The 56,394-nt window shown below is 72.3% G+C and carries 53 protein-coding genes and 1 pseudogene (2 of these 54 only partly in view); 36 read left to right on the top strand and 18 right to left on the bottom strand.

Annotation, left to right across the window (positions count from 1 at the left end; translation table 11 throughout):
* The 3 genes in view from ACTWPP_RS22175 to ACTWPP_RS22165 are tightly spaced (at most 40 nt apart) and all read left to right on the top strand, a layout consistent with a single transcriptional unit that may run on beyond the window.
* Positions 1–542: the 3' portion of a CDP-glycerol glycerophosphotransferase family protein gene (locus tag ACTWPP_RS22175; RefSeq protein ID WP_443106241.1), read on the top strand. It extends 1,264 nt beyond the left edge of the window; only the last 542 of its 1,806 coding nucleotides appear in the window; its start codon lies off the left edge, out of view; its stop codon occupies positions 540–542.
* 40 nt (positions 543–582) lie between these two features.
* Positions 583–2,625: a glycosyltransferase family 2 protein gene (locus tag ACTWPP_RS22170; protein ID WP_443106240.1), complete on the top strand. Its 2,043-nt coding sequence runs from the start codon at positions 583–585 to the stop codon at positions 2,623–2,625.
* The gene (locus ACTWPP_RS22165) at positions 2,622–3,251 is read left to right on the top strand and encodes an acyltransferase (RefSeq protein WP_443106239.1); all 630 of its coding nucleotides are present in this window, start codon (positions 2,622–2,624) and stop codon (positions 3,249–3,251) included. Before ACTWPP_RS22170 ends, ACTWPP_RS22165 begins: the two co-directional genes overlap by 4 nt.
* On the opposite strand, the gene ACTWPP_RS22160 is transcribed toward ACTWPP_RS22165, so the two are convergent.
* The 7 genes from ACTWPP_RS22160 to ACTWPP_RS22130 all read right to left on the bottom strand — a co-directional run bounded on the left by ACTWPP_RS22160 (position 3,176) and on the right by ACTWPP_RS22130 (position 11,694).
* Positions 3,176–4,798: a glycosyltransferase family 4 protein gene (locus ACTWPP_RS22160; RefSeq protein ID WP_443106238.1), complete on the bottom strand. Its 1,623-nt coding sequence runs from the start codon at positions 4,796–4,798 to the stop codon at positions 3,176–3,178. The two genes, ACTWPP_RS22165 and ACTWPP_RS22160, sit on opposite strands and share 76 nt — an antisense overlap.
* 94 nt (positions 4,799–4,892) lie before the next feature.
* Complete coding sequence (locus ACTWPP_RS22155; RefSeq protein WP_443106237.1) at positions 4,893–5,411, bottom strand: hypothetical protein; 519 nt, start codon at positions 5,409–5,411, stop codon at positions 4,893–4,895.
* A complete protein-coding gene (locus ACTWPP_RS22150; RefSeq protein ID WP_443106236.1) occupies positions 5,408–6,637 on the bottom strand; it encodes a glycosyltransferase in 1,230 nt (409 codons plus the stop codon). Before ACTWPP_RS22150 ends, ACTWPP_RS22155 begins: the two co-directional genes overlap by 4 nt.
* Positions 6,634–7,947: a nucleotide sugar dehydrogenase gene (locus ACTWPP_RS22145; protein WP_443106235.1), complete on the bottom strand. Its 1,314-nt coding sequence runs from the start codon at positions 7,945–7,947 to the stop codon at positions 6,634–6,636. The genes ACTWPP_RS22150 and ACTWPP_RS22145 overlap by 4 nt, the downstream gene beginning before the upstream one ends.
* A gap of 3 nt (positions 7,948–7,950) precedes the next feature.
* Positions 7,951–9,561: a glycosyltransferase family 2 protein gene (locus ACTWPP_RS22140; RefSeq protein ID WP_443106234.1), complete on the bottom strand. Its 1,611-nt coding sequence runs from the start codon at positions 9,559–9,561 to the stop codon at positions 7,951–7,953.
* Positions 9,551–10,567 carry a Gfo/Idh/MocA family protein gene (locus ACTWPP_RS22135; protein WP_443106233.1) on the bottom strand — a complete coding sequence of 339 codons (1,017 nt, stop codon included), beginning with the start codon at positions 10,565–10,567 and terminating at the stop codon, positions 9,551–9,553. Before ACTWPP_RS22135 ends, ACTWPP_RS22140 begins: the two co-directional genes overlap by 11 nt.
* Positions 10,564–11,694: a DegT/DnrJ/EryC1/StrS family aminotransferase gene (locus ACTWPP_RS22130; protein WP_443106232.1), complete on the bottom strand. Its 1,131-nt coding sequence runs from the start codon at positions 11,692–11,694 to the stop codon at positions 10,564–10,566. Before ACTWPP_RS22130 ends, ACTWPP_RS22135 begins: the two co-directional genes overlap by 4 nt.
* Positions 11,695–11,987: 293 nt before the next feature.
* On the opposite strand from ACTWPP_RS22130, the gene ACTWPP_RS22125 reads away from it, so the two are divergent.
* From ACTWPP_RS22125 to ACTWPP_RS22100, 6 genes are all read left to right on the top strand, one after another.
* The gene (locus ACTWPP_RS22125) at positions 11,988–13,181 is read left to right on the top strand and encodes a sensor histidine kinase (protein WP_443106231.1); all 1,194 of its coding nucleotides are present in this window, start codon (positions 11,988–11,990) and stop codon (positions 13,179–13,181) included.
* Between the two features lie 60 nt (positions 13,182–13,241).
* On the top strand, positions 13,242–13,994 hold the full coding sequence (locus tag ACTWPP_RS22120) for a LytR/AlgR family response regulator transcription factor (protein ID WP_443106230.1): 753 nt from the start codon (positions 13,242–13,244) through the stop codon (positions 13,992–13,994).
* A gap of 128 nt (positions 13,995–14,122) precedes the next feature.
* The gene (locus ACTWPP_RS22115) at positions 14,123–14,554 is read left to right on the top strand and encodes a hypothetical protein (RefSeq protein ID WP_443106229.1); all 432 of its coding nucleotides are present in this window, start codon (positions 14,123–14,125) and stop codon (positions 14,552–14,554) included.
* Positions 14,551–16,278: a sodium/solute symporter gene (locus ACTWPP_RS22110; RefSeq protein WP_443106228.1), complete on the top strand. Its 1,728-nt coding sequence runs from the start codon at positions 14,551–14,553 to the stop codon at positions 16,276–16,278. Before ACTWPP_RS22115 ends, ACTWPP_RS22110 begins: the two co-directional genes overlap by 4 nt.
* 157 nt (positions 16,279–16,435) lie before the next feature.
* Positions 16,436–16,798 (top strand): DUF485 domain-containing protein, encoded by a 363-nt coding sequence (locus ACTWPP_RS22105; RefSeq protein WP_443106227.1) that lies wholly within the window; start codon positions 16,436–16,438, stop codon positions 16,796–16,798.
* Positions 16,795–18,405, top strand: a complete 1,611-nt coding sequence (locus tag ACTWPP_RS22100) for a solute symporter family protein (protein ID WP_443106226.1) — start codon at positions 16,795–16,797, stop codon at positions 18,403–18,405. Before ACTWPP_RS22105 ends, ACTWPP_RS22100 begins: the two co-directional genes overlap by 4 nt.
* On the opposite strand, the gene ACTWPP_RS22095 is transcribed toward ACTWPP_RS22100, so the two are convergent.
* Together ACTWPP_RS22095 and ACTWPP_RS22090 are read right to left on the bottom strand one after the other, a co-directional pair.
* Positions 18,368–18,661 carry a hypothetical protein gene (locus ACTWPP_RS22095; RefSeq protein WP_443106225.1) on the bottom strand — a complete coding sequence of 98 codons (294 nt, stop codon included), beginning with the start codon at positions 18,659–18,661 and terminating at the stop codon, positions 18,368–18,370. The two genes, ACTWPP_RS22100 and ACTWPP_RS22095, sit on opposite strands and share 38 nt — an antisense overlap.
* Positions 18,662–18,680: 19 nt before the next feature.
* Complete coding sequence (locus ACTWPP_RS22090) at positions 18,681–18,995, bottom strand: helix-turn-helix transcriptional regulator (protein WP_443106224.1); 315 nt, start codon at positions 18,993–18,995, stop codon at positions 18,681–18,683.
* A gap of 53 nt (positions 18,996–19,048) precedes the next feature.
* On the opposite strand from ACTWPP_RS22090, the pseudogene ACTWPP_RS22085 reads away from it, so the two are divergent.
* The 6 genes and pseudogenes from ACTWPP_RS22085 to ACTWPP_RS22060 form a co-directional block, all read left to right on the top strand.
* Positions 19,049–19,225 (top strand): annotated as a pseudogene (locus tag ACTWPP_RS22085) (glycoside hydrolase family 78 protein); the annotation flags it as partial.
* 30 nt (positions 19,226–19,255) lie between these two features.
* Positions 19,256–20,659, top strand: coding sequence for a family 78 glycoside hydrolase catalytic domain (locus tag ACTWPP_RS22080; RefSeq protein WP_443106223.1), 1,404 nt, complete (start codon positions 19,256–19,258; stop codon positions 20,657–20,659).
* A gap of 65 nt (positions 20,660–20,724) precedes the next feature.
* Positions 20,725–21,129, top strand: a complete 405-nt coding sequence (locus ACTWPP_RS22075) for a PGPGW domain-containing protein (protein ID WP_443106222.1) — start codon at positions 20,725–20,727, stop codon at positions 21,127–21,129.
* A gap of 157 nt (positions 21,130–21,286) precedes the next feature.
* Positions 21,287–21,643: a hypothetical protein gene (locus ACTWPP_RS22070; RefSeq protein ID WP_443106221.1), complete on the top strand. Its 357-nt coding sequence runs from the start codon at positions 21,287–21,289 to the stop codon at positions 21,641–21,643.
* 177 nt (positions 21,644–21,820) lie between these two features.
* Positions 21,821–22,483, top strand: a complete 663-nt coding sequence (locus ACTWPP_RS22065) for a dienelactone hydrolase family protein (RefSeq protein ID WP_443106220.1) — start codon at positions 21,821–21,823, stop codon at positions 22,481–22,483.
* A complete protein-coding gene (locus ACTWPP_RS22060) occupies positions 22,480–23,916 on the top strand; it encodes an RtcB family protein (protein WP_443106219.1) in 1,437 nt (478 codons plus the stop codon). Before ACTWPP_RS22065 ends, ACTWPP_RS22060 begins: the two co-directional genes overlap by 4 nt.
* A gap of 10 nt (positions 23,917–23,926) precedes the next feature.
* Here ACTWPP_RS22060 and ACTWPP_RS22055 read toward each other — a convergent pair whose 3' ends face one another.
* The 4 genes from ACTWPP_RS22055 to ACTWPP_RS22040 all read right to left on the bottom strand — a co-directional run bounded on the left by ACTWPP_RS22055 (position 23,927) and on the right by ACTWPP_RS22040 (position 27,602).
* Positions 23,927–24,379, bottom strand: a complete 453-nt coding sequence (locus ACTWPP_RS22055) for an archease (protein ID WP_443106218.1) — start codon at positions 24,377–24,379, stop codon at positions 23,927–23,929.
* Positions 24,380–24,393: 14 nt separating this feature from the next.
* Positions 24,394–24,642, bottom strand: coding sequence for a hypothetical protein (locus ACTWPP_RS22050; RefSeq protein WP_443106217.1), 249 nt, complete (start codon positions 24,640–24,642; stop codon positions 24,394–24,396).
* 73 nt (positions 24,643–24,715) lie between these two features.
* Positions 24,716–26,257, bottom strand: coding sequence for a long-chain-fatty-acid--CoA ligase (locus tag ACTWPP_RS22045; RefSeq protein WP_443106216.1), 1,542 nt, complete (start codon positions 26,255–26,257; stop codon positions 24,716–24,718).
* Positions 26,244–27,602: a PucR family transcriptional regulator gene (locus ACTWPP_RS22040; protein ID WP_443106215.1), complete on the bottom strand. Its 1,359-nt coding sequence runs from the start codon at positions 27,600–27,602 to the stop codon at positions 26,244–26,246. Before ACTWPP_RS22040 ends, ACTWPP_RS22045 begins: the two co-directional genes overlap by 14 nt.
* A 219-nt stretch (positions 27,603–27,821) precedes the next feature.
* On the opposite strand from ACTWPP_RS22040, the gene ACTWPP_RS22035 reads away from it, so the two are divergent.
* The 15 genes from ACTWPP_RS22035 (at position 27,822) to ACTWPP_RS21965 (ending at position 43,729) form a co-directional block, all read left to right on the top strand.
* Positions 27,822–28,580, top strand: a complete 759-nt coding sequence (locus ACTWPP_RS22035; protein WP_443106214.1) for an ABC transporter ATP-binding protein — start codon at positions 27,822–27,824, stop codon at positions 28,578–28,580.
* Positions 28,577–29,431 carry an ABC transporter ATP-binding protein gene (locus tag ACTWPP_RS22030; protein WP_443106213.1) on the top strand — a complete coding sequence of 285 codons (855 nt, stop codon included), beginning with the start codon at positions 28,577–28,579 and terminating at the stop codon, positions 29,429–29,431. Before ACTWPP_RS22035 ends, ACTWPP_RS22030 begins: the two co-directional genes overlap by 4 nt.
* 2 nt (positions 29,432–29,433) lie before the next feature.
* Positions 29,434–30,315 (top strand): branched-chain amino acid ABC transporter permease, encoded by an 882-nt coding sequence (locus ACTWPP_RS22025; RefSeq protein ID WP_443106212.1) that lies wholly within the window; start codon positions 29,434–29,436, stop codon positions 30,313–30,315.
* Entirely contained in the window at positions 30,312–31,394 is a 1,083-nt protein-coding gene (locus tag ACTWPP_RS22020) for a branched-chain amino acid ABC transporter permease (protein ID WP_443106211.1), read from the top strand. The genes ACTWPP_RS22025 and ACTWPP_RS22020 overlap by 4 nt, the downstream gene beginning before the upstream one ends.
* Before the next feature lie 31 nt (positions 31,395–31,425).
* Positions 31,426–32,700 (top strand): ABC transporter substrate-binding protein, encoded by a 1,275-nt coding sequence (locus ACTWPP_RS22015; protein ID WP_443106210.1) that lies wholly within the window; start codon positions 31,426–31,428, stop codon positions 32,698–32,700.
* A gap of 164 nt (positions 32,701–32,864) precedes the next feature.
* Positions 32,865–32,993 carry a hypothetical protein gene (locus ACTWPP_RS22010; protein ID WP_443106209.1) on the top strand — a complete coding sequence of 43 codons (129 nt, stop codon included), beginning with the start codon at positions 32,865–32,867 and terminating at the stop codon, positions 32,991–32,993.
* 17 nt (positions 32,994–33,010) lie between these two features.
* Entirely contained in the window at positions 33,011–34,609 is a 1,599-nt protein-coding gene (locus ACTWPP_RS22005) for a benzoate-CoA ligase family protein (protein WP_443106208.1), read from the top strand.
* On the top strand, positions 34,609–35,469 hold the full coding sequence (locus ACTWPP_RS22000) for an amidohydrolase family protein (RefSeq protein ID WP_443106207.1): 861 nt from the start codon (positions 34,609–34,611) through the stop codon (positions 35,467–35,469). Before ACTWPP_RS22005 ends, ACTWPP_RS22000 begins: the two co-directional genes overlap by 1 nt.
* 405 nt (positions 35,470–35,874) lie before the next feature.
* Positions 35,875–37,074 (top strand): ABC transporter substrate-binding protein, encoded by a 1,200-nt coding sequence (locus ACTWPP_RS21995; RefSeq protein WP_443106206.1) that lies wholly within the window; start codon positions 35,875–35,877, stop codon positions 37,072–37,074.
* 11 nt (positions 37,075–37,085) lie between these two features.
* Complete coding sequence (locus ACTWPP_RS21990) at positions 37,086–37,958, top strand: branched-chain amino acid ABC transporter permease (RefSeq protein ID WP_443106205.1); 873 nt, start codon at positions 37,086–37,088, stop codon at positions 37,956–37,958.
* Entirely contained in the window at positions 37,955–38,989 is a 1,035-nt protein-coding gene (locus ACTWPP_RS21985) for a branched-chain amino acid ABC transporter permease (protein WP_443106204.1), read from the top strand. The genes ACTWPP_RS21990 and ACTWPP_RS21985 overlap by 4 nt, the downstream gene beginning before the upstream one ends.
* The gene (locus tag ACTWPP_RS21980) at positions 38,986–39,768 is read left to right on the top strand and encodes an ABC transporter ATP-binding protein (protein WP_443106203.1); all 783 of its coding nucleotides are present in this window, start codon (positions 38,986–38,988) and stop codon (positions 39,766–39,768) included. Before ACTWPP_RS21985 ends, ACTWPP_RS21980 begins: the two co-directional genes overlap by 4 nt.
* Positions 39,765–40,472, top strand: a complete 708-nt coding sequence (locus ACTWPP_RS21975; protein WP_443106202.1) for an ABC transporter ATP-binding protein — start codon at positions 39,765–39,767, stop codon at positions 40,470–40,472. The genes ACTWPP_RS21980 and ACTWPP_RS21975 overlap by 4 nt, the downstream gene beginning before the upstream one ends.
* Before the next feature lie 139 nt (positions 40,473–40,611).
* Complete coding sequence (locus ACTWPP_RS21970; RefSeq protein ID WP_443106201.1) at positions 40,612–41,469, top strand: PaaX family transcriptional regulator; 858 nt, start codon at positions 40,612–40,614, stop codon at positions 41,467–41,469.
* Positions 41,470–41,608: 139 nt separating this feature from the next.
* The gene (locus tag ACTWPP_RS21965; RefSeq protein ID WP_443106200.1) at positions 41,609–43,729 is read left to right on the top strand and encodes an ATP-binding protein; all 2,121 of its coding nucleotides are present in this window, start codon (positions 41,609–41,611) and stop codon (positions 43,727–43,729) included.
* Here the strand turns inward: ACTWPP_RS21965 and ACTWPP_RS21960 are convergent, their stop codons facing one another.
* Genes ACTWPP_RS21960 through ACTWPP_RS21950 form a run of 3 tightly spaced genes read right to left on the bottom strand, consistent with a single transcriptional unit; the run spans position 43,730 to position 46,517 of the window.
* Entirely contained in the window at positions 43,730–44,659 is a 930-nt protein-coding gene (locus ACTWPP_RS21960) for a carbohydrate kinase family protein (RefSeq protein WP_443106199.1), read from the bottom strand.
* Positions 44,656–45,294, bottom strand: coding sequence for a hypothetical protein (locus ACTWPP_RS21955; RefSeq protein WP_443106198.1), 639 nt, complete (start codon positions 45,292–45,294; stop codon positions 44,656–44,658). Before ACTWPP_RS21955 ends, ACTWPP_RS21960 begins: the two co-directional genes overlap by 4 nt.
* Positions 45,295–45,305: 11 nt before the next feature.
* On the bottom strand, positions 45,306–46,517 hold the full coding sequence (locus ACTWPP_RS21950) for a hypothetical protein (RefSeq protein WP_443106197.1): 1,212 nt from the start codon (positions 46,515–46,517) through the stop codon (positions 45,306–45,308).
* A 226-nt stretch (positions 46,518–46,743) separates the two neighbouring features.
* On the opposite strand from ACTWPP_RS21950, the gene ACTWPP_RS21945 reads away from it, so the two are divergent.
* Positions 46,744–49,854, top strand: coding sequence for a tetratricopeptide repeat protein (locus tag ACTWPP_RS21945; RefSeq protein ID WP_443106196.1), 3,111 nt, complete (start codon positions 46,744–46,746; stop codon positions 49,852–49,854).
* A 7-nt stretch (positions 49,855–49,861) separates the two neighbouring features.
* Here ACTWPP_RS21945 and ACTWPP_RS21940 read toward each other — a convergent pair whose 3' ends face one another.
* Together ACTWPP_RS21940 and ACTWPP_RS21935 are read right to left on the bottom strand one after the other, a co-directional pair.
* On the bottom strand, positions 49,862–51,469 hold the full coding sequence (locus ACTWPP_RS21940; protein ID WP_443106195.1) for a right-handed parallel beta-helix repeat-containing protein: 1,608 nt from the start codon (positions 51,467–51,469) through the stop codon (positions 49,862–49,864).
* Positions 51,470–51,547: 78 nt separating this feature from the next.
* A complete protein-coding gene (locus ACTWPP_RS21935) occupies positions 51,548–52,303 on the bottom strand; it encodes an IclR family transcriptional regulator (protein ID WP_443106194.1) in 756 nt (251 codons plus the stop codon).
* A 76-nt stretch (positions 52,304–52,379) separates the two neighbouring features.
* Between ACTWPP_RS21935 and ACTWPP_RS21930 the strand changes: the two genes are divergently transcribed.
* From ACTWPP_RS21930 to ACTWPP_RS21910, 5 genes are all read left to right on the top strand, one after another.
* Positions 52,380–53,522 (top strand): cupin domain-containing protein, encoded by a 1,143-nt coding sequence (locus ACTWPP_RS21930; RefSeq protein WP_443106193.1) that lies wholly within the window; start codon positions 52,380–52,382, stop codon positions 53,520–53,522.
* Positions 53,519–54,349, top strand: coding sequence for a fumarylacetoacetate hydrolase family protein (locus ACTWPP_RS21925; RefSeq protein ID WP_443106192.1), 831 nt, complete (start codon positions 53,519–53,521; stop codon positions 54,347–54,349). Before ACTWPP_RS21930 ends, ACTWPP_RS21925 begins: the two co-directional genes overlap by 4 nt.
* A complete protein-coding gene (locus ACTWPP_RS21920) occupies positions 54,346–54,933 on the top strand; it encodes a maleylpyruvate isomerase family mycothiol-dependent enzyme (protein ID WP_443106191.1) in 588 nt (195 codons plus the stop codon). The genes ACTWPP_RS21925 and ACTWPP_RS21920 overlap by 4 nt, the downstream gene beginning before the upstream one ends.
* Before the next feature lie 24 nt (positions 54,934–54,957).
* Entirely contained in the window at positions 54,958–56,136 is a 1,179-nt protein-coding gene (locus tag ACTWPP_RS21915; RefSeq protein ID WP_443106190.1) for an FAD-dependent oxidoreductase, read from the top strand.
* Positions 56,137–56,259: 123 nt separating this feature from the next.
* On the top strand, positions 56,260–56,394 hold the 5' portion of the coding sequence (locus ACTWPP_RS21910) for a maleylacetate reductase (protein ID WP_443106189.1). Its footprint extends 939 nt past the window's final position; only the first 135 of its 1,074 coding nucleotides appear in the window; its start codon is at positions 56,260–56,262; the stop codon falls past the right edge of the window.

Below are 56,394 nucleotides of genomic sequence, written 5' to 3'. Positions count from 1 at the left end.
GGTTCGAGGTCATCTACCGGCCGCACCCGTACACGGGGACGCGGCTGGCGTCCGCGGGCGCGGCGCACCAGCGGATCATCGGGATGATCGAGCAGGCCAACCAGAGCGGCGGCTCGCACCGCGTCGTCACCGGCGCGGAGGCGTCCCTGCACGAGTGCTTCAACCAGTCGGACGTGCTCATCACCGACATCTCCAGCGTGATCTCCGACTACACGCCCAGTCTCAAGCCGTACGTGGTCACGAACCCCGGGGGGATGGACGAGGCCGTCTTCCGCTCCGAGTTCCCGTCGGCGTCGGCCGCGTACCTGCTGGGCCCGGCCTGCACCGAGCTGCCGGACATCCTCGCCGTCGCGGCGACGCCCGGCCGGGACCCGCTGGCCGAGGAGCGGCACAAGCTCAGGGACTACCTGCTGGGCCCCGAGGAGCCGGACGCGATGACGCGGTTCGCCGCCGCCGTCGACGCGCTCGCCGAGGCCGGCCCCCGCGCCACCCTGTACGGTCTCGCCGGGTCCGCGGTCACGGCGACCGCGGAGCCCGCTTAGAGTGTTCCTCGAATCCCCGGATCACGACATTTGAGGGAGCATGACGGAACACCCCGGCACGGACTGCCTGGTCAGCGTTATCGTGCCGGTCTACAACTGCCGCGAGACGCTGGGGCGGGCGCTGGAGTCGGCGCTCGCCCAGACGCTGCCCGCCGAGCGGGTCGAGATCATCGCCGTCGACGACGGCTCGACCGACGGCGGCGCGGAGCTGCTGGACGAGCTGGCCCGCGCCCACGACCGGCTGGTCGTCGTCCACCAGCCCAACTCCGGAGGCGCGGGCGCGCCGCGCAACCGGGGCCTGGATCGGGCGTCCGGGCGGTTCGTGTTCTTCCTGGACGCCGATGACCGGCTGGGCCCCGAGGCGCTGGAGCGGATGACGGCGATGGCCGAGCGCAACGGCACCGACATCGTGCTCGGCAAGCAGGTGGGGACGGGCGGGCGCCGGGTGCCCAAGGTCTTCGACCGCACCATCGAACGCACCCATGTCCTCGACCCGGACTGCGACCTGTTCCCCCGGATGTCGATGGCGGCGCTCCAGCTGTTCCGCCGGTCGCTGATCGACCGCGCCGGGCTGCGCTTCACCGAGGGCATGCTCTCCCACGAGGACCAGCTCTTCACCGCCGGCGCCTACCTGCACGCCGGCGGCGTGTCGGTCCTCGCCGACTACGACTGCTACTACTGGGACGCCAGGGCGGACGGGACGAGCACCACCCAGGTCGGCGGCGCACCGACCGCGGACGTGCACGCGATCGCCGCCCAGGCGATGGCGCTGGTCGCCGAGCACACCGAACCCGGCGAGATCCGCGAGCGGCTCCACCATCGGTATCTGCAGCTGGAGGTGTTCGGGCGGCTCGAACAGCTCTACCTGGACTCCTCCGAAGACGAACGCAAAATCACCTTCGTCGGGTGCCGGGAACTGCTGGACACCTGGCTCACCCCCGGCCTGCTGGCCCGCTACAGCCCGCTGCGCCGGGTACTCGCACATTGCCTGCGGCACGGTCTCGATGCGGAGCTGGAGGAGCTCCTGCGGTTCCATCGGGGCGGGGAACGCCCCGGCGTCCTCCTGGAGGATGGGCGCGCCTTCGCCCGGTATCCGTTCTTCCGGGACGAGGCCACGGGCATCCCCGACACGTGCTTCGAGACATCTCCGGTTCTCCGGCCCGCCCTGACCGGGGCCGCGTGGGAACGGTCCGGACTGGTGGTCAGCGGAACGGTCATGATCCGCGGCGTGCACCAGGGGCGGCCCGGCGTCCATCTGGTGCTGGAGAACGACGAGGGTGTCCGCCGACGGTTCGAATGCGCGACGGGCCCCGGTGGCCCTGACGACGAGGGGCGGGTGACGTCCTTCACCGCGGCGTTCCCGCCGGCGCCCGCCTCCTGGGCGGGCGGCCGATGGGCGATGAGCGTGGAGGCGGTCCTCGAAGGGCACGTCCTCACCGCGCCGCTGACCAAGCCGCGGGGCATGGCCGTCCCGCGCGCCGTGCTCGTCGGAGACGGGGGCCGTCGGCGTCTCGTCCGGCCGCTGCCGCTGCGGGGACGCGGGCGACTCAGCCTTGAGGTGGGCGGCGGCCTCAGCCCCGCCGACCTGCGAAACGTCGAGGTCGGCTGGGGACCCGGCCGGCGGCTTCGGGTGACGGGCGAACCGCCGCCCGTCCTGGCGTCCGGTCCGCCGCCGAGCATGAGCGTGCTGCTCCAGCCTCCCGGGGACGGCGGCACCGTGCTCCGAGCGCCGCTCGTGAACGACCCCGACCTGCGGACGCGCCACCACGCCGACGTCTCGCTCGCCGGTGCCCGGCCCGGTCGCTGGCGGGCGTCGTTCGAGATCGAGGGGGTGGGCGAGCCGGCCCGGATCCGCATCCCGGAGGGCGCCGGTGTCCTCGGACCGGAAACCGCGTCTGTTCTGCCGCCGCGCCGCATGTACGTCCGGCTCGACCGTAACCCGCTGACCGTGCATGTCACGGTTCCGCTGGCGGCGCGGCTGCGGTGGGCGCGGCGGAGCCTGGCGGCCCGCTTCGGCGCGGCGCCCGAAACCGATCAGCAGCCGCCCGAAACCGCTCAACATAGGAAGAAAGGCAGCGAATGAGTCACCGGATCACGCCGAGCGCCCAGGTCGACCCGAGCGCCGAACTCGGCGAGGGCACCACGGTCTGGGATCTCGCCCAAGTCCGTGAGGACGCCCGGCTCGGCGCGGGCTGCATCGTGGGCCGCGGCGCCTACGTCGGCGCGGGCGTGCGGATCGGCGACAACGTCAAGCTGCAGAACCACGCCCTCGTCTACGAGCCCGCCGTGCTGGAGGACGGCGTGTTCGTCGGCCCCGCCGTCGTCCTCACCAACGACCGGGAGCCCCGCTCGGTGGACCCGGACGGGAAGCTGAAACGCGGCGGCGACTGGGAGGCCGTCGGCGTGCACGTCGCCGAGGGCGCGTCCCTCGGCGCCCGCAGCGTGTGCGTCGCTCCGGTGCGGGTCGGCCGCTGGGCGATGGTCGCCGCGGGCGCGGTCGTGACCCGCGACGTCCCCGACTTCGCGCTGGTCGCCGGTGTCCCCGCCCGCCGGATCGGCTGGGTCGGCCGGGCGGGGGCACGCCTCACCCCGCGTCCGGACGGCGTCTGGGAGTGCCCGCGGACGGGGGAGGCCTACACCGAGGTCCCCGCCGCGGACGGGACGGACGCGACGGTCCTCGCGGAGTCTGCGGGCATCAGCCGGCCGTAGACCCCGTCGAGGACCTCCGCCTGCGCTTCCCAGGTCCATTCGCGAAGCAGTTCCGGACGGCTGTCGTACACGCCGCGGTACCGGTCCGGGTCGGTGAGCACCGCCTCGACGGCCCGGACGTAGTCGGCGGCGTCGTCGGCGCGGAACACCTCGCCCTGCCCTGTGGCCTCGACCATCTCGCCCATCGCCTTCACGTCGCTGACGATGATCGGCAGCCTGGCGTGGGAGTACTCGAAGAACTTGGTGATCAGCGCGATTTCGTGGTTGGGCCAGTGGTGGATCGGGATGACCCCGAAGTCGGCCGCAGACAGGAACTCCACGACCTGGTCGAACGGCACGTATCCCAGCGCGGTCACGCGGTCGGCGACGCCGAGTTCGGCGGCGCGGGCGAGCAGGTTCTGGACGTACTCCGACTTCGGCTTGGACACCACGAGCGCGACGTGCAGGTCGGGCAGCTTCGGCAGTGTCTCGACCATCACGTCCAGCCCGCGCTGCGCCGCGGCGGCGCCGCTGTAGACGGCGAGCGGAGTCTCCGGGCCGATGCCGCACAGTTCGCGCAGGCTGGGCACGGGCTCGGCTCCGCCCGGCGCGGATTCGGCTCCGCCTGCCGCGGATTCGGCTCCGCCCGCGACCGGCTCGGTGACCGGGGTGTTGAGGACGACCGTGGGCCGCTTCCGCAGGCCGTGCCGTTCGACCAGCAGGTCGCCGAGCGCCTCCGACACCGTCAGCACTTCGTCGGCCACCCCGGAATACTCCCGCTCGTGCGCGCACATCGCGGGCAGCCAGCGCGGTCCCGCGCGCCACGGGCTGATGCCGGGCAGGAACTCGTGGGCGTCCCACACCAGCTTGACGTCTCTGCCCTGGGCGCGAGCCCGTCGCGCGGCGCGGGCGCCGACACCGAGCATGCGGAAGTCGTTGGCGTGGATGATGTCGGGCCGCACCTTGTCGATCACCTTCCCGTAGGCGATCTCCCAGTCCCACAGGGTTCGGTCGAGTACCCGCCAGCATCGGTCGCCGAGGAGCTTCTGCCAGAAGCGGATGGCGAGCTTTTCGAGCGGCGAGTTCAGGTTCTGCCGAGCCTTGGTCAGGGACTCGGTCTGACGTTCACGCAGCGCGACCCAGCGATCCTGGAGCTTCGCGGTCGCCCGCCGGACCATCAGCCAGATGGCGCGCGGCGACGACGCGCCGGCCGTGAGGGTGAGGCGCCCGGCGGCGAGATCGGCACGCCGGGCCTGGACGAGCCCGCGGCGGTATTCGGCGATGTGCTCGTCCGAGTATGCGAGCGGGCGCCGAAGCTGGGCGCGGAGCACGCGCCGGGGGGCGCTCAGCGTCATCGGGACGGGTATGAGGCGCACGTGTGCATTGCCGAGCATCCAGGAACGCGATTTCCTCCCGGGTGCGCGGCCGATGAGGTGCACCTCCCAGCCCGCCGCCGCGGCCGAGTGCGCCGCCTTCTGCACCCGGGAGTCCGCCGTGACCCCGTTGTCGACGATCATGACGATCCGGCCCCGCGACCCTGTTGGGCCGGATCCGTCTTCGATCTGCATTCGTTTCTCCTCCACCGCTCCTCCCGGAGCATCCAGTTTCGCGAAGTTCAGTGGGTCGGACGGCGCTCGTACGGCCGGGCGCCCCCCGCAGTACCTAGTCGGGGCCTGCGGGGACGTAGAACGCCACATTGAGGCGGCGCCCCGGGCCCTTGACCGCCAGCTCCGCGGCCGGCGCGAGGGACAGCGGGTCCGCGACCACGACCAGGTCCGGGGACCCACCGGCCAGGACGGCCCGGCGCACGACCCGGGAGCGGACCGCATCGGGGTCGCGACGGTAGATCCGCGCCAGCCTCCGGTCGACGGGACGCGCGACGTGCCGCCGGAACGCCCTGTCGAGCCGTTCACCCCGTCCGCGCAGCGGCCCCGGCGCACACACGCGGCAAAGCAGACCGGGGACGCGGAAAAGCAGGAGCGTGACCGCAGCCGGACGGTAGCGCCGCTCCAGCATCTGCAGTTCGAGGACGTCGACACCGTCCGGGAGCGGGTCCTTCACCCAGCTCGCCGGCCGGTCGAGCAGGACGGTCGCGGTGCCGCCCCCGGCGACCACACGCCCCGACTCGGCGACCACCGCTGCGCGGCGGGTGGCCCCGAGCGCCAGGAACACGACGTTCACGCCCGCCTCCCGTCGGCCGGTCCGGCGGCCCTTGGGAACCAGTACCGGTGGTGCGCCTCGGCGACCGTCCGGTATCCGTAGCGTTCGTCGAGGACGCGGCGGGCCTTCGCGAGGTCGAGACCGTCCGGGAAGCGCGTGCACAGCCGCCGGTATCCGGCGACGATCGTCTCCGGGGCATCGTCCACGTCGATCATCTGCCCGGCGGCGTCCTCCACACCGGCCAGGGTGGTCTCCGGGCCGCCGCAGCGGGTGACCAGCACCGGTAGCCCAGCGGCCACGGCTTCGACGATCGAAACGCCGAACGTCTCCCCCCGGGACGGATGGACGAGCAGGTCGTGGTCCCGCATCCGGCGCAGAGTCTCGTCCGGTGGGAGGGCCCCGGCGGTGGTCATGGCGCCGTCGATTCCGAGGGCGGCGGCGCGGCGGTTCAGCCGGTCGGCGAGGTTGCCTTCGCCGACCAGTGTCAGCGTCAATGCCGGGTCGTCGGCCAGGCACTTGGCGAACGCCTCCAGCAGGAGGTCGACACCCTTGTGCTCGGTGAGATTGCCCACGTACAGCCATCGGCGCAGCTCCGTGACGGGACGCGGCCGGGGCAGATCGAAGGACACCGGGTTCGGGATCAGCTCGATCTTGCCCGCGTGCTGGGGGAAGGTCTCGGCCAGCGTGTCCCGTACCGTCTCGCCGACCGCGAAGAAACCGGCGCAACGGGCGAGAACCTGCTCGTACATCTCCCGTGAATCGGGTTGCTCCAGCAGCATGGCGAGGTACGAGGCGTGCTCGGTGACGAACACGCGCGCGCCGGACCGGGCGTTCTCGAGCGCCGTCCAGCCGCCGCGCAGACCGACGTGCGCGTGCACGACCGGCGCCGGTATCGGCTTCCCTCCGAGCGCCTCGCGGAGCCAGTCCGCATGGTGGCGGGCCCGCTCGGCGAAGCTGCCCCCGGTGAGGACGGGATCGGGTACCGGGACACGCCACAGTTCGGCCCCGCCGACGGTGGGTTCCGGCCGGAAGGCGCGTGGCAGGAGCAGACGGTGCGCGTCGGCCGCCGCCGCGAGGCCGGTCGCGTCCGGCACCCGCCAGGCGTCGGTGTGATAGACGGTGACCGTGTCGCACGCCGGGGCCGTGGCCTCGACCATGGCCTGGACGAAGATTCCCGCGAAGGCTCGGCCCGCGGTCGGATACCACGGGGTGACGACGGCGACACGGCGGCCGGCGGGTTCGCTCACCGAGCCGTCCCGCGGGCCTGCTCGGCGGCGCCGCCGATGACGACGTGTTCCACGCCGGTCCAGCGGGCCGGGTCGGTGACGCGGCGGCCGTCGACGACGGCCTTGACGCCCGGCAGGTCGTCCGGCCCCAGGTCGCGGTACGCGGCGTGGTCGGCCTGCACGATCGCGGCGGTCACCGGTTCGCTCCGGTGCGGCGGCAGGCCGAGGGCCTCCAGTTCCTCCTCCGTGTACATCGGGTCGGACACGTACGGGACGGCTCCGCGTCTCCGCAGCGCCTCGACCGTGGGGAAGACGCCGGAGAACGCCGTCTCCTTGACGCCGCCCCGGTACGACGCGCCGAGGACCAGGACCTCCGCGCCGGTCAGGTCGCCGTAGGCGCCGGCGAGGAGGCCGACGGCGTACTCGGGCATCGCGGTGTTGGCGTCCCGGGCGGCGCTGACGACGGTCGCGTGCGGGTCGTTCCACAGGTACATCCGCGGATACACGGGGATGCAGTGGCCGCCGACGGCGATGCCCGGCCGGTGGATGTGGCTGTACGGCTGGGTGTTGCAGGCCTCGATCACCTTGGTGACGTCCACCCCGACGGTGTCGGCGTAGCGGGCGAACTGGTTGGCGAGGCCGATGTTGACGTCGCGGTAGGTGGTCTCGGCGAGCTTGGCGAGTTCGGCGGCCTCCGCGGACCCGAGGTCCCACACCCCGTTGGGACGGGTCAGGTCCGGCCGGTCGTCGAAGTCGAGGACCTGCTCGTAGAACTCCACGCCGCGCACGCCGGACGCGTCGTCGATGCCGCCGACGAGCTTGGGGTAGCGCCGCAGGTCGGCGAACACCCGGCCGGTCAGCACGCGTTCCGGGCTGAACACCAGGTGGAAGCCGGTGCCGGCGGTCAGGCCGGACCCCTCCTCCAGCATCGGGGCCCAGCGGCCCCGGGTGGTGCCGACCGGGAGCGTCGTCTCGTAGCCGACCAGCGTCCCCGGGCGCAGCCCCGCCGCGATCGACCGGGTCGCCGCGTCCATCCAGCCGAAGTCGGGGGTGCCCGCCTCGTCCACGAACAGCGGGACGACCACGACGACGGCCTCCGACTCGGCGACGGCCGCCGTCGTGTCCGTCGTCGCCGTCAGCAGCCCGGCCCGCACCGCCTCGCCGAGGTGGGCGCCGAGGTCGGCCTCGCCGGGGAACGGCTCGCGGCCGGCGTTCACGTCGGCGACGACGCGTTCGTCCACGTCGGCGCCGATCACCCGGTGGCCCTTGCGGGCGAACTGGACCGCCAGCGGGAGACCGATCTTCCCGAGCGCGACCACGCAGATCCGCATGTGCTAACTACCTCCAAGGGACGTCGCGCGCCGGACCTTGCGTGCCACGGCCCGGGCCGGACGCACCGGGCGCGTCTCGATCACCGTGCCGGGTTTGTCGGCACGGCCGACCGACAGCCGGTGGGGCCTGGCGCGGTGCCAGACCAGTTCGCCGCGCGGCCCGGACAGGTCGGCCGGCACGGGGATGTCGTGCGTCCGCCCGGACGCCTCGACGGCCATCCGCAGGGTGTGCCTGGTCTTGGCCGGGCCGACGAGCAGCGCCAGGGGGACCCGGACGGTGAAGGTCAGCCCCTCCTCGCCGGCGGCCCGGTCGACGGCGTTCAGTTCCACGCGCTGCTCGGCGCCGCGCCTGGCGAGGGTGAAGCGGACGGTCGCCGGGTCCTCGGCGCCGGGGCCGGTGAGGGGCGTCCGGACGGTGACCTCCAGATCGCCCCCGGCGTACCGCGCGCCGACCGCCCGGACCTCGTCCAGCAGCCGCCCCCGCAGCCCCTTCGTGATCTCGTACAGGTCGTCCGGCAGGTCCGCGCCGGGATCCTCGAAGCCCTGGTAGGCGTAGTAGGCGCGCCCCTTCTTGAGCGCGATGGGGTACTTCCTCCCGTCCGCGTCCGCCCGGATGGCGTCGCACAGCCGGTCGATCTCACCGTGCTGCGCCAGGCGCAGCCGGACACGGCGCCGGATCGGCAGCAGCGCCAGGACCTCGTCGGACACGTGCCGCTCAACGAGGGCGCCGACGCGTGCGCACACGTCGCGCCGCGCGTCGTCGTCGAGCTGGAGCAGCCCCTCGCGGAGCGGCTTCGTCAGTTCCCACTTGGCGTGCCGATGGGTGATCCTGTCCCGGCGCGGTCCCGGCTCCAGCAGTCCGGCGACGAAATCGAGGAGCCGCTCGGCGCACTCCAGCCGGGCGTGGATGTCCACGGTGCCCTGGGTGATGTTGCCGTCGTCGTCGCGGAGCATCGCGTAGTAGCAGGTGTAGTCGGCCAGCACCGAGATCCGCCGGGCGCGGACGCACGCCTCGATGGTGAAGGGCTGGTCGCTGCCGATCCGCATGTCCTCCGGGAAACGCAGCTTGTGCCGTTCCACCAGGTCGCGGCGGAACAACTTGCAGTTGGACAGCAGCCAGGGGAGCGGGGAGTCGTACAGGTCGACGTCGGGGCGGTTCTCGGTGAACAGTTCCTGCCGTATCTCCCGCCCGTTGAGGCCCTCCATCCTGCCGACGAGGACGTCCGAACCCCACTCGTCGGCCGCCGCCACCATCCGCTCCAGCGCCTCGGGGCCGAGGTGGTCGTCGGCGCCGACGAAGTAGACGTAGCGGCCGGACGCCACGTCCAGGGCCCGGTTGCTGGGGCCGGCGGGACCGCCCGAGTTCGGCTGCCGCAGCACCGTGACGACGTCCGGGTGCTCCTCGGCGAACCGGTCCAGTTCGGCTCCGCTGCCGTCGGTGGAGCCGTCGTCGACCGCGACGACCTCCATGCGGTCGCGGCCGATGCTCTGCCCCACCAGCGAGTCCAGGCAGGTGGTGAGGTACGGCATCGTGTTGTAGACGGCGACGACGACGCTGACGTCCGGTTCGCGCGTGTCGGACGGCCCGGGCGTCCCAGATGTCCTAGAGGGCACCGAGCGCCTCCGGAGCCTTGAGCGTGACCGTCTCGCCGAGCTTCGCCGACTCCAGGACGGCGGCGGAGACCTCGACCGTCCGCAGGCCCTGCCGCAGCGTCACGATGTCGCCGCCGCCCGCGAGGAACGCGTCGCGGAACCGCTCGTGCTCGACCAGCAGCGGTTCCCGCTTCGGAATCGCGTACCGGATCATGTCGCCCTCGGAGACGCCGCGGAACGTCCGCAGCACCTCCCATTCGGTGCTCACCTCACCGTTGGCGTAGAACGTGAGGTCGGCCGTGAGCGTGTCGGCGACGAAGCAGCCGCGCAGCCCGGTGACGACGGTGGTGCGCTCCTTGAGCGGGCTCAGCCAGTTCACCAGGTGATTGACCATGGAGCCGTCGGACAGGCGCCCGACGGCCGCGACCATGTCCTCGTGGGGACGTCCGCTGCGCGCCACCGTGTGCGCGCAGACCGACACGTAGTCCTGGCCGGTCACCCACGCGGTCAGGTCGATGTCGTGCGTGGCGAGGTCCTTGACGACGCCGACGTCGGAGATCCGGTGCGGGAACGGCCCCTGACGGCGGGTGACGACCTGGAACACCTCGCCCAGCTCACCGGCCTCCAGCCGGGTCCGCATGCTCTGCAGCGCCGGGTTGTAGCGTTCGATGTGGCCGACGCCGGCGACCAGCCCGCGCGACTCGAACGCCGCCACCAGCCGCTCGGCCGCCTCCACCGAGTCCGCGAGCGGCTTTTCGATCAGCGCGCCGACTCCGGCCTCGGCCAGTGCCAGCCCGACCTCCTCGTGCAGCGCCGTCGGGCAGGCCACCACGGCGTAGTCGACGCCGAGCGCCAGCAGGTCCGGCAGCGTCTCCAGCAGCAGGGCGCCGTGGGGCGCGCTGTCCGGCTGCCCCGCCGGGTCGACGACCCCGACGAGGTCGACGCCGTCGAGCCCGGACAGGACCCGTGCGTGGTTGCGTCCCATGACGCCGAGCCCGATCAGGCCCACGCGCAGCGGGGCGCTCACTTCGCGTCTCCGGCCGCGGCGGTCTCGCCGGCGGCGTCGTTGACGGCCTCGGCGACGCGTGCCAGATCGTCCTCGGTGAGCGAGGGGTGCACCGGCAGGGACAGCACCTCCGCCGCCGCCCGCTCCGTCTCGGGCAGGTCCCACCGTGGATCCGGCCGCCCGTCCTTCAGATAGGGCTTGAGCCGGTGGACGGGCGTCGGGTAGTAGACGGCGCTGCCGACCCGCCGCTCGTCCAGGTTCCGCTGGACGGCGTCGCGGTCGCCGGGCAGGCGGACGGTGTACTGGTGGTAGACGTGCCGGGCGCCGGACGCGACCGGCGGGGTGACCGCGGCGGTGATCTTCGCGTCCAGGAACCCGGCGTTCGCGCGGCGCCGATCGGTCCAGCCGGGCAGCCGCTTGAGCTGCTCGCGCCCGATGGCCGCGGCGACGTCGGTGAGCCGCAGGTTGGCGCCGACGACCTCGTTGGCGTAACGCTGCTCCATGCCCTGGTTGCGCAGCAGCCGCATCGTCCGGGCCGTCTCCGCGTCGGCGGTGGTGATCATGCCGCCTTCGAGGGCGTGCATGTTCTTGGTCGGATAGAAGCTGAAGCAGCCCGCCGTTCCCAGGGCGCCCGCCGGGATGTCGTTCAGGGCCGCGCCGTGCGCCTGGCAGGCGTCCTCGACGACGGCGAGCCCGTGCCGTTCCGCGAGGGGCCCGATGCGGTCCATCGCGGCGGGGTGGCCGTAGAGGTGCACCGGCATGACGGCCGCCGTTCGCGGTCCGATCGCCGCGGCGACGGCGTCCGGGTCGACGCAGAACGAGCCGGGGTCGATGTCGGCGAAGACGGGTTCGGCGCCGGTGAGGCGGACGGCGTTGGCCGTGGCCGCGAAGGTGAACGAGGGGACGACGACCTCGTCGCCGGGCCCGATCCCCAGCGCCCACAGGCTCAGGTGCAGCGCCGACGTCCCGGAGTTGACCGCGACGCAATGGCGTCCCGCCACGAGCGCGGAGAACTCCTCCTCGAACGCGGCGACCTCCGGTCCCTGGACGACGCGACCGCTGCGCAGCACGCGCACCGCGGCCTCGATCTCCTCTTCCCCGATCACCGGACTCGCCGCGGGGATGGGGCCTTCCGGTTCCACGGGCATGCACAGGCTCCTTACGGCAGGGGACGGTGTCGGCCTCGTGGCTTCCTTGCGGGGCGGGAAACGACACACGACTACACGCGTACGAACAGGGGAAGACTCGCCCGACGGACGGATTCTAGCCAAATTGGACGGTGATGAGGACGTTCGCCGTCCATTCCCTCCCATGGGGTGAGACGCCGGGTCGGAAGCGTCCCCGGACGAGGTGGCGCCCGGCGGGCGGGTCCGCGGATGCGCCGCCCGCCGGCTAAGTGATCAACGTCACATACGAGGGCGCGTCGGCGTAGGTTTGCGGGATGAACGTGGTCATCGCCGTTGTCGCGACGCTTCTGGTGACGTGGATTCCGGCGCTGGTGTGGTGGCGGCGGCAGGGGCGCGGGGGTGACCTGGGCGGGCCCGCGCGGCGGGCGACGTTCGAGACGCTGCACACCGCGTCCCGGGCCGCGCCCGCGTTCCGGGCCGGGCTGACCGAACAGGGCGCGCAGAAGGCCGCGCGGCAGCTGCGGGCGCTGCTGGACTGCGCCGCGCTGGCGATCACCGACGGGGAGCGGCTGCTGGCCTGGGACGGGGAACACGAGCACCACGCGGAGGAGGGCCCCAAGCACGCCGAGATCACGCTGGGCAACGGGCGCACCGAGGTGCACGACGTGACCTGCGACCGGCTGGACTGCCCGATCCGGCGGGTCGTGGTGGTGCCGCTCGCCACCGACGACCGCGTGGTCGGGACGCTCGCCGCGTACGGCGAGGACATCCCCGCCGGGCTGATCCGCGCCGCCGAGGAGGTGGCCCAGTGGGTGGACGCACAGCTCGAACTGGCCGAACTCGACCACTCGCGGACGCTGCTGATGGAGGCGGAGATGCGGGCGCTGCGGGCGCAGATCTCGCCGCACTTCATCTACAACTCGCTGACGACCATCGCCTCGTTCGTCCGGTCCGACCCCGAGCGGGCCCGGGAACTGCTGCTGGAGTTCGCCGGGTTCACCCGCTACTCGTTCCGGCGGCACGGCGACTTCACCACGCTCGCCGAGGAGCTGCGCTCCATCGACCGGTACCTGCTGCTGCAGCGCGCCCGGTTCGGGGAGCAGCTGCGGGTGACGCTGCGGATCGCGCCCGAGGTGCTGCCGGTCGCCGTGCCGTTCCTGTGCCTGCAGCCGCTCGTGGAGAACGCCGTCCGGCACGGGCTGCAGGACAGGTCCGAGCCGGGCCTCATCACGATCGTCGCCGAGGACGCCGGGTCCGACTGCGTGATCAGCGTGGAGGACGACGGGATCGGCATGGACCCCGACGACGTCCGGCGGCTGCTGGCGGGCGAGGTGCGCCCGCCGACCGACGACGGCGACGCGGCCGGGATCGGGCTCGCCAACGTCGACGACCGGCTGAGGCAGGTGTACGGCGACGAGTACGGGCTCGCCGTGGAGACCGGGCCGGGCGCCGGGACGAAGGTGACCGTGCGCGTCCCCAAGTACAGGCCCGGTGTGACCGCGTCCTGAGCTCTTGACTCTCGGGCGTGCATTGACTGGAATGTCCGTGCTACGTGGAAGGACGGTGTTGTGGGCCTACGTGTCCTGGCCGTGGACGACGAGGCGCCCGCGCTGGACGACCTCGTCCACCTGCTGAGCGCCCACCCGCGGATCGGCGAGATCCACACCGCCCGGGACGGCGCCGCGGCGCTCCGCAAGCTCGACCGGGCCCTCGCGGACGGGCGGCCGATCGCCGCGGTCTTCCTCGACATCCGGATGCCCGGCCTGGACGGCACCGTGCTCGGCCGGGTGCTGGCCCAGTTCGCCCGCGCGCCGCAGATCGTCTTCGTCACCGCCTACGAGGGCCACGCCGTCGACGCGTTCGAGATCAAGGCGACGGACTACATCCTCAAGCCCGTCCGGCCCGAGCGGCTGAACGAGGCCATCAGGCGCGTGACCGAGGCCGTCGACGACCCCGACGACGACGAGGCGGACCCGGCCGAGCCGGAGCCGATGCCCGTCGAGCTGGGCGGCGTGACCCGGTTCGTCACCCCCGCCGAGGTGCTGTACGTCGAGGCGCAGGGCGACTACGCGCGGCTGCACACGTCCGCCGGAAGCCACCTGGTGCGCATCCCGCTGGCGGCGCTGAGCGAACGCTGGACCGGCGCCGGGTTCGTCCGCGTGCACCGCAGCCACCTCGTCGCGCTGTCGGCGATCAAGGAGCTGAGGCTGGACTCGGGGCGCTGCACCGTCCTCGTCGGCGGCACGGAGCTGCCGGTGAGCCGCAGGCACGTGCGCGAGCTGCGCGACCTGCTCGTGCGCAGGGCGAGGCGGTCCCCCTGAGGCCCGGCGAGCCCGCCCCCGGCGAGCCGCCCCCCACCGGTCCGAGCCCCGGCGGGTCGGGTCCGGGCGGGCCGAGCTCCGGCGGGTCGGGTGAGCGGTCGTCCGGGATCGCGCCCGGCCGGGTCCGGGTGACCGGGCCGCGGACCCGCACCGTCCGCCGGCCCCGCTACCCCGTCACCCGGGAGATCGACGAGCAGACCGGACTCGGCGAGGCGTACATGCGCTCGCTGCTGCGCACCCAGCTCCGGCTCGCGCTCGGGCTGTGCCTGGTGCTGGCCGCCGTGGTGATCGGGCTGCCGCTGCTGTTCGCCCTGGCCCCCGAAGTGCGCGAGCAGCGACTGCTCGGCCTGCCGCTGCCGTGGGTGCTGCTCGGCGGGCTGATCTACCCGTGGTTCGTCGGCTGCGGCTGGTGGTACGTCCGGCAGGCCGAACGCAACGAGGACGACTTCGCCGAGCTGGTCGACCGGACCCCGGCCCTCAGCGACGTTCTCGCGTCCGGTGACGTGCCGGCCTCCGGCGACGTGCCCGCGTCCCGTGACGCGTCCGCCGACCGGCCATGAACGCCGCCTACGGACTCGCCGGGGTCCTGCTGGTCGTCGTCGCCACCATCCTCATCGGCGTCCTCGGACGCATCTCCCGCACCACCTCCGACTTCTACGTGGCGTCCCGCACGGTCACGCCGCTGCGCAACGCGTCCGCGATCGGCGGTGAATACCTGTCGGCCGCGTCGTTCCTCGGCATCGCCGGGCTGATCCTCGCCCACGGCGCCGACATGCTGTGGCTCCCCGTCGGCTGGACGGGCGGCTACCTCGTCCTGCTCGTCCTGGTGTCGGCGCCGCTGCGCCGCTCCGGCGCGTACACGCTGCCCGACTTCGCCGAGGCGCGGCTGGAGTCCATGTCGGTGCGCCGCGTCGCCAGCATCCTCGTCGTGCTGATCAGCTGGCTGTACCTGCTGCCCCAGTTCCAGAGCGCCGGGCTGGTGCTGCGGACGGTGACGGGCGCGCCGGTGTGGACGGGCGGCGCCCTCATCGCCGTCGTCGTCGCCGTCAACGTGCTCGTCGGCGGCATGCGCAGCGTCACCCTCGTCCAGGCGTTCCAGTACTGGATGAAGCTCACCGCGCTCGCCGTCCCGCTGATCTTCCTGCTGCTGGCCTGGCGGTACGACGGCGCCCCCGGCCTGTCGTCGGACGCGCCGCCGCGGTTCGCCGACCGCACCACCGTCTCCGTCGGCCTGGCCGTCACCGTGGACGTCACCGCCCCCGTGCGGGTCATCGTGGACGGGCGCGTGGACGGGCGGCCCCACGACGCGGCCCCGCTCACCCTGAACCCTGGCACGCATCACATCGCGCAGAACACGTCCGTCACCTTCCCCGCCGGCGCCGACGTGCCCCACGTGACCGGCAGGCCCGCCACCACCGACCACGAGTGGGCGATGCCGCTGGACGGCCGATCCCATTCCCTCTACGCCACGTACTCGCTGATCCTCGCCACGTTCCTCGGGACTATGGGGCTCCCGCACGTCCTCGTGCGCTTCTATACCAACCCCGACGGGCGGGCCGCGCGCCGCACGACCGTGATGGTGCTGTCCCTGCTCGGCGCCTTCTACCTGCTCCCCACCGTGTACGGCGCGCTCGGACGCCTGTACACCCCCGAACTGCTGATGACGGGACGCGCCGACGCCGTCGTCCTCACCCTCCCCGGGCGGCTCATCGGCGGGGTCGGCGGCGACCTCCTCGGCGCGCTGGTGACCGGCGGCGCCGTCGCGGCGTTCCTGTCCACCTCGTCCGGGATCACCGTGTCCGTCGCCGGGGTCATCGCGCAGGACATCCTGCGGGGCGGGGTGCGGTCGTTCCGCGTCGGCACGCTGCTCGCCCTCGTCGTCCCCCTCACACTGGCGATCACGGCCCGCTCGCTCCCCGTCGCCGACGTCGTCGGGCTGGCGTTCGCCGTCGCCGCGTCCACGTTCTGCCCGCTGCTGGTCCTCGGCGTCTGGTGGCGGCGGCTGACCGTGCCGGGCGCGCTCGCCGGCCTCATCGTCGGCGGCGCGCTCGCCGGCACCGCGGTGATCGTGACGATCGCGGCGGGGCCGCCGGGCGGGTTCATCGGCGCGCTGCTCGCCGAACCCGCCGCCTGGACGGTCCCCATCGCGTTCGCCACCATGATCGTCGTGTCGTGGTGCACGCCGGGACGGGTACCGCCCGGCGTCGCGCGGATGATGGTGCGCCTGCACACTCCGGAGTCGCTCGCCGTCGACCGTGGAACGTGGCGACCCAAACGGGTGTGACCGTTCATCGCGTCAAACGAACCGCTCATCGACGGACCTCGCAGACCGGCGACGATGAACGGCAGCTGACCGCAGCCCCGCGCCCGCCCCCTCGATCGTCCCCGGCCCCGTCCATACCGTGGCGCGTGACCGGCGTCACTAAAGAGGAGGGGCGGTCGTGTCCGTCGATAAGAACGCCTCCGGCACCGTGTATGAACGGTTCCAGAGCACCGCGGAGTTCCAAGATCTCCGTCGCAGATTCCGCAGATTCGCGTTTCCCATGACCGTGGCATTCCTCAGCTGGTATCTGCTCTACGTCGTGCTGTCGGGATGGGCGCGCGGCTTCATGGGCACCGAACTGTTCGGCTCCATCAACGTCGCGCTCGTGTTCGGCCTGCTGCAGTTCGTATCGACGTTCGGCATCGCGTGGCTGTACTCGCGGCACGCCGGACGCAACCTCGATCCCGCCGCCAGCAAGATCCGCGGCGACATCGAGGCGGAGGAAGCGCGCAACGCTGGAACCGCGGAGGACGGCCGATGAGCAACGAAACCCTGTCGATCCTCCTGTTCATCACCTTCGTGGCCGCCACGCTGGCGATCACCGTGTGGGCGAGCCGCAACACCAAGAACGCCACGGACTTCTACGCCGGCGGCCGCTCCTTCTCCGGCCCGCAGAACGGCCTCGCCATCGGCGGCGACTACATGTCCGCCGCGTCCTTCCTGGGCATCGCCGGGCTGATCGCCCTCTACGGCTATGACGGCTTCCTGTACTCCATCGGGTTCCTGGTCGCCTGGCTCGTCGCGCTGCTGCTCGTCGCCGAACTGCTGCGCAACTCGGGCCGGTTCACGATGGCGGACGTGCTGGCGTTCCGGATGAGCCCGCGTCCCGTCCGCACCGCCGCCGGCGTCTCCACCATCACCGTGTCGATCTTCTACCTGCTGGCGCAGATGGTCGGCGCGGGCGCCCTGGTCGCCCTGCTGTTCGGCTTCACCAGCGAATTCGCCAAGGGCGCCACGATCGCGATGGTCGGCATCCTGATGATCGTGTACGTGGTGTTCGGCGGAATGAAGGGCACCACCTGGGTGCAGATCGTCAAGGCCGTGCTGCTGATGACCGGCGCCGCCCTGGTCACGCTGCTGGTGCTGACCGAGTTCGGCTTCAACCTGTCGAGCCTGCTGAACGACGCCGCCGAGCAGAGCGGCAAGGGCGGCGCGTTCCTGGAGCCCGGGCTGCGCTACGGCACCGAAGAGGAAGGACTGTCCGGCAAGCTCGACCTGATCAGCCTCGGCCTGGCCCTCGTCCTCGGCACCGCCGGGCTGCCGCACATCCTGATCCGCTTCTACACCGTCCCGACATCCCGCGACGCCCGCAAGTCCGTGATGTGGGGCATCGGCCTCATCGGCACCTTCTATCTGTTCACCCTCGTCCTCGGCTTCGGCGCCGCCGCCCTCGTCGGCAGCGAGGAGATCGCCGCGGTCAACCCGGCCGGCAACACCGCCGCACCCCAGCTCGCCGAACGCATCGGTGAGATCATCTTCGGGGACGCGGGGGGCACGGTCCTCCTCGCGGTCATCGCGGCCGTCGCGTTCGCCACCATCCTGGCGGTCGTGGCCGGCTTGACCCTGGCGTCGTCCTCGTCGTTCGCCCACGACCTGTACGCCCACGTGTTCCGCAAGGGCAAGGCCACCGAGCGGGAAGAGGTCCGCGTCGCTCGCATCTCCGCCTTCGTGATCGGCGCCGTCGCGATCGTGCTCGGCATCTTCGCCCAGCGCCTCAACGTGGCGTTCCTCGTCGCGCTGGCCTTCGCGGTCGCCGCGTCCGGCAACCTGCCCGCGCTCCTCTACAGCCTGTTCTGGAAGCGGTTCAACACCCAGGGCGCCGTCTCCGCCATCTACGGCGGCCTCGGCTCGGCGATCTTCCTGGTCGCCTTCTCCCCGGTCGTCTCCGGTTCCGAGAAGGCCCTGTTCACCGACTCCGACTGGAGCTGGTTCCCGCTGAGCAACCCGGGGATCATCTCCATCCCGTTCGGCTTCCTGTGCGGTCTGATCGGCACCGTCCTCAGTAAGGAGTTCAACGCGGCCAAGTACGCCGAGATCGAGGTCCGTTCCCTCACCGGTGCGGGCGCCGAAGTGGCGACGAAGCACTGAGACCCGCCGCGCGGGCGACCGTCGCCCGGTCCCGCGCGGCCCGCGGCCCCGCCCCCCGCCCCGGGGCGGGGCCGCCCCCATTCCGCGTGCGTACGAGCCCGCGGCCGGCGCCCGTGGTCACGCCGTGCAGGACGTGGGCCGGTATTTTCCGCGCCCCGGACCACTCGGGGTCGGGACGGTTGAAGTAGGACGGGCCGGCGTCCAGCACCCAGACCTCGTCGTTCTGGACGGCGGGCAGGAGCGACACGATGCGCATGCCCTCCGATCCTCCCGGGTCAAATGCGGACGGTGTTGTGGGTGAAACGGTGGCGGTAGGTGGAGGCGGGAAGGCCGTAATGGGCCTTGAATCGGCGGGCGAAATAGTTCTGGTCCGCCCATCCGACCGCCTGGCCGATATGCGTGATCGACTGGTCGGTGTGGAGGAGGAGCGCGGCCGCTTTTTCCACGCGGAGCCGTGCTAGGTAGGTCATTGGCGGCAGGCCGGTCGCCGTTTTGAAAAGGCGGACCAGGTAGCCGGGCGTCAGATGGAGTTGGTCGGCCAGTTCCGTCAGCGTCCACCGGTGGGCCGGGCGGGCCTCCAGGAGGCGCATCGCCTGGACGACGGCGGGATGCGTCGGGCTGGTGGCGCGTTGCGCTCAGCGATGCCGACCTGGAGACGGGCCGCTGCGTCTGGGACACCGGCCGGCGAACCTCGGCCGACACCCTGCTGGTCCCGTACGACGGCCCCCCGCTGCAGTCGTCCACGCGCTACCACTGGGGCGTCACCGTCTGGGACGGCGAAGGCAAGGAGACACACCGAGCCGACTCCTGGTTCGAGACGGGGCTGCTCCACGCCGACGACTGGCGGGCCGTGTGGATCGCCCGGGACCCCACCTCGGCGCCGGTGATGGAGCCGCCCCGCGACGATGACCGCACTGAGCGCACCCGCCATCTGCTTCCGTGCTCCCACCTGCGGAAACCGTTCGTCCTGGACGGCCGGCGGCCCGTGCGCGCCAGGGCGTACGTGAGTGCGCGCGGCCTGTACGAGCTTCGGCTGAACGGCCACCGCGTCGGCGACGTGGAACTCGCGCCCGGCTGGACGGAGTACGACAGGCGCGTCCAGTACCAGACCTACGACGTCGGCCATCTTCTGAACGCGGACGAGAACGTCGTGGGCGCCGTCCTCGCCGACGGGTGGTGGAGCGGCTTCGTCGGGTTCGACGCACGCCACCAGGCGACGCACTACGGCGACGCGCCCCAGCTGATCGTCCAGCTGCTGCTGGACTTCCCCGACGGGTCGCGCCGCTGGGTGCTGTCGGACGGCGGCTGGCATGAGCACGCCGGGCCCATCAGGTACTCGGACATGCTCATGGGCGAGTACGTCGATGCCCGCGAAGAACTGCCCGGCTGGGACCGCCCCGGCTACGACGACGCCGGGTGGACGCCCGTCGCCGTCGCCGACACCTCCACCGGCGTCCTCGAAGCGGCCGCCGACCAGCCGGTCCGCGTCCTGGAGGAACTGCCGGCGCGGTCGGTGCGGCGGCGTGGCGACGACCGGTTCATCGTCGACCTCGGGCAGAACATGGTCGGCCGCGTGCGGCTGACCGTCCGGGGAGCCGAGCGCGGCCGGCGGATCCGGCTGCGGCACGCCGAGATGCTCACCGGCGACGAGCTCTACCTGGACAACCTGCGCACCGCCGAGGCCACGGACGTCTACATCGCGTCGGGCGAGCCCGTGGAGACCTTCGAGCCCCGGTTCACGTTCCACGGGTTCCGCTACGTCGAGGTGACCGGCTACCCCGGAGACCTGCGGCCGGAGGACGTCACCGGCCGCGTCCTGCACAGCGACATCCCGTGGACCGGCGAGTTCGAATGCTCGGACGCCACGGTGACGCAGTTGCAGTCGAACATCCGGTGGGGGCAGCGCGGAAACTTCGTCTCCATCCCCACCGACTGCCCGCAGCGGGACGAGCGGCTCGGCTGGCTCGCGGACGCCCAGGTGTTCCTCCCGACGGCGTGCCGCAACGCCGACGTGGGCGCGTTCTTCGCCCGCTGGATGCGTGACGTCGTCGACGCGCAGCACCCCGACGGCGCGTTCCCCGACGTCGTCCCCGAGCTGTGCCTCGACCGCGAGGGCGCCCCCGCCTGGGGCGACGGCGGAGTGATCATCCCCTGGCAGCTGTACCGGGTGTACGGGGACCGCCGCGTCCTCGAACGGTCCTACCCGGCGATGAAGGCGTGGGTCGATCACGTCCACCGGAACAATCTACCGTGACATCTGCGCGGCACTACTAGCGTGGATGCGGTGCGGGCGGCAGCCCCGCCGGACGGAGGGGGAGCATGGGGTACGGGAGGTCCGCCAAACGCGGTGTGATGCTCATCATCGGCGGCGCCGTCCTGCTGGCCGGGATCTCGCTGCTCATCCTGCCCGGCCCGGGAATGCTGATGGTGCTGGCCGGGCTGCTCATCCTCGGCCGCGAGTTCCCGTCCGTGAACCGCTTCGTCGAACCCGTCCGGGTGCGGGCGATCCAGGCGGCGGAGGAGAGCATCACCTCGTGGTGGCGCCTCACCGGCTCGGTGCTGACGGGGCTGACCCTGCTCGGCGCGGGCGTGCTGTGGGGTCTTGAGCCGAGGCTGCCGCTCAGCGGGTGGAGCACCGGGTCGGGCCTCATCCTGTCCGGAATCATCCTGTTCGCCCTGCTGTTTTGGAGCTACCGGCGCGTCAAGGCACGGCGGGCCGGGTGAAACAGACCGGCTGAAACACGCGGACGATTTTTTGTCCGGCGGATTTGATCCGGCGAGCGGGTATGACCGTGCCATGGGTATGGGCATTGTTCTTCGACTACTCGTCGCCGCGGGACTCGCGGCAGACGCCATCATCCACTGGCGTTTCGCGCCTGACATGGCGCCGGGACCCAACACCCCCAGCGGCACCATTGCAGGGGACACACTGTTCTACGCGCAGGCGATCGCGGCCGCGGTCGCGGGCGTGCTGGTCCTGGTGTGGGCGCGCAGGTGGACGTACGCGATAGCGTTCCTGGTCGCCGCGAGCGCCGCCGGCGCCGTCCTCATCTATTACTTCGTCGATTTCGGTCAGCTCGGGCCGATACCGCGCATGTACGACCCGTCGTGGTACGCCGACAAGACGATCAGTCTGGCGGGTGAGCTCATCGCCGCGATCGCCGCGCTGATCGGATTCTTCACCGTCGGGCGGACCCGGGACCGGGAAAGCGAATCCAGCGCCGTCCCGACCCCCTGACGCGGGATCCGCCTCGCGGGGGCGGGCGGAAGCACGGAAGGCCAGATCGCGCCGCACGGGCGGCATGCGCCGCATGAGCCGTACGCGCCGCATGCCGCCGATGCGCCGGCGCCGCCCAGCAGGGCGCCGCGGGTGAGATGGCTGCATGGGGGCTGGTCGGAGGGGTAGCCCGGCGGTATGAACATCGCAAATGTGACGATTGATCTTGAAGATGCATCGTTGCCGGGCGATCTGGTCCTGCCGGACGAACCGGCCGGCGTGGTGCTCTTCGCGCACGGCAGCGGAAGCTCCCGGCACAGCCCGCGCAACAGGGCCGTCGCGACCGGCCTCAACGAGGCGGGGATCGGCACCCTGCTGATCGACCTTCTCACCGCGCGGGAGGACGAGGTCGACGCCGCCACCGGCGAGCTGCGCTTCGACATCGGGTTGCTGACCGGGCGGCTGATCGGGGCGATCGACTGGCTCGCCGACGCGCCGCCGACCACCGGGTACCCGGTCGGGCTGTTCGGCGCGAGCACCGGGGCGGCGGCCGCCCTGGCCGCGGCGGCGGAACGCCCGGGACGCGTCCGCGCGGTGGTGTCGCGCGGCGGCCGCCCGGACCTCGCCGGGGACGCGCTGGAACGGGTCAGCGCGCCGGTGCTGCTGATCGTGGGGGCACGGGACCCGCAGGTCCTGCGGCTGAACGACGACGCGGCCGGCCGGATGCACGCCGCCGAGCACAAGCTGGAGATCGTCCCGCGGGCCTCGCACCTGTTCGAGGAGCCCGGCACGCTCGAGCAGGTGACGGCCATGGCCGCCCGGTGGTTCGACCGGTACCTGACGCAGCCCGCCACGGTGTGATCACCGTGGGCCTGGTGGAGGACGGGGCGTACCGTTTCCGGATCGAGCCGACCGGCGCCATGCGCGTGCCCGGGGTGGTGTTCGCCTCGCGGGACCTGCTGAGCGCGGCCGACCAGGCGGTCGACCAGGTCGCCAACGTGGCCACCCTGCCCGGAGTGGTGGAGGCGTCGTACGCCATGCCGGACATCCACTGGGGGTACGGGTTCGCGATCGGCGGTGTCGCGGCCACCGATCCGCGGGAGGGCGGCGTGGTCTCTCCCGGTGGCGTCGGGTTCGACATCTCGTGCGGCGTCCGGCTGATGGCGGCCGACATCGGCGCGACGGAGCTGCGGCCCGTCCTGGAGCGGGTGATGGACGCGCTGGACCCGGCCATCCCGCGCGGCATGGGCCGCGGGGCCGTGTGGCATCTGCCCGGGCGGGCGGAGCTGACCGGCATCCTCACCGGCGGCTCGCGGTACGCGGTCGAGCAGGGCCACGGCGACGAGCGGGACCTGCTGCGCTGCGAGGACGCGGGGGCGGTCGCCGACGCCGACCCCGGCCAGGTGAGCGAACGGGCCGCCGAGCGGGGCGCCCGGCAGGTCGGCAGCCTCGGATCGGGCAACCACTTCCTGGAGGTGCAGCGGGTCGCCGAGGTGTACGACGCGGACGCCGCCGGGGTGTTCGGGCTCCGGCCCGGCCAGATCTGCGTCATGATCCACTGCGGGTCGCGGGGCCTCGGACACCAGATCTGCACCGACCACGTCCGGGCGATGGAGAAGCAGATGCCCCGGCACGGCATCGAGGTGCCGGACCGGCAGCTCGCCTGCGCCCCGGTCGACTCGCCCGAGGGACGGTCCTACCTCGGCGCCATGGCCGCGGCCGCCAACTACGGCCGCGCCAACCGGCAGCTGCTCGCCCAGGCGGCGCGGGAGGTGTTCCGGCGGGTCGCCGGCGCGCGGCTCGACCTGGTCTACGACGTCTCGCACAACCTCGCCAAGATGGAAGAGCACCCCGTGGACGGCGGGCGGGCGGACGGTGAGCGGCGACGGCTGTGCGTGCACCGCAAGGGCGCCACGCGGGCGCTGCCGCCGGGCCATCCCGAGCTTCCACCCGACCTCCGCGACGCCGGCCAGCCGGTGCTGATCCCCGGGACGATGGGCACCTCCTCCTATGTCCTCGCCGGGGTACCGGACGGGCCCGCGTTCCACTCCACCTGCCATGGAGCCGGCCGCGCGCAGAGCCGCCACCAGGCTGCCCGCGGGGTCAGCGGCAAGGAGTTGCGGGCCGGGATGGAGCGGGACGGCATCGCCGTGCGCGCCTCGTCCTGGCGCGGGCTCGCCGAGGAGGCCCCGGACGCCTACAAGGACGTGTCCGCGGTGGTCGAGGCCAGCGAGGGGGCGGGTCTCTGCCGCAAGGTCGCGCGCCTGACCCCGGTCGGGGTCGTCAAGGGCTGAGGCCCGCCCGTCAGACGTCGATCGTGACGGCGCAGGACCAGCCGCCGTTCCCCGGATCGCCGCCGAAGCGCAGGTCGTGCAGGGACACCGCCTTGGGGACCGCGCCGACCGCCGTCGCCTCCGCGGCGTCGCCGACCTCCAGCCGGGCCGCGAGCCCGCCGCCCGCCGCCCCGGTGATCTCCGTGTCGAGGACGATCTCCCCGCCGACCTCCAGCCGGTAGATCACCTCGTCCAGCACGGTCACCAGCATGTCCGCGTCCGCGTCCGGTGGCACGTCCAGCCGGATGGTGCGCAGCGGCCGGACGCCGGCGATGTCGGCGAAGGAGCCGACCAGGCCCCTCACCGCCTCGGCGACGCAGCGCTGCCGGGTCGGCCCCCACGCCTCGATCCGCAGGTCGGCGGTGTGCGGGACGCTGCGATGCCCGCTCCCGCCGGCACCGTGCGCCTGCGGCCGCCCTGCCACTGGACCGTGTCCCCTCAGGCGCCGATGTCCCTGGCCATGTTGTCCAGGCGGTGCACGACCGCGTCGAGCCTCTCCTCCGGGACGGCGCCGCCCGCGACCTCGTGCTCGATCTCGTGACGCCGGACGATCAGCACCCCGGCGTCGGGGACGGCGTCCTCGCCCACATGGACGACGACGCACCCTCCGTGGGTGAAGACCAGGGCCGCGTCGGGATCCGGTGACTCCGCCAGTTCCCGCACGGTGTCCCGATCGACGAGCTGCATGAGCGCCTCCTCGATCCGTTCCTCTCCGTCCCTGGCCCTTCCCCGCCCGCCGGGAGCAAACCGGCGGGCGCGGCTAGTCGTGCTGCCGTCTGGCCGGTGCGAGGCTGCCGGGGCGGTCGTCGGGCGGCCCGGCGTCCGCCGTGGGGAACGGCAGCCCGAGAGCACGCTTGAGGATCTTGCCGGTGGGGCTGGTCGGCATCTCGTCCACGAACCACACCTGCCGCGGGTACTTGTACGCGGCGACCCGTTCCCTGACCCACAGGCGCAGCTCTTCCGCGCTCGCCGGGGCGCGCAGCGCCACGGCCGCCGCGATCTCCTCGCCGACCTCGGGATGCGGGAATCCGATGACGGCGGCCTGCCGCACCGCGGGATGCTCGTACAGGACCTCCTCGACCTCCCGCGGGTACACCGTGTAGCCCGCGCGGATGATCACGTCGCGGCGCCGGTCGACGAGGAAGAAGAACCCGTCGTCGTCGACCCGGCCCAGGTCGCCGGTGTGGAACCAGCCGTCGCGGACCGCGTCCGCTGTGGCCTCCGGGTTGTTCCAGTAGCCCTTCATCACGTTGGGCCCGCGCACGAGGATCTCCCCGATCTCGCCGCACGGCAGCTCCCGGCCGTCGTCGCCGACGACCCGCATCTCCACCTCGCGGACCGGCCGCCCGATCGACCCCTGCCGGCGGCCCTGACCGCCCCGGTTGGACGCCGACAGCGGAGAGGTCTCGCTCAGCCCGTAGCCCTCGATGATCGGGCAGCCGTACCGCGTCTCGTACACGCGCAGCACGTCCAGCGGCATCGCCGCCCCGCCGGACACGCAGATCCGCAGCAGCGACAGGTCGGACACGCCGGGCTGGTCGAGCAGCGCGATGTACATGGCCGGGACGCCGTGGAACACCGTCACCCCGTCCCGGCGGATGATCTCCAGCGCCCGGCCCGCCTCGAACCGCGGAAGCAGGGTGAGCCGCCCGCCCGCGTGGATCGTGGCGTTGAGCGCGCACGTCTGGCCGAACGCGTGGTACAGCGGGAGCGCCCCGAGGACGACGTCGTCCACCCCGAGCGCGAGCATCCGCGCCACCGTCTCCGCGTTGCTGGCGAGGTTGCCGTGGGTGAGCTCGATCCCCTTGGCGTGCCCCGTCGTCCCGGCGCTGTAGAGGATCACGGCGGTGTCGTCGGCGGCCTTCGGGACGATGTCGGGCTCGGGCGGCATCGTGCGCAGCAGCCTGCGGAACTCGCCCGGCACCACGAACATGAAGTCGGTCCGCGAGTCCGCCGTCCCCGCCTCCACGGTCTCCGCGTACGCGTGCCAGGCGATCACCAGCCGGGCCGCGCTGTCGTCGAGGTACGCGGCGATCTCCCGCCGCTTCAGCAGCGGATCGAGCGGGACGACCACCGCCCCCATCCGCATGGCCCCGTAGTAGACGACGGCGAACTCGGGCACGTTCGGGAGCATCACCGCGACCCGGTCGCCGGGCCGGATCCCGCGCCGTCGCAGCAGCAGGCCCATCCGCGCGCTCATGAGATCCAGCGCGCGGTAGCTGAGCCCCTCCCGGTCCAGCGTGAGAACCGTCCGCCCGCCGAGCCGATCGGCGGCGGCCCGGAGCCGCTCAGCGAGGTTCATGGGCCGACGGTACGTCGGCGATCCCGTCCGCCTCATTGGTCGCGGAGACCAGTCTTTTCCGCCCGGGATTGGTGGTGGGCGGCAACACGTCCTGAAGGGCGATGGCGACCAGCAGATCGACCAGGTCGGTGAAGTGCCGGAGGTTGCGGCCGGTCCGCTCCTGGATGCGGCGGAGCCGGTACTGGGCGGTGTTGTGGTGGATCTGCAGCTGTTCGGCGGCGGCGCGCAGGTTGAGGTCCGCGGCGGCGAACGCCCGGATCGTCGCGGTCAGCACCCCGCCGCGCATCCGGTCCTCCGACAGCAGTTCGGCGATGCGCGGATCGACGAGATGCCGGGCGGTGTCGTCGGCCCGCAGCGCCATGTACTCGAACGGGGAGATCCGCGGCAGCGCCGCCACACCGCCGTCCTCGGGCAGGTACTCCAGTACGTTGCGCGCCTCCTGGTAGGCGCGCGGGATCTGCCCCATGCCGTGGACCACGGTGCTGATTCCCATCGCCAGCACGATGCCCTCGGCGAGGAGGTTCTCCTGGACGGCCTGGAGCCGGTCGCACAGCTTCCCGGCGTCGCCGCCGGGGCCGAGCGCCGGCACCGCCACGATCTCCGACTGCCGCACGACCGAGAGCGTGCGGTGCTTGTTGACCTCGGTCCGGGCGATCGCCGCGCACGCCGCGTGCTGGGCGTCCACCTGGGCCTCCGCCCCCACCAGGACGGCCGCCACGACCACCAGCGGGGCGCGCGGGTCGGGGTTCAGGCCGTGCGCGTGCGCGGTCGCGAGCTGCGGCCCGCGGGTGGGCGCCTCCCCGCCCAGCAGCAGCTCCACCAGGTCGCGGCTCTCCCGGACGGTCTCCGCGGCGGCGTACTGCTGGAACTCCGCGTACGCGTTGGCGGCGTGCGTGCTGGCGAAGTCGCAGTACCGCATCAGCGGGGACGCCAGCGTCAGCGCCGCCTCGTGACCGGCGTACGACCGGCCCGCGTGCTCGACCACCGCCTCCCAGAAGACCTGCTGGCCGACCCGGAAGGCGTTGATGTAGTCGGCAAGGGCGAATCCGGCCTGGGCCCTGCGCATCGAGGCGCGGCGGGCGAAGGCGATGTCCTCGAAGGTGACCGTGCGTTCCTCCAGGAGCACGGCGAGTTTGGTGCGGTAATGCCGGCCCACCTGTTCGCGTACGTCGGCGCAGAAATCGGCGCCCTTCGCGCTGTAGGCGGGGATTTCCTCGCGCATGGTCTCGACGGCCCTGTCCGCAAGCTCGTCGACGACATTGAGCAGCTCGGCGAGGATTCGTGAGCGTTCGGTACGGAGTGTCTCCGTACCGCTGAGCGTTCCCGTGCTGAATGCAGCGGACATGTCCGGATGATTGCTGGCTATCTCCCCAGCGTCAACGGTCCGTGACACGTCCGAGACGGACGCTGTGCGGGACGGACAATACCCAGGTCACATCTTGGGTTCCCGTGCCCAATGTGCGCGCTGAGCGGCGGATTTTACGGTGAGGGCCCCTGCTCCAGAACACCGTTCTGTGGTGACCGCCCGAGGCGGCGCCGCCTCACCCCGCGCACAGGAGGCCGGATGCTGGAGGTTCACGATCTTACCGTTCGCTTCGGCGGCATTACCGCACTGGGGGGTGTCGGCTTCGAGGTGCGGCGGGGCGAGATGGTGGGTCTGATCGGACCTAACGGCGCCGGCAAGACGACCCTGTTCAACTGCCTGACCCGCCGCTACGACGCGGACGAGGGCACGGTCACCTACGAGGACGGGGACCTGCTCGCCGTGGCGCCGCACGCGATCGCGGCGCTCGGCATCGCCCGCACGTTCCAGAACCTCGGGCTCTTCCCCCGCATGTCCGTCAGGGACAACATCATGGTCGGCGCGCATCACCACGGCCGGGCCGGGTTCGTCAGCGCGAGCCTGCGGCTGCCGTCGGTCCGCAGCGAGGAGCGGAGGCTGCGGGGCGAGGCCGACGAGCTGCTGAAACGGCTGGACCTGGCCGAGGTCGCCGGCCATCCCGCCGCCGGGCTGCCGTTCGGCACCCTCAAACGGGTCGAGCTGGCCCGCGCCCTGGCCGCCCACCCCCGGCTGCTGCTGCTGGACGAGCCCGTCAACGGCCTCAGCCTCGGCGAGGTCGACGAGTTCGCCGGCTGGCTCCAGACGATCCGCGACGACTTCGACGTCACCGTGATCGTCGTCGAGCACCACATGGGGTTCGTGATGGGCACCTGCGACCGGGTGGTCTGCCTGGACTTCGGCAAGAAGATCGCCGAAGGGTCGCCCGAGGAGGTCCAGCGCGATCCCGCCGTCATCGAGGCCTACCTGGGGACAGCCGCATGAGCGAGCCGAGCGAGGCCGAACAGGCAACGGACGCCACCGAGGCCACAGAGCCCACAGAAGCCACAGAGGCGAAAGAGCCCAGCGAGCCCAAAGAGGCGACAGGGGCCGCGGAAGCCGTGGCCGAGGACGCCGACCAGGACTACCTGGTCGTGGACGACCTCTACGCGGGCTACGGCGATGTGCGGGTGCTGCACGGGGTGAGCCTGCGGGTCGGCAAGGGCGACATCTGCGCGATCCTCGGGCCGAACGGCGCGGGCAAGACGACCCTGCTGCGGGCGCTGTGCGGGGTGATCCGCGGGCGCGGCGCCGTCCGGCTGGACGGGACATCGCTGTCGGGGCGCTCACCGGACGCCGTCGCCCGGCGCGGCGTGGCCCACGTCCCCGAGGGACGAGGCACGTTCATGCCGCTGACGGTCGAGGAGAACCTGCGGCTCGGCGCGTACGCGCGGCGGGACCGCGCCGGCGTCCAGGCCGACCTGGAACGCGTGTACGGCCACTTCCCCGTGCTGAAGGAGCGGGTCAAGCAGCCGGCGGGCAGCCTCAGCGGCGGTGAGCAGCAGATGCTCGCGATCGGCCGGGCGCTGATGTCGCGGCCCCGGCTGCTGCTGCTGGACGAGCCGTCGCTCGGCCTGGCCCCGCTGGTGACCAGGGAGCTGTTCGGCATCGTCCAATCGATCAACCAGGAGGAGCGGACCACCGTGGTCGTCGTGGAACAGAACGCACATCTGGCGCTGGGCATCGCCGGGCAGGCGCATGTGCTGGAAAGCGGCCGGATCGTGCTGTCGGGCTCGGCGGCGGAGATCCGGGCCGACGAGCAGGTCGCCCAGTCCTACCTCGGATACCGGATCTAGTCATGGCCGACTTCCTGCAGAACGTCATCGGAGGGCTGGGCGCCGGCGCGATCTACGCGAGCCTCGCCCTCGCCCTCGTGCTGATCTACCAGTTCACCGGGATCGTGAACTTCGCCCAGGGCGAGCTGGCCATGTTCGCGACCTACGTCGCCTGGACGTTCATCGACGCCGGCGTGCCGTTCTGGCTCGCGCTGATCCTCACGCTCGCGATCTCGTTCGTCGGCGGCATGCTGATCGAACGGGTGATCATCCGGCCGGTGGAGGGCGCCCCCGAGCTGACCCTCGTGATCGTCACCGTGGGCCTGTTCATCTTCGTCAACGCGGCGGCCGGCTGGATCTGGTCGTTCCTGATCAAGGACTTCCCGAACCCGTTCCCGGGCGGCGCGCTCCAGGCCGGCGGGGTCAGCCTCGGTTACTCCACGCTCGGCGTGTTCGCCGTGGTGGGCGGGGTGATGGGCCTGCTCTACCTGCTGTTCCGCTACACCAAGGTCGGGCTCGGGATGCGCGCGGTGGCCACCAACCCCGATTCGGCCCGGCTGGTCGGCATCCGGGTCGGCTGGACGCTGGCGTTGGGCTGGGGCCTGGCCGCGATGGTCGGCGCGGTGTCGGGGGTCCTCGTCGCGCCGCTGCTGTTCCTGGAGCCCAACATGATGGGCGGTGTCCTGATCTACGCGTTCGCCGCCGCCACCCTCGGCGGCTTCGACAGCCCGCTGGGCGCGGTGGTCGGCGGCCTGATCGTCGGCGTGGCCGAAACCCTGGCCGGGTCGTACGTGGACGCCATCGGCTCCGACCTGAAGATCGGCGTTCCGCTGGCCGTCATCCTCGGCGTCCTGCTGCTGCGCCCCCAAGGCCTGTTCGGACGAGCGGTGGTGGAACGCGCATGAGCGAATCGACGGAAGCGACTGAGACCACCCGGGCGGCGGACACACCGGAGTCCGCCGAGGACGAGCGGGCGGCGCCGGCGGCGCCGCGGGACCGGCTGATGGCGTTCACCGTGCGGAACTTCCGGTGGATCGCGCTCGGGGTGCTGCTGCTGATGGCCCTGTGGGCGCCGTTCCAGCTGGTCCCGTTCCGGGTCTTCCAGTTCACGATGGTGATGGTCTACGCGGTGGCGCTGCTCGGGCTGAACCTGCTGGTCGGCCATGCCGGGCAGATCTCGCTGGGCCACGGGGCGTTCTTCGCGGTCGGCGCGTACGGGACGGCCGTAGGGATGTACCACTGGGACCTGCCGTACCTGCTGACGTTCCCGCTCGCGGCCGGGCTGGCGTTCGTGATCGGGCTGGCGTTCGGGGTGCCGGCCACCCGGCTGCGCGGGCTGTATCTGGCGCTGGTCACCCTCGCCATAGCGATCTTCATTGTGCCGCTGCTCAAGCGGTTCGAGTCGGTGACCGGCGGGTCGATGGGCCTGACGCTGGAGAAGCCGGCGCCGCCCGCGTGGACGGGGCTGGCCGCGGACCAGTGGCTGTACTTCCTGGCGCTGGCCGCGACGATCCTGGCGTTCGTGGTGGTGCATCTGCTGCTGCGCTCGCGGGTCGGCCGGGCGCTGCACTCCGTCCGGGACAACGAGACGGCGGCCGAGGTCATGGGTGTGAAGCCAGCCTCGTACAAGCGGCTCGCGTTCGCGTGGAGCGCGATGTTCGCGGGCGCGGCGGGCTGTCTCTACACGTGGACGATCGGGTTCGTCTCGCCCGACTCGTTCACCGTCAACCTCTCGATCACGCTGCTGGCGGGGATCGTGGTCGGCGGGCTGGGCTCGACCTGGGGGCCGTTGTTCGGCGGCCTGTTCGTGATGTTCGTGCCGAGCCTCTCCCAGGACATCAACAAGGCGGCTCCGGGGGTCATCTTCGGGCTGCTGATCATCGCGGTGATGTACGTCGCTCCGACCGGCCTGGCCGGGCTGGTCGGGCGTGCCGCGCACTGGTTCAACAAGACCCGCTCTAACAGGATCCTCCGGAAGGGGTAAGGGCATGCGTCGATCAATGAGAAGCGGCACGATGCTGATGCGGGGTACGGCGGTGTCGGCCGCCGTGCTGCTGGCGGCGACGACCGCGGCGGCCTGCGGCGGACGCGACGACGGCGACGGCGGCGGCACCGCCAGCGGTGCCTGCGAGGGGCAGCAGACGACCGGCATCACCGACTCCACGCTCAAGCTCGGCGGCATCTACCCGCTGTCCGGCCCGGCCTCCGCGTACGGCGCCATCCCGAAGGGCATCCAGGCCTACTTCGACTACGTCAACGCCGAGAAGGGCGGCATCGACGGCCGCACGGTGGAGTTCGTCGTCCGCGACGACGGCTACCAGCCGCCGAAGGCGGTCGAGGAGGCGCGCCGGCTGGTCGAGCAGGAGCAGGTGTTCGCGCTGTTCCAGACCCTCGGCACGCCGTCGACGACGGCGACGTGGGACTACACGAACCAGCGGAAGGTGCCGCAGATCTTCGTGGCCACCGGTGCCTCCAAGTGGGGGGCCGACGACAAGCACCCGTGGACGATCGGCTGGCAGCCCAACTACGTCTCCGAGGCCCGGGTGTACGCCCAGCACCTCAAGCAGGAGAAGCCGGAGGCCAAGGTCGCGATCCTGTTCCAGAACGACGACTTCGGCAAGGACTTGCTGGGCGGCTTCAAGAAGGCGATCGAGGGCAGCAAGATCAAGATCGTCCAGGAGAAGAGCTACGAGGTCACCGACCCGAGCGTGGAGCCGCAGATGCGGGACCTGGCGGGCTCGGGCGCCGACGTGTTCCTCAACATCACCACGCCGAAGTTCGGCTCGCAGGCGCTGGCCGCCGACGCCAAGATCACGGACTGGAACCCGCTGCACATCCTGAACAACGTCGCCGCGTCGGTGACGGTGCTGAAGCCGGTCGGCTTCGAGAACGTGCAGGGCGTCGTGTCCTCCACGTACTACAAGGACCCGATCGACCCGCAGTGGGCGGACGACGCGGAGATGAAGCTCTACAAGGCGAAGATGAAGCAGTACGAGCCGAACGCGGACCCCGCCGTCCCGTACCACGCCTTCGGCTGGGCGGTGGCGAGCAGCTTCCACAAGACGATGGAGGCGGCCAAGTGCAAGACCCGCGAGGGCCTGCGCGACTCGATGCGCAGCCTCAACAACGTCGAGGTCCCGATGCTGCTGCCCGGCGTGACGCTGCAGACCGGCGCCGATGACGGCTTCCCGATCGAGTCGATGCAGATGATGGAGTTCGAGGGCGAGCGCTGGAACCTCACCGGCGAGGTCATCGACACCCGCAAGGTGTTCGGCCCTGTCGGGGAGTGACCTGGCTTCACCTCCCACACCCCCCGGCCACCGGCCCGGCTGCGCGCGCAGCCGGGCCGGTGGCCTGTCCGGAGCCGAAACGGCAAACATTCTACTAAGCATTGACGAGAGTGGAGGTATATGTAGAGTATTGGCCAACCTCGATCAACGGGAGGGCGGAAGAGGTGCGCATCGCCGTCGAGGAGCTGATGAGACCGGTCCACGAACGCGGCAAAATCGCCGCCTGGATCGCCCCGCCCCGCAACGGCATCAACGGCAAGCCCTTCGACTACGACTACGTCCACCTCGCCTGAAAGCGGGACGGCAGCACATGAGCGAACTCTTCAACGCGTCCCTCTACCTGCTCGACCGCCATGTGGAGCGGGGCGACGGCGACCGCCTCGCCCTGACCGGCGCGGGCGGCGACCTCACCTACGCGGAGCTGCACGAACGCGTCCGGCGCACCGCCGCCGGGCTGCGCGAGACCGGCCTGCTGCCCGAGCAGCGGCTGATGATGTTCATGGCCGACTCACCGGACTTCGTCACGGTGTTCCTGGCCGCCCTGCGGATCGGCGCCGTCCCGGTGCCCGTGTCCACGATGCTGCACGCGGGCGGCCTGGCCGATCTCCTGCGCGATTCGCGGGCGACGCTGCTGGCGGTCACCGCGGACTTCGCCGGCGTCGCCTCCGAGGCGGCGGAGAGCGCGCCCGGGCTGACCGGCATCCTGGCGGGCGACGGCACCACCGTCACCGCCGGCGTGCCGGTGCACACGCTCGCCGGTCTCGCCCGCACCGAGCCGCGCGGTGAGCCGTACGACACCGCGGCCGACTCCCCGGCCTTCTGGCTCTACACCTCGGGGACCACCGGCACGCCGAAGGCCGCCATGCACCGGCACGGCTCGATCCGCGTGGTGTGCGAGACCTACGGCGAGCAGGTCCTCGGCATCCGCCCCGGCGACCGGTGCCTGTCGGCCGCCAAGGCGTTCTTCGCCTACGGCCTCGGCAACTCGGTGCTGTTCCCGCTGGCGGCGGGCGCGGCGGCGATCCTGGAGCCGGAGCCGTCCCGGCCGGAGCGGCTGGCCGGCCGCGCCCGCGCCCATGGCGCGACGCTGTTCTTCGCCGGCCCGACGTTCTTCGCCAACATGCTCCGCGCCGACCTGTCCCCCGACGCCCTGGACGGCGTCCGGCTCGCGGCCTCGGCCGGGGAGCCCCTGCCGACCGCGCTCTACCACCGGTGGACGAGCCGTTTCGGCGTCGACATCCTGGACGGCATCGGCATGACCGAGATGCTGCACATCTTCCTGTCCAACCGGGAGGGCTCGGTCCGGGCCGGCACCACGGGCGTCGCGGTGCCCGGCTACGAGCTGCGCATCCTGGACGAGGAAGGGTACGAGGTCCCCCAGGGGACTCCCGGCACGCTGTACGTGCGCGGCGAGTCCGCCGCGACCGGCTACTGGTCCCGCTACGCCCCCTCCCGCCGGACGTTCCAGGGGGAGTGGCTGCGGACCGGCGACACCTATGTTCAGGACGCCGACGGCTACTACACGTGCCTCGGCCGTACCGGCGACATGCTCAAGGCCAGCGGCATCTGGGTGTCGCCGGCCGAGGTGGAGGGCCGGCTGCTGGCGCATCCGGCGGTCACCGAGGCCGCGGTGGTGGCGGCCAACGACGGCGACGGCCTGGAGAAACCGGTCGCCTACGTGGTCATCGGGGACGCCGATGTCACCGAGGCCGAGCTGATCGAGTTCTGCAGGGAGGGGCTGCCGTCGTTCAAACGGCCGCGCCGCGTGGTGTTCGTGGACGCGCTGCCGACGACCGCCACCGGGAAGGTCCGGCGGGTGGAACTGCGCGCCAACGCCGCCGGCGTGCTGCTCGAACCGGCGGAGCCGCCGCAGGAGACCTCCCTGGTCGCCGCCTCCGAGGAGGGCTGATGCTGGACGGCAGGCCCCTGGTGGACGTCCACATGCACGTCGCCCGGCTGCCCACCCTCAAGCCGGCGTGGCGGCGGTGGGCGAACGACTTCGGCGACGGCGACGCCCTGGACCGGGTCTACGACGCGTCCGGGACGGCCGACCCCGGCCGTTTCGACGCTTACCTGGCCGGCGAGGGCGTGGACGTGGCGCTGCTGCTGACCGAGTACAGCCCGAAGGCCACCGGCATCCAGCCCGTGGAGGACGTCCTGCCGCTGACCGCGCACAACCCGTCCAGGATCAAGCTGATCGCCAACATCAACCCGCACCTGCACTACCCGGTCGAGGAGGAGCTTCAGCGCCAGATCGACCTGGGCGCGGTCGCCTGCAAGCTGCATCCGGTGCACGCGGGCGTCGCCGCCGACGACCGCAGCCTGTACCCCGCGTACGAGCTGTGCCAGTCGGCCGGTATCCCGCTGGTCGTGCACTGCGGGACCAGCACGTTCCCCGGCTCCACGAACCGGTACGCGGACCCCGTCCTGCTGGACGCCGTCCTGCGCGACTTCCGCAGGCTGCACGTCGCGCTGGCGCACGGCGGGCGGGGCTGGTGGTACGACGCGGCCGCGTTCATGGCGCTGTCGAACGAGCGGGTCTGGATCGAGCTGTCCGGGCTGCCCCCGTCCCGGCTCCGCGAGTACTACGCGAAGTACGACTGGAACCGCCTCACCAAGCGGATGATCTTCGGTACCGACTGGCCGGGCGTCCCCGGGATCGCCCGGAACGCCCGCGCGGTCGCGGCGATCTGCCCTGACGAGCGGACCGCCGCCCTGGTGCTGGCAGGCAACGCGGCCCACGTCTACAACCTCAGGCCGGAGCCCTGATGGCGCCCGTGCCGCGGAGCCGCACCCACGACACCCGGCGGGACGGGAACGGCCCACCAAGCCTCTGGTGGACGGTGGAAACGCCGCGGCTCTTCCACGGCGGGCCCGGCGGGACCGGCGGTGGCGAGGAGCCGGGCTGGTCTGAACCGATGTGCCGTGGATCACACGGCCTTTCAGCTTGACGTACCGCATCATATTTGTCAACGACAGAATTTCGTGACGCATTATTTCTGTCGATCTTGCGGTGACGATCACGCCTTCCCCGCTGCCGACTCCCGGCATCTGAGCAGGTCACCCTTCCAATCTTATTCACGACAAACTATTGACGCTGCGCCATAGCAATGTAGATTCTGTGCGCACCGGCCGGTGCCCGCGCATCGGCGCCCGACCTTCCGAGGAGCCGTCATGGGCGTACTCTCCGTTCTTGTCCGAGCATTGCGACCGGCCACCGGGGTCGCCGCGATCACGGCGGGCGCTCTCGCGCTGTCGGGGTGCGGTGGTTCGAGCCTGAGCCAGTCCGGCGGCGGCGACTCCGGGGACGAGGTGAAGATCGGGCTGCTGGTCCCGCTGTCGGGCGTCTACGCGCCGCTCGGCGAGGACATGCGCAACGGGTTCCAGCTCTACCTCGACCAGCACGGCGGCGAACTCGGCAAGCGGAAGATCAAGATCGTCACGGCCGACGAGGGCGCCGGCCCGCAGTCCGGCGTGCCCGCCGCGCAGAAGCTGGTGACGCAGGACCAGGTGACCGCGGTGGCCGGCGTGGTCAACTCCGCGACCGCGCTCGGCCTGCGCGACTTCTTCGACGAGTCCAAGCGGCCGCTGCTGGTCGCCAACGCCGGCGCCGACGACATCACCGGCGCCCGCAAGTCCGCGTACGTGTGGCGCACCAGCTTCGCCAACGGCAAGGTCGGGGCCGCGCTCGGCCCGGCGGTCGCCGACGAGGTCGACGGCGGCGTCTACCTCATGGCCTCGGATTACGCGGCCGGACGGGAGATGGTGGCCGGGTTCCGCAAGACCTTCGAGGAGGCGGGCGGCAAGGTCGCCGGCGAGGAGTTCACCCCGTTCGGCAAGACCCAGGACTACCAGCCGTACCTGTCGAAGATCCGCGGCTCCGGCGCCAAGGCCGTCTACGTCTTCTACGCCGGCGCCGAGGCCGTGAGCTTCGTCAAGCAGTACAAGCAGTTCGGCCTGGCGGGCGAGACGCCGCTGTACGGCACCGGCTTCCTGACCGAGGGCGGTGTGCTGGAGGCCCAGGGCGACGCCGCCGAGGGAGTGAAGACGTCCCTGCACTACTCGTCCGAGATCGACACCCCGCGCAACAAGAAGTTCGTCGAGGCCTACAGCAAGGCGTTCAACGAGTCGCCCACGGTCTACGCCGTCCAGGCGTACGACGCCGCGGCCGTGCTCGACAAGGCGCTCGCCAAGGCCGGGGGGACAGGCGGCGAGGAACTCGCCAAGGTGCTGGGGAGCATCGGCCCCATCGACAGCCCCCGGGGACAGTGGAGCTTCGGCGCCGACCATGACGCCGAGCAGAAGTACTACCTGCGCGAGGTCCGTTCCGGCGACGGCGGCATGGTCAACGCGATCGTCCGAGAGCTGAGCTGAGCGCCGTCCCCATGGACACCTACCTGGTGAGCGTGCTGAACGGCCTGGCGATGGGATCGCTGCTGTTCGCGATCGCGCTCGGGCTCTCCCTGGTGTTCGGCATGATGGACGTGCTCAACCTCGCGCACGGTGCCGTCTATCTCGTCGGCGCCTACGTCGCGGTCGCGCTGGTGACCACCGGGACGGGGCTGGTGCCGTTCGTCCTGGCCGTCCTGGCCGCGGCCCTGGCCGGGGCGCTGCTCGGCGGGGCGCTGGCCGGCCTGACCCGCGCCACGCCCCACCATCTCGATCAGGCCCTGCTCACGCTCGGTGTGGCCCTGGTGGTGGCGGAGCTGCTGACGGTGTTCTTCGGGAGCGACGTGCGCTCCATTTCCGCGCCGGCGCCCCTCGACGGCGGCGTCGCGATCCTCGGCGGGACCTACCCCGTCTACCGGCTGGCGGTCATCGGGTTCGGCGTCGCGCTGGCCGTGGCGGTCTACCTGCTGGTCGAACGCAGCACGCTCGGTTCGCTGATCCGCGCCACGGTCAGCGACCGCGCGATGGTGTCGGCCCTGGGCGTCAACACCGGCCGGGTGCTGGTGGGGGTCTTCGCGGCGGGCGCCGCGCTCGCCGCGGTCGGCGGGGTGCTGGCCGGGCCGATCCTCGGGGCGCAGCCCGGCCTGGACGACAAGGTGCTGCTGCTCGCGCTGGTCGTGGTGGTGATCGGCGGCCTGGGCTCGGTCCGCGGGGCGCTGCTCGGCGCCGTCCTCATCGGGCAGGTGCAGGCGCTCGGCACCTCGCTGCTGCCGGAGTTCGCCTCATTCCTGATCTTCGCGGCGATGGCCCTGGTGCTGCTGCTGCGTCCGGCGGGCCTGCTCCCCGCCCGGACGGCGGTGCACGCATGAAGGCGGTGCACAGCGCGGCCGCCCGCGAGGAGGCGCCGGACACCGCGGCCCGGACCGGGGCGCGGAGGGGGAAGCCCGGTGGCGGCCTTCCCGTCCGGCACCGGACGGTCGCCGCCGTCGCGGTCCTGCTGATCCTCGCGGCGGCGCCCCTGGTCCTCGGCGCGTATCCCGTGACGACGATGACCCGGATGCTGGCCTTCGCGGTGCTGGTGCTCAGCGTCGACCTGCTGACCGGCGTCACCGGCCTGCCCACGCTCGGCCAGGCGGCCTACTTCGGCGTCGGCGCGTACACGGCCGTGCTCGTGGGCCTGCACATCACCTCGGACGCGATCGTCCAGGTGCTCGCCGCGGCGGCGATGGGCCTGGTCGCGGCCGCGCTGACCGGGTGGGTCGCCGTCCGCGCCCGCGGCATCGTCTTCCTCATGCTCACGCTCGCGATCGGCGAGTCCGTGCATCAGGTCGCCGACACCTGGCCGGCCGTGGGCGCCAGCAACGGCCTGGCCGGCATGCCGCCGATCACGCTGTTCGGCGGGCCGTCCCTGCTGGCCGCCGGGTTCGTCTACTGGTGGGTGCTGGTGGTGGCGGCCGCCGTGTTCGCCGCCGTGGCGCAGGTCGTGCGGTCCCCGTACGGCCGGACGCTGCGCGGCATCCGCGACAACGAGTCCCGGATGCGGGCGCTCGGCTACCGTCCCGCGCTCGCCAGGTACGGCGTGTTCTGCCTGGCGGGCGCCGTCGCGGGCGTCGGGGGCGCGCTGTGGGCGGCGCAGGCGCGGTTCGTCTCGCCCGGCGACCTCGGCTTCGACATCGCGGCGCTCGCGCTGCTCAGCGTCGTGATCGGCGGGGCGGGCAGCCTGTGGGGGCCGTGCCTGGGCGCCGCGCTGGTGCTGCTCGTCCGCGACAACCTCTCCAGCTACATCGGCGGGCACGGACCGCTGGTGCTGGGCCTGCTGTTCATCGCCGTCGTCTTCGTCGTCCCGCGCGGCCTGGCCGGCCTCACCGCTCACCGGCGCCGGAAGGAGAGTCCCGCATGACGGCCCTTCTGCAGTTGCGCGGGCTCACCCGCTCCTACGGGTCGCTCACCGCCGTGGACAACGTGGACCTGGAGGTCGCGGCGGGCGAACGGCACGCTCTCATCGGCCCCAACGGCGCGGGCAAGTCGACGCTGTTCGCGACGGTCGCGGGGACGCTCCGGGCCTCCGGCGGGAACGTGCTGTTCTCCGGCCTGGACGTCACCTCCCTCTCCGAGCCCGAGCGCGCCCGCCGGGGAATGCTGCGCACCTTCCAGCACTCCAGCCTCTTCCTCGGCTGCACCGTCCTGGACAACGTCGCGCTCGCCGTCCAGCGCGTCCAGGGGGTGGCCCACCGCTTCCACCGGGCCGCGCACCGCTTCACGCGCACCGACGACGAGGTGCGCCGCCACCTGGACGCGGTCGGGCTGGCCGGACGCGCGGGCGACAAGGTCGCGACCCTCTCCCACGGGGAGCGGCGGCAACTCGAAGTGGCGATGGTGCTCGCCGCGGAGCCCGCCCTGGTCATGTTCGACGAGCCCACCGCCGGGATGTCCGCCGCCGAGACCGAACGGTTCGCCGAGCTGATCGAACGGCTTCCCCGCGACCTCACCCTCCTCATCGTCGAGCACGACCTGGAGGTGGTGTTCCGCCTGGCCGACCGGGTCACCGTCCTGCACCTGGGCCGGGTCCTCGCCTCCGGGACACCGGAGGAGATCCGGGCGGACGCGGACGTCCAGCGGGCCTACCTCGGCGCGGCCAGAACCGATGAGCTGTTCACCGACTCCGGAGGATCCCGATGACGGACCTGCTCACCGTCCGTGACCTGCATGCGGGCTACGACGGGACCACGGTGCTCGACGGCGTCGACCTCGACGTGCCCGCCGGCGCCGTCGTTGCCCTGCTCGGCCGCAACGGCGTCGGCAAGACCACGCTCGTCCACACGGTGATGGGCATGCTGGAGCCGTATTCGGGCAGCGTCCGCGTCGGGGGACGCGAACTCGCCGGAGCGGCCGCGCACACCGTCGCCCGCAACGGCGTCGCCATCGTCCCGCAGGGCCGCAGGGTGTTCGCGCCGCTCACGGTGGAGGAGAACCTCCGCATCGCCGCGTCCCGCCGCCGTCGCGGCCAATGGACTCCGGAGCGGATCTACGAGCTCATGCCGCGCCTCGCCGAACGCCGCGCCAACCGGGGCGATCAGCTGTCCGGCGGCGAGCAGCAGATGCTGGCGATCGCCCGGGCGCTGATGCGGAACCCGCGCCTGCTCCTGCTGGACGAGCCGTCCGACGGTCTGGCCCCCGCGGTCGTCGACCAGGTCGCCGGGCTGCTGGAGGGACTGCGCGACGAGGGCATCGCGACGCTGCTGGTGGAGCAGGACCTCCATCTGGCGTTCCGGCTCGCCGGCGAGGTCGCCGTGATGCAGAAGGGCCGCATCGTCCACCGATGCGGCACCGAGGAGTTCCGGGCCGACCGCGACCGGGCCCACGCACTCCTCGGCGTCGGCTGACGTGCCGCGCCGGGACGGCACCGCGCACGGACGGCACCGCGCACGCTCCTATTACGCGAACGCGACGCTGCGTTGGATGTTTGTAAAGTGGCGATGGCTTTCTGTGGTCGTTTCCAGTCAAGGAGTTGTCCGTCCCGCCATGTCCCCTGACGATGAGCCCGCGCCCGTCCCGTCTCTCAGCCGCCGTCAGCAGATGGGCGCGGGCACGGCCCGGTCGCTCCTGCTGACCGTCTTCGGCGAGTTCGTGCTGCCGCACGGCCTGCCGGTGTGGACGTCCACGGTGCTCCATGTGCTGACCCGCCTGAAGATCGAGGAGAAGTCGGCCCGCCAGGCGCTGAACCGGCTGGCCGCCGACGGCTGGATCGCTTCCGAGCGGTCGGGGCGGCGGGTCCGGTGGGCGCTGACCGGGCACGGTCACGCCCTGCTGACCGAGGGCGCGGAGCGGATCTACTCCTTCGGCCGCGACCGCGACACGTGGGACGGGCGGTGGCTGGTGCTGCTGGCCAGCGTCCCGGAGTCCAAGCGCGACCTGCGTCACCAGCTGCGCAACCGGCTGACCTGGGCGGGCCTCGGCAGCCCCGCCCCCGGGCTCTGGATCAGCCCGCACACCTCCCGGGAGGCCGAGGCCAAGCAGGTGGTGGAGAGCCTCGGCCTGGACTCGGAGGTGTACTCGTTCTGCGGTCCGTTCTCCGGCATCGGCTCCGAGCGCACCATGGTCGAGCAGGCGTGGCATCTCGGTGATCTGGCCACCGCCTACGAGGGCTTCGTCCAGGAGTTCGCCGGATTGCAGCCCGATCCCGGTGACCAGGTCCTCCTCGCCCAGGTCCGCCTGGTGGACGCGTGGCGGCGCTTCCCCCGACTGGACCCGCAGCTGCCCCGCGAGCTGCTCCCGCCGCACTGGATCGGGGTGCGCGCGGCCAACGTCTTCAAGGACCTGCACCAGGAATGGCACGCCCCCGCCCAGCAGCGCTGGACGACCCTGACCACCGACGCCTGACCGGAGACCGGTTTGGGAAGTATGTTTCTTTGACGTGCTCTTTGGCATTTGTTCTGCCCTTCCCTGCCTCCCTTCGCCTTGACGCGTAGTTTCGGAATGGGTGAGCATTCAGGTTCGCGTTCCCTCCCCCCACAGGAAAATGACCACGAACCCGGGTGCCGCCGGAATGCCGCGCGGACACGTCAACGAACTGGCCGGATCCGTCAACGGGCCGGTCGTGCAGGCACGGGACGTCCTCGGCGGCGTGCATTTCCATGGCGTCCAGCACGACGCGCCGGTGCCCAGGCAGCTCCCCAGGCCCGGCCGGCTCGTCAACCGCACCGGGACGCTGGCCGCCCTCGGCCAAGGGCGGCCCCCGGACGGCGCGGTCGTCGTGAGCGGCCCGGCCGGGATCGGCAAGACCGCCGTGGCCCTGCACTGGGCGCACGGCAGCCTCGGGCACTTCCCCGACGGCCAGCTGTTCGCGGACCTGCAAGGGCACTCCGCGGCGGGCCCCCTCCTCCCTGTGGAGGCACTGGGACGCTTCATCCGCGCGCTCGGCGTCCCGGACGACGGCGTCCCGGCCGAACTGGCGGAGCGCGCCGCGCTCTTCCGGTCCCTGGCGGCCGCGCGCCGGCTGCTGATCGTCCTCGACGACGCGTACTCGGCCGCGCAGGTCGGCCCGCTGCTGCCGGGCACGGCCGGGAGCGTCGCCGTGGTCACGAGCCGGTGGCGCCTGGCGGGGCTGGTGGTGCGCGGCGCCCGCGGTGTCCAGCTCGGCCCGCTCGGCCGCGACGCGGCACTGGAGATGCTGGGCGCCGCGCTCGGAGCCCAACGCGTCGGGCCGGAACTCGGCATGGCCGAACGGCTCGTGGAGCAGTGCGAACGGTCGCCGCTGGCGCTGAGCATCGCGGCGGCGAGGCTCGCCACCCGCCCGCGCTGGTCGCTGGCCGGGATGGTGGCGGCGCTGACCCACGAACGCCGGCGCCTGACGGTGCTGTCGGCGCAGGACGCGGAGGGCGATGTGACGATCAGAGCGGCCTTGACGCTGTCGTACCGGAATCTGCCCGAGCGGGCGCAGCGCCTGTACCGGCTCCTCGGGGTCCACCCGGGGGTGACGTTCGACGGCCGGGCGGTGGCGGCGCTGGCCGGTGTCCCCCTCTCTTCGGCCGAGGCCGGGCTCGACCTGCTCACCGAGGCCAACCTGCTGGACGACCTTCCGGACGGCCGGTACCGGTTCCACAACCTGGTGCGCCTGCACGCGCTGGAGCTGGCGGAGGGGAACGAGACCGAGACCGAACGCCGCGAGGCGGTACGGCGGCTCGCGGAATGGACGGTGGCGGCGGCGCTGGCGGCGAGCCGGGCGATCGCGCCGTACCGGCGGCTCGCCGATCCCGGGTTCCGGGCCCCGGACCCGCCCGAGTTCGGCACGGCGGCCGGCGCGCTCGAATGGCTCGACGAGGAGTTCGGCAACCTCCGGGCGCTGGCCCGGCGCGCCCTGGAGTGCGGCCTGAACCGGCAGGCCCGGCTTCTGGTCGACGCGAGCTGGCCCCTGTTCCTGCATCGCGGCCACCACGTGGAACGCCTGGACTTCGACCGCGTCGGGCTGGCGGCGGCGCGCGCCGACGGCGATCCGGTCGCCGAGGCCAAGATGCTCAACCGGACCGGGCTGGCACTGCGCGCCCTCGGCCGGCCGGACGAGGCGGCGGGGGACTTCACGGCCGCGCTGGAGCTGTGGCGGCGGCTGGGGGACGAGGCCCGGGTCGCCGGCACCCGCCGCAGGCTGGGCCTCCTGGAGCTGGACCGCGGTGCCGCCGGAGCCGCCGCGGCCCACTTCGGCGCCGCCCTCGACGCGTTCCGCGCGGCCGGTGAGAACCGCCGCACGGCGCTCACGCTGTGCGACCTCGGCGCCACCCTCATCAAGGCGGGGCGGGCGGCGGAGGCCGTCGATCCGCTGACGGAGGCCGGGCGGCTCCTGGCGTCCGAGCCCGACCCGTACAACCGGGCGCGGGCGCTGGTGCTGCTCGGCCAGGCGCAGGCGCGCGGCCCCGACCCCGCAGCTGCGGCGCAGTCCGTGGAACGGGGACTGGCCACGATGCGCGAGATCGGATCGGCGATCGGGGAGGGCGACGCCCTCCACGTCCTCGGGGACCTCGCCCTCCAGGACGGCCGGGCCGGCGACGCCCGGCGGCTCTACACCCGCGCCCGCGAGATCCTGGCCGGCACGGGCGTGCCGACCAGGATCCTCGACGAACGGCTCGCGGACCTCGGCCCGGGCTGATCAGCGGTCCCAGCGGCCCGCCGTGACCGCGGGCGGCGCCGATTCGCGCAGCGCGGCCAGCCGCGCCGGTGTCAGCGACACCGCCGCCGGCAGCCGATGCCCGATCTTCCACCCGGCGTGCAGCACCCCGCTCTGCAGCGCCGCGACGGGATCACCGCCGCGCAGCCACTCCGCGAGGAACGTCGCGAACAGCGCGTCCCCGGCGCCGGAGGTGTTGGTCACGCGCGGCGGCGGCGCCGCCGCGACCCGGATGAGCGTCCCGTCCCGCAGGCCCAGCAGGGCGCCGCCGGCGCCCAGCCCGACCCCGGCCATCTCGCAGCGCCGGTACCGGCGCAGCAGCCCGGCGACCCAGCCGCGCGGATCACGCAGCCGCTCGTGACTGCAGAACACGATCCGGGACCGCTCCAGCCACGGCCGGCCGTACGCGTCGCACGGATCGTCGATCAGGTGGACGTCGACCGCGATCGGAACGCCGAGCGCGGCGGCGGGCGCGACCAGCGGCCGGACGAACCGGGCATTGGTCAGCACCAGCAGGTCGGCGTCCCGCGCCTGCCCGCGCAGCACGTCGAACGGGTAGGCGAACCCGTCGACCGGCGCGAGATGCGGCAGCCCCATCCGCCGCCCGTCCCGGCCGACGAGGACGACCCCGGAGGACGACGTCCGCGACGCGACGACCCCGGCGCCGAGCAGCCCCTCCCGGCCGAGTTCCGCGCGGATCACCGTCCCCGCGGCGTCCCCGCCGACGACGGTGCACAGGCGCACGTCGCAGCCGAGCGCCCGCTGTACCCGCGCGATGTGGGCGGCGGCCCCGGAGACGCCGACGTGCGCCCAGGCCGGTGGGCGCGTCGGCGAGTAGGGGACGGGGAACGCGTCCACGGCCACCGTCGTGTAGCAGCTGGACGCGCCCGCCACGACGACCTTGGGCCTCATGACGCGTGCCTCCTCCCGGCGGTGGCGGGAAGCGCCGTGACCTGGACCCGGCCCACGGTCTCCAGGCGTCCCGGCCGGGCCCCCCGCGCGGTGAAGCGGCCGACGAGCAGCACCGCCCGCGTCAGCTCCGCCACGGCGAGCCCGGCCGCCGACCAGCAGTACAGGAACGACCCGCAGACCGGTGCCCACACCTCGCCGGCCTCCGGCGGGCAGCGGGCCGCGACCGCCGATCCGTCCCGCGTGACGGCCAGCTGGCCGCCGTGCCGGCGGGCCACGGCCACCCCGCAGCCCGGGTAGCGGTCCAGCCGCCTGCGGAGCCGGTCCGGGAGACCGAACGGGAAACGGAGGGCGCGGTCCATCAGGACGTCGGCGAGCTCCCACCGGTCCGCGCCCGCGCGGTCGTCGCAGCACGCGACGACGTGCGAGTCGACGAACGCGGGGGTGCCGAGCCGGGAGGTGCCGGCGTCGCGGTCGCCGAACAGCACCAGCCTCGGCTCACGCGGATGGCCGCCCCTGGGAATGGTGAGCACCGCCGGGACACCGCCGGCGCGCGGACCGGCGGCGTCCTCGGGACGGGTCAGGCAGAGCACCCGCTCCAGCGTGTACAGGCGGGTGAAGACGAGTCGCTCCGGCATGCCGCCTCCCCTCATCTCGCCAGGTACGGCGGTACGGCCGGGAGCGTGGCGGGCACCGAGGCCGGCACCCGCAGCCGCAGCCGCCGGTACATCAGCTGCCGCATGTTGCGGTTGAACCGGCCCGGCTCGGACGTGAGCCGGCCGACCACGTCGCGGTGCCGCCCCGCGTCGAAACCGGTGGCGGCCTGGAGGAGCTGCCGGCGCAGCGACCCGCGCCCGGAGACGCGGGGCGCGACCGCGCCGAGCAGGGACTGCGCGGAACCGGGCTGGCAGTCGGCGTCCGCGAAGCTCCCCAGCAGCACCGGGACGCCGGTGACGGCCGCGTAGGCCGTCGCGGAGCCGTGGTCGCCGATGACCCAGTCCGCGGCGGCCAGCACCGACCGCCAGTCGGCCTCGGGCGGCACCAGGCTCAGGCCGTGCCGCAGGCAGTCGGCGAGCCATGTCTTGACCTGCCAGGTCCCGTAGCCGTACCAGACGTTGGGATGCAGGAGGGCGACGACGTGGAACTCGTCCTCGGGCAGTTCCGCCAGCAGCCGCGACCACAGGTCCGCGCGCCGGCCCAGCAGCGACTTCTGCCCCCACGTCGAGGTGACCACGACGAGCTTGCGGCCGTCGCCCGCCCCCAGCGCCACCTGGTACGAAGGGCGGCACTCCAGGGACGCCACCAGCACGTCGTAGCAGGGATCGCCGCACACCACCGCCGCGGGAACCGCCTCCGGGCACGACCTGCCCAGGTGCCCGAGGTCCTCGCTGTGCGCCAGGACGATGGACGTGGGCACCAGGGCGCCGTCGTGCACCAGCCGCTGGGCGTCCAGGTCATAGGCGGCGCGGCTGCCGACCGCGCGTCCCCTGCGGCGGACGACGAGCTTGTTGTGGCCGGCCCCGTGCGGCATGACGATCAGCGGCGCGTGCACTTCGTGGAGCCCCTGCAGGCTCGCCGCCAGCGCCAGGTCGAACTCGGTGCGCGTCGCCTGCTCCCAGGGCACCTGCGCGGCGCCGATCCCGGCGAGGAAATCGCGTACCCCGTCCCCGAACACGTCCGGGGCGTGGGTGAAGACGACCCGGATCCGCAGATCGTTCTCCAGGAGCCGGGCGGCCTCCAGCACCCGCTGCCCGGACGTGACGGTGTGGACGACGACCAGCACGGTCTTGCATTCGCGCCGGGTCGCCCACCGTTCGGCGCCGGGCCCGATCGGGACCGGGCGCCATTGACTTTCGGACATCGTGGAATCACTGCCCCTCTGCTCAGTGCTGTCCGATCGCGACCCCACACCGATCGTCAGGGGCAGTCCTTGCGGTGGGCCTTGCCGGATGCCTTGCGGAAATCTTGCAGTTTCGGCCCGCCGGCCGACCCATCGTGGCCAGGACACAACATGCTCACTGGTAGAAATTCTCACTTGACAATGCGAGGATCATCGATGTCAAGGTCGGCTTTCCTTGGGAGTGCGGATGGAATTCCGCATCCTCGGCCCGATGGAACTGTGGGCGGATGGGCAGCGCCTGCATTTGGGCTGGGCGAAAGAACGCTGCGTCCTGGCCGTCCTCCTGATGGCCCCCGGCCGGCCGGTCACTTCCGAAGTGCTGATCGACCGGGTATGGGGCGAAGACGCGCCGGCCAGGGCGAAGGATCTGCTCTATCCGCACATGACGCGGCTGCGGCGCAGCCTCCAGGCGCTCGGCGAAGAAGTGCGGCTGGAGCAGACGTCGGGCGCCTACGTCCTGAAAGTCGACCCCGACACCGTCGATTATCACCGCTTCCGGTCGCTGTGCGGCCAGGCCCGGGCCATAGCCGACAGCGGCCACCCGGACGAGGCGGTGCGGCTCCTGGACGAGGCGCTGCGGCTCTGGCGCGGCGATCCGCTGCGCGGCGTCGCCGGGCGATGGGCCGAGTCGCGGGGGCGGGACATGCGGGACGAGCTGCTGGGCGCCGCGCTCGACCGGGCCCGGCTCGAACTCGACCTCGGTGAGCACGCGAAGCTCATCGTGGAACTCAACGAGCTGGTCGACCGGTTTCCGGACCACGAGAAAGCGGTCGAGCTGCTCATGCTGGCCCTGCACCGGAGCGGCCGGACGGCCGAGGCGCTGCGGGCGTTCGAGCGGGCCCGGCAGCGGCTGGCCGCCGAACTCGGCGCCTCCCCGAACACGCGGCTCCGCGAGCTGCACCGCCGCATCCTGGCCGCCGACCCCGAGCTGATGGCGCGCCCGAGACGGCCGCGCGGCGCCTCGCCGCCCAGCGACCTGCCGCGCGACCTGCACACCTTCACCGGGCGGGAAACCGAACTGCGCCGCCTCGCGGAAATGGCCGGGGGCGACGGCACCGCCATGACCGTCCTGGCCGTCGACGGTATGGCGGGCGTCGGCAAGTCCACGCTGGCGATACGCCTCGCCAACCGGCTCGCCCCCCGCTACCCCGACGGCCAGATCTTCCTCGACCTGTGCGCACACGACCCCGAACGCGAACCGCTCGGCCCGGCGTCCGCGCTCGACCGGCTGCTGCGCGCGCTCGGCGTCGCCGCCCAGCGGATCCCGGCCGACCTGGACGGCAGGGCGGCGCTGTGGCGCACCGAACTCGCCCGCCGCCGCGTCCTGCTCGTGCTCGACAACGCGCTCGGCCACGACCAGGTCCGGCCGCTGCTGCCCGGCGCGCCGGGCTGCCTCGTCCTGATCACGAGCCGGCGCCGTCTGGAGGGCCTGGACGCCGCCCGTACCCTGTCGCTGGACGTGCTCCCGCCCGAGGACGCGGCCCTGCTGCTGACCAGATCCGCGGGGCTCGGCCCGGACACCGATCCCGGGCCCGTCCGCACGGTGGTCCGGCTGTGCGGCCACCTCCCGCTCGCCGTCCAGCTGATCGGCAACCGGCTGCGGCACCGTGCGAGCTGGACCGTGGCGGACCTGGCCGAGCGCCTCGGTGCGGGACACTCACCGCTCGCTGAGATCCGCGCCGAGAACCGGCAGCTGAGCACCGCGTTCGAGCTGTCCTACCTGGGCCTCGACTCACGGCGGCGGCTCGCCTTCCGGCTGCTCGGCCTGCATCCCGGCGCGGACCTGACCGCGCGTGACGCCGCCGCGCTGCTGGACACCGGGCCGGCCGACGCCGAATCCCTGCTGGACGACCTGCACGATCACCACCTGATCGCCGAACCCCGGCGGGGCCGCTACCGGTTCCACGACCTCATCCGCGAGTACGCGCGGCGCCTCGTCGCCGACCAGGACCCGGCGCCCGAACGCGAGGCCGCCGTCGACCGGCTCATCGACCACCATCTCTCCGCCGCCGCGCACGCCGACCGGCTGCTGTTCCCGTACCGCTCACGCCCGCATCGGCTTCCCCCGGCCCCGTCGTTCTTCGACGGCGAGGACGGGGCACGCGACTGGATGCGGGCGGAACTCGACAACGTCCTGAACATCGCCAAGCACGCGGCCGACCATGGCCGTCCACGCCACGCCGCCCTGCTGGCGGCGGTGCTCGGGGAGTACCTCGAAACCCACGGCCACTGGCCTGAGGCGGCGGGCCTGCACGAACGCGCCGTCCAGAGCTGGCGCGCCCTCGGCGACGACGAGGGCGCGGCCCGCGCGCTCGCCGACATGAGCAGGCTTCTCCTGCGCGCGGGACGGCACGAGGAGGCGCTGAACGCCGCGAGCGAGGGCCTGGAGATCACCGCCGCGGGCCCCGGCGCCGTCGCCGCCCTGCTCGACCAGCTCGGCCTGATCCACTGGCAGCGTTCCGAGTTCGACGTCGCCGTCGGCTACTACGAGCGGGCGCTCGACCTGCGGCGGTTCACCGGGGACCGGGCGGGCGAGGCCGAGGTCCTGCACCATCAGGCCATCATTTTCTGGCATCTGGGGCGCTATGCCGAAGCGGCCGAGGAAATGCGCGCCGCGCTCGCCCTGTACGAGGAGGTGGGCAACCTCAAGGGACGTCAGATGGTGCTCAACAATCTCGGCGACATCGAGCGCCGGCTCGGCCGGTACTCCCAGGCCCTGCGCCATTACGAGGAGGCGGCCGCGGTCATGGAGATGAGCCGGCAGCACCTGGCCACCTGGCTCAACAATGTCGCCGCCGTCCGGTTGAAGAGCGGCGACGCTGCGGCGGGAATCGACAATTACCGGCAGGCGCTTTCGATCTACCGGGAGATCGGTGCCAGGCGCGACGAGGCCGCCTGCCTGAACAACATCGGCCTGTGGTACGCCGAGATGCACCGCGAGGGCGAGGCCCTGATTCATTTTCAGAAGGCCCTGCAGCTGTCCCGGGAAATCTCCGAACGCTTCGAAGTGACCGCCGCCCTGAGGAACATCGCGGACGTATACCGCCGCTCGGGCCGCTATCACACGGCACAGGAACATTACGAGGAGTCCCTGACAACCGCGCGCTCCATCGGCGACGCCTATCAGGAGGCACGCGCGCTGGACGGCATGGCACAGGTGGTGGCGCGAACCCACGGTGAAGCGCAGGCCGACGCCCATCGCCGCCGGGCCCTGCAGATCTATGAGGAGCTGGGCGTCCCCGAGGCCGACGAGGCCCGCCTGCGCATTGAGGAACGGGACAGCGCCTCGGGGACCTGAACTCCCGTCAGGGTGCGGGACGGTCGGGGGTGTCGAACCAGTCGCAGCCCTCGGGCCTCGGCTTGTCGCGGCCGTACTCCGAGCATGGCAGGGCGGCCAGGACCTTGAGGAGATTGCCGAACGGCGAGTAGATCGTCCAGCCGGACGGGTGGGCACAGTCGGGCAGGCGGGCCGGGTCGGATTTCACCGTGCCCCACGACGAGGTGTTGTCCTGCCAGCAGTTGCCGTCGCCCTGCTCGTCCCACCACACGTCCAGGCCGTTGGGCAGCGTCCTCCCGTCTGGCGCGGCACCGAAGGCGTTGCCGGTGTAGCGGTTGCGGTGGGAGGTGTCGCGGAACTTCGTCCAGTCGTTCTCGCCGCGGAGCGGTGCGGGCACCCAGATCTGCCGGAAGCCGCTGCGCCAGTTGTCGTACAGCCGGTTGTGCACGTAGTTGTTGTCGTTGCCGCCGCCGAGCAGCAGGCCGGTGCCGACCGGGACCGGCGGTGCGGGGCACACCACGCCGTCTTCGTGGCCCCGGTCCCTGGGGAGTTTGGCGCAGGTGCCGTCCCAGACGTTGCCGTAGTAGTTGACGTTGTTGCTGTAGATCAGGTTGTTCTCGAACGTGGCGTGGTTCTGCGGCAGGCCGGGGTGGCCGGGGAAGGCGCTGTCCATCGAGACGCCCGCCGAGTTGTGGTGGAACTTGTTGTCGTGCGCGTAGACGGAGTCGCCCGCGGTGCCGGAGTAGCCGAGCGCGTTGTGATGGGAATCGCAGCGCTGGATCTCGATGGAATGCCGGCGCCCGTTGAGCGGTGAGGCCGAGCCCGGGTAGAGCCCGGCGTCACCGTTGTGGTGGCCCACGCAGTCTGTGTAGAGGCCGTGGTCGCTGGCGAAGGTGAGGAAGCCGTACTCCTCGTTCCACCGGGCCAGCGCACGGTCGATCACGAAGCCGTCCTGCTCCAGGATGTACACGCCGTTGAACTCGAACAGCTGCGTGGTGATGTTGCGCAGGTAGAAGCCGTCCGCGCGGTCCGACCGGATGCCGTTGAGCCTGGCCCAGGTCCCGTCGGACTTGAACCCGCCCTCGATGACGACGTCGGTCATCTCGCGGCCGGTGCCCTCCAGTTGGAGGTCGCAGCGCGGGCTGTCGCACGAGTAGTCGTCATCGTCCGGGGTCTCGTCCCCGAAGACGGCGACGAGCTGCTGGATGTTCGGGCAGGCGTACTGCTCGGCGTAGGTCAGCAGATCCTTGCCCTCCAGCGCGGCGCAGCGCGGGCTCGGCTCGGCGCGGCTGGGCTCCTCGCGGTACGTGCCGGGCAGCACGTAGATCGTCGTGCCGCGCTCGGTGACGTCGTTCACCGCGGCCTGGATGTGCTGATACGAGCATTCGGCGAGGAGCCGTTCGTTGAGCGTCTTCAGCCACCCGCCGTAGCCCTTGATCAGCTCGGCCGACTCGGGTTTGCACACCACCAGCCGCGGCGACGCCGGCGCCTTCCGGTACGTCGGGACCTTGCCGGTCCCCGCCGGGAACCTGACCTCGCGTTCGGCGTGGGCGAGCGCCGGGGCCGTCATCAGCCCCAGGGCCACGGTGAACACGAGCGCGACGACTGCGGTGCGCGAGACGCGCTTACCCATCATGACCGGAAATATGAACGCTATTCGCGATCTTGCCCAGGCCCACTCTCCGGCCACATCGGGCCACTCACGTCCCTCCGGTCAGGCGGGTGCCGTGAGGCGGTCGGTCATGGCGGCTTCGATGCGCTGCGCGGCGGCGGACAGGGCGTTGACCCAGCCGGGGAGGGCGTCGCGGTCGAAGCGGGCGGTCGGCAGGGCGATGGACAGGCCGGCCGGCGGGCCGCCCGAGCGGTCCCTGATCACCACGCCGACGGCGGTCAGGCCGGTCTCGGTGAGCTGGTCGTTGATGGCGAAGCCCCGCTTGCGCACCAGCGCCAGCTCGCGGCGCAGCCGGTGGAGGTCGACGTCGCCGCGGTCGGCGTAGCGGACGGCCACCTCCCCGGGGGCGAGGGCGGCGAGGATCGCCTTGCCGCCCGAGGTCAGGTGCGCCGGCAGCGACACGCCCACGCGGTCGCCCACGCGAAGGGCCTGGCCGGACTCGACGGTCATGATGAAGCGCACCTCCGTCCCGGCGAGCACCACGACGTTGGCGGTCTCCCCGGTCCGCTCCACGAGCCGGCGGAGCGGATCAGCGGAGACCTCGCGCAGCAGGGCGACGGGCGCCCCGGACGACTCGGCCGGGCGCAGTACCTTTCCCGGGCCGTACCGCCGGTCGGGGTGCTGCTCGGCGAAGTCCCGGTACACGAGCATCGCCAGCAGCCGGTGCGCGGTCGACACCGCCACGTCCAGCCGCTCGGCCGCGTCCGTCACCCGCATCGGGCCCTCCTGCTGGAGCAGCGCGGCGAGCCGCAGGGCGTGGTCGACGGAGCTGAGCGCGTACGGCGGTTTGTTCCTCATGACAGAAAGAGCTTATCTGTCCTCCAGAAAGGCGGGCATGCTGGGCGCACGTCCCCTGCGCGAAGGAGCCCAGATCATGACCGTCACGGATCGATCGCCGGTGAACATCGTCGCGACCGACGCCGAGAACCAGCCCGCCCGCACGCCGGAGCTGGAGGCGCTGTACCGCGGCTTCGAGGCCGAACTGCTCGTCCCGCTGTGGACGGAGATCGGCGACCTCATGCCGCTGTCGCCCCGGTCGAAGGCGGTCCCGCACCGGTGGCGGTGGGACGCGCTGCTGCCGATGGCCGAGCGGGCTGGAGAACTGGTGCCGGTCGGACGCGGCGGCGAGCGCCGCGCGATCGCGCTGGCCAACCCGGGGCTGGGCGGGCGGCCGTTCGCCACGCCGACGCTGTGGGCGGCGATCCAGTACCTCAACCCCGGTGAGGACGCCCCGGTGCACCGGCACACGCAGAACGCGTTCCGGTTCGTCGTCGAGGGGGAGGGCGTGTGGACGGTGGTCGACGGCGATCCCGTCGCGATGCGGCGCGGTGACTTCCTGCCGCAGGCCGGGTGGCACTGGCACGGCCACCACAACGTCACCGACCGCCCGATGGCCTGGATCGACGGGCTGGACATCCCGTTCCAGTACTTCGCCGACTCCACGTTCTTCGAGTTCGGGCCGGACGAGGTCGAGTCGCGGGAGGCGCCGGAGCGGTCGCGGTCGGAGCGGCTGTGGGGCCATCCCGGCCTGCGCCCGCTCACCCATCTGCGGCCGACGCCGGCCACCCCGCTGCTGGCCTACCGGTGGGAGCACACCGACCGGGCGCTGGCCGAGCAGCTGGCGCTGGAGGCGGAGGGGCACCGGGCCACGGTCGAGCCCGGCCGCGCCGCGGTCCGCTACACCAACCCCACGACGGGCGGCGACGTCATGCCGACCCTGCGCGCCGAGTTCCACCGGCTGGCGCCGGACACGGTGACCGCGACGTCGCGTGAGGTGGGGTCCTCGGTGTTCCAGGTGTTCGACGGCACCGGGCGGGCCACGGTCGGGGAGCACGCCTGGACGGTCGGGCGCGGCGACCTGTTCGCCGTCCCGTCGTGGCAGCCGCTGACGCTCACCACCGAGAACGGCCTGGACCTGTTCCGGTTCAGCGACACGCCCATCTTCGAGCGGCTGCACCAGCACCGCGTCCAGCACGACCCTGCACAGACGGACACGATTCAGGAGAACGCTCAGTGAAGCTCGCCACCGTCCGGACGGACGACGGAACCCGCGCCGCCCGGCTCACCTCCGGCGGATACGTCCTCCTCGACGCCCCTGATGTGGGTGCGCTGCTCGCACGTGAGGACTGGCCCGATGAGGCGGCGGCGGCCGGTGGGGAGCCGCGTCCCGCGGACGCCGCCGACCTGGCGCCCGTCGTGCCGCGTCCCGGCAAGGTGCTGTGCGTCGGGCTCAACTACCGCCCCCACATCCTGGAGATGGGGCGGGACCTGCCCGAGTATCCCACCCTGTTCGCCAAGTTCGCCGAGGCGCTCATCGGCGCCCGCGACGACATCCGCCTCGCCCCCGAGTCGTCGGCCGTCGACTGGGAGGCCGAGCTGACCGTGGTGATCGGACGCACCGTCCGGCGGGCCTCCGAAGAGGAGGCTTCGCAGGCCATCGCCGGATTCACGATCATGAACGACATCACCATGCGGGACTGGCAGTTCCGCACCAGGGAATGGCTCCAGGGCAAGACCTTCGAGGGCACGACGCCGCTCGGGCCCGTCCTGGTCACGCCGGACGAGCTGCCCGGCGGCGTCCGCCCCGCCCTGCCGCTCACCTGCCGTGTGGACGGCGCGGTGATGCAGAAGGCCGAGACGTCCGACCTGGTCTTCGACCCGGTCGATCTGGTGCGGTACGCCTCCACGGTCCTCACGCTGCGGCCGGGCGACGTCATCGCGACCGGCACGCCCGGCGGTGTCGGTCACGCCCGCAAGCCGCCCCGCTACCTGTCGGACGGCATGACCGTCGTGACCGAGATCGGGGGCATCGGGCGCCTGGAGAACACGGCGAGAACGTCGTGACCGCCCGCACCTGGATGGACGAGGCCACCAAGCTGTTCCTCGGGGCGGCCGACCGGCTCACCGACGGCGAACTGGACGCCCCGACCGCCCTGGACGGCTGGACGCGCCGGCACGTCATGGGCCACGTCCACGGCAACGCCGAGGCGCTGCGCCGGCTGCTGAGCTGGGCCGTCACCGGCGCCGAGAACCGGATGTACGCCGGTCCGCGGCAGCGGGCGGACGAGATCGAGGCCCTGGCGCAGCGTCCCGCGGCCGAGCTGCGCGCCCTCGTCCACGCGTCGGCGAACCGGCTGGCGAAGGACATGGACGCCCTGCCGGACGGCGCGTGGAGCAACCTCGTGGTGACCGCCCGGGGACGGACCGTCCCCGCCGGGGAGATCCCGTGGATGCGGGCGAGGGAGGTGGCGGTCCACGCCGTCGACCTGGGCAACGGGGTGACCTTCGCCGACCTGCCCGAGGACTTCACCGCCCGCCTGGTCGCCGAGGCCGCGGCCGGGCACGCGTCCGGAGGGCGGGCCGCCGACCTGGCCGCGTGGCTGACCGGGCGCGCCGCCGAGGCCCCCACGCTCGGCCCGTGGCTGTGAACGGACGCGATGGAAGGGAACGCGATGATGACCCCCGTACTTGATCCCGTCGACGTCGTGGTGGCCGGCGGCGGCATCGGCGGGCTCTCCACCGCCTACGCCCTGGCCCGCTCCGGGCGTTCGGTGTCCGTGCTCGAACGCTCGCCGGAGTTCACCGAGGTAGGCGCCGGCCTGCAGATGGCGCCGAACGCCACGCGGATCCTGAGGGAGTGGGGCCTGCTCGACGAGGTCTGCGAAGCGGGCGTCGCGCCTCAGCGTCTGCTGTTCAAGGACGTCCTGGACGGCGGCGAGCTCACCCGCCTCGACCTCGATGACGAGTTCGTGCGCCGCTATGGGGCGCCTTACATCGTCATCCACCGCAGTGACCTCCTCACGATCCTGGCGCGGGCGTGCGAACGCGCGGGCGTGAAGCTGGTCGCGGACTGCGACGTCCAGGACGTCGAGACGGACCGGGACGGCGTGACCGTGCGCAGCGCCCTCGGCGATCACCGGGCGCTGCTCGCCGTCGGCGCGGACGGCCTGCGTTCGAGGCTGCGGGCCAAGCTCAGCGACGACGAGCCGATCTGCTCGGGATACGTCGCCTACCGGGGCGCGTTCCCCGTGGCCGACCTCGGTCCGAAGATCGGCGAGGACGCCCTGCGGCAGGTGGTGTTCTACATCGGGCCGGGCTGCCACATGGTGCGGTACCCGCTGCGCCGTGGGGAGATCTTCAACACCGTCGCGGTCTTCAAGTCCCCCGCCTACGAGCGCGGAGAGGAGGACTGGGGCGGGCCATGCGAACTCGACGCGGTGTTCTCCGGGGCATGCGACGAGGTGCGCGAAGGGCTGGGTTCGCTGTGGCGTGACCGCCGCTGGGCGATGTTCGACCGGCTGCCGATTCCGAACTGGGTCGACGGCCGGCTCGTCCTGACCGGCGACGCGGCGCACCCCATGCTGCAGTACCTGGCGCAGGGCGCCTGCCAGGCGATCGAGGACGCCGCCTGCCTGGCCGCCGAACTCCACGACGCCCCGCCGCCTGACTGGGCCGAGGCGGTCAAACGGTACGAGGCCGAACGCACCGAGCGCACCGCCCGCGTCCAGACCACCGCCCGCCTCTGGGGCGACATCTGGCACGTGGACGGTGTCGCCAGGACGCTCCGCAACGAGCTGTTCCGGACGCGCGACCTCCACGACTACAAGTACATCGACTGGCTGTACGCATGACATAGGTCGACCCGGGCCGCCGGAGAGCAGGTGCGTCCGGCCTCGTCCAGAGGAGTTCGCTACCGTGAACGACCTGGACCAGGCCCGCCGAGACCGGCCTTCCCATGGACAGGAGAGACCGTCGTGAGCACCGGTTCCGCACGCGGCCGGGACCGTCCGGCGGTCCGCGTCCACGAGACGCTCCCGGCCCGCGTCCTGATCGGCTCCGGCGCCCTCCGGCTCGTCGCCGACGAGGTGGCCCGGCTCGGGGCGCGGCGG

Source organism: Actinomadura sp. 3N407 (genome assembly GCF_052245875.1).
Taxonomy (GTDB): domain Bacteria; phylum Actinomycetota; class Actinomycetes; order Streptosporangiales; family Streptosporangiaceae; genus Spirillospora.
The sequence above is the reverse complement of the archived record's forward strand: the minus strand, read 5'-3'. Positions and strand labels throughout refer to the sequence as shown.

Coding starts and splice junctions, on each gene's coding strand:
- ACTWPP_RS22170 (WP_443106240.1), top strand. CDS start 583: ATGACGGAACACCCCGGCACGGACTGCCTGGTCAGCGTTATCGTGCCG.
- ACTWPP_RS21915 (WP_443106190.1), top strand. CDS start 54,958: ATGATGACCCCCGTACTTGATCCCGTCGACGTCGTGGTGGCCGGCGGC.
- ACTWPP_RS21980 (WP_443106203.1), top strand. CDS start 38,986: ATGACGGCCCTTCTGCAGTTGCGCGGGCTCACCCGCTCCTACGGGTCG.
- ACTWPP_RS22100 (WP_443106226.1), top strand. CDS start 16,795: ATGAGCAACGAAACCCTGTCGATCCTCCTGTTCATCACCTTCGTGGCC.
- ACTWPP_RS22035 (WP_443106214.1), top strand. CDS start 27,822: ATGCTGGAGGTTCACGATCTTACCGTTCGCTTCGGCGGCATTACCGCA.
- ACTWPP_RS22125 (WP_443106231.1), top strand. CDS start 11,988: ATGAACGTGGTCATCGCCGTTGTCGCGACGCTTCTGGTGACGTGGATT.
- ACTWPP_RS21985 (WP_443106204.1), top strand. CDS start 37,955: ATGAAGGCGGTGCACAGCGCGGCCGCCCGCGAGGAGGCGCCGGACACC.
- ACTWPP_RS22070 (WP_443106221.1), top strand. CDS start 21,287: ATGGCGCCGGGACCCAACACCCCCAGCGGCACCATTGCAGGGGACACA.
- ACTWPP_RS22145 (WP_443106235.1), bottom strand. CDS start 7,947: ATGCGGATCTGCGTGGTCGCGCTCGGGAAGATCGGTCTCCCGCTGGCG.
- ACTWPP_RS22045 (WP_443106216.1), bottom strand. CDS start 26,257: ATGAACCTCGCTGAGCGGCTCCGGGCCGCCGCCGATCGGCTCGGCGGG.
- ACTWPP_RS22025 (WP_443106212.1), top strand. CDS start 29,434: ATGGCCGACTTCCTGCAGAACGTCATCGGAGGGCTGGGCGCCGGCGCG.
- ACTWPP_RS22005 (WP_443106208.1), top strand. CDS start 33,011: ATGAGCGAACTCTTCAACGCGTCCCTCTACCTGCTCGACCGCCATGTG.
- ACTWPP_RS22015 (WP_443106210.1), top strand. CDS start 31,426: ATGCTGATGCGGGGTACGGCGGTGTCGGCCGCCGTGCTGCTGGCGGCG.
- ACTWPP_RS22090 (WP_443106224.1), bottom strand. CDS start 18,995: ATGCGCCTCCTGGAGGCCCGCCCGGCCCACCGGTGGACGCTGACGGAA.
- ACTWPP_RS21930 (WP_443106193.1), top strand. CDS start 52,380: ATGACCGTCACGGATCGATCGCCGGTGAACATCGTCGCGACCGACGCC.
- ACTWPP_RS22065 (WP_443106220.1), top strand. CDS start 21,821: ATGAACATCGCAAATGTGACGATTGATCTTGAAGATGCATCGTTGCCG.
- ACTWPP_RS21970 (WP_443106201.1), top strand. CDS start 40,612: ATGTCCCCTGACGATGAGCCCGCGCCCGTCCCGTCTCTCAGCCGCCGT.
- ACTWPP_RS21965 (WP_443106200.1), top strand. CDS start 41,609: ATGACCACGAACCCGGGTGCCGCCGGAATGCCGCGCGGACACGTCAAC.
- ACTWPP_RS22110 (WP_443106228.1), top strand. CDS start 14,551: ATGAACGCCGCCTACGGACTCGCCGGGGTCCTGCTGGTCGTCGTCGCC.
- ACTWPP_RS21995 (WP_443106206.1), top strand. CDS start 35,875: ATGGGCGTACTCTCCGTTCTTGTCCGAGCATTGCGACCGGCCACCGGG.
- ACTWPP_RS22075 (WP_443106222.1), top strand. CDS start 20,725: ATGGGGTACGGGAGGTCCGCCAAACGCGGTGTGATGCTCATCATCGGC.
- ACTWPP_RS22040 (WP_443106215.1), bottom strand. CDS start 27,602: ATGTCCGCTGCATTCAGCACGGGAACGCTCAGCGGTACGGAGACACTC.
- ACTWPP_RS22160 (WP_443106238.1), bottom strand. CDS start 4,798: ATGCAGATCGAAGACGGATCCGGCCCAACAGGGTCGCGGGGCCGGATC.
- ACTWPP_RS22130 (WP_443106232.1), bottom strand. CDS start 11,694: ATGCCCGTGGAACCGGAAGGCCCCATCCCCGCGGCGAGTCCGGTGATC.
- ACTWPP_RS21990 (WP_443106205.1), top strand. CDS start 37,086: ATGGACACCTACCTGGTGAGCGTGCTGAACGGCCTGGCGATGGGATCG.
- ACTWPP_RS21935 (WP_443106194.1), bottom strand. CDS start 52,303: ATGAGGAACAAACCGCCGTACGCGCTCAGCTCCGTCGACCACGCCCTG.
- ACTWPP_RS22030 (WP_443106213.1), top strand. CDS start 28,577: ATGAGCGAGCCGAGCGAGGCCGAACAGGCAACGGACGCCACCGAGGCC.
- ACTWPP_RS21960 (WP_443106199.1), bottom strand. CDS start 44,659: ATGAGGCCCAAGGTCGTCGTGGCGGGCGCGTCCAGCTGCTACACGACG.
- ACTWPP_RS22000 (WP_443106207.1), top strand. CDS start 34,609: ATGCTGGACGGCAGGCCCCTGGTGGACGTCCACATGCACGTCGCCCGG.
- ACTWPP_RS22050 (WP_443106217.1), bottom strand. CDS start 24,642: ATGCAGCTCGTCGATCGGGACACCGTGCGGGAACTGGCGGAGTCACCG.
- ACTWPP_RS21950 (WP_443106197.1), bottom strand. CDS start 46,517: ATGTCCGAAAGTCAATGGCGCCCGGTCCCGATCGGGCCCGGCGCCGAA.
- ACTWPP_RS22165 (WP_443106239.1), top strand. CDS start 2,622: ATGAGTCACCGGATCACGCCGAGCGCCCAGGTCGACCCGAGCGCCGAA.
- ACTWPP_RS22020 (WP_443106211.1), top strand. CDS start 30,312: ATGAGCGAATCGACGGAAGCGACTGAGACCACCCGGGCGGCGGACACA.
- ACTWPP_RS22095 (WP_443106225.1), bottom strand. CDS start 18,661: ATGCGCATCGTGTCGCTCCTGCCCGCCGTCCAGAACGACGAGGTCTGG.
- ACTWPP_RS21955 (WP_443106198.1), bottom strand. CDS start 45,294: ATGCCGGAGCGACTCGTCTTCACCCGCCTGTACACGCTGGAGCGGGTG.
- ACTWPP_RS21945 (WP_443106196.1), top strand. CDS start 46,744: ATGGAATTCCGCATCCTCGGCCCGATGGAACTGTGGGCGGATGGGCAG.
- ACTWPP_RS21975 (WP_443106202.1), top strand. CDS start 39,765: ATGACGGACCTGCTCACCGTCCGTGACCTGCATGCGGGCTACGACGGG.
- ACTWPP_RS21940 (WP_443106195.1), bottom strand. CDS start 51,469: ATGATGGGTAAGCGCGTCTCGCGCACCGCAGTCGTCGCGCTCGTGTTC.